Origin of the sequence: Vreelandella venusta (genome assembly GCF_015689495.1) — a bacterium.
GTDB classification, from domain to species: Bacteria; Pseudomonadota; Gammaproteobacteria; order Pseudomonadales; family Halomonadaceae; genus Vreelandella; species Vreelandella venusta.
The window spans coordinates 1,556,258-1,613,399 of the sequence record NZ_CP065135.1 but is presented as its reverse complement, the minus strand read 5'-3'; the positions used below and the strand labels follow the sequence as shown (position 1 = coordinate 1,613,399).

The 57,142-nt window shown below is 54.1% G+C and carries 55 protein-coding genes, 2 pseudogenes and 2 riboswitches (1 of these 59 only partly in view); of the genes and pseudogenes, 17 read left to right on the top strand and 40 right to left on the bottom strand.

Annotated features, from left to right (window positions below; all coding sequences use genetic code 11):
• Window positions 1-56, bottom strand: the beginning of a protein-coding gene (locus IR195_RS07565; RefSeq protein WP_206049176.1) for a hypothetical protein. 1,054 nt of this gene lie to the left of the window's left edge; 56 of the gene's 1,110 nt are visible here — the first part of the coding sequence; the start codon lies at window positions 54-56; its stop codon lies beyond the left edge, outside the window.
• A 1,360-nt stretch (window positions 57-1,416) separates the two neighbouring features.
• Between IR195_RS07565 and IR195_RS07560 the strand changes: the two genes are divergently transcribed.
• A complete protein-coding gene (locus tag IR195_RS07560; protein WP_172420550.1) occupies window positions 1,417-1,689 on the top strand; it encodes a type II toxin-antitoxin system Phd/YefM family antitoxin in 273 nt (90 codons plus the stop codon).
• A complete protein-coding gene (locus IR195_RS07555) occupies window positions 1,670-1,942 on the top strand; it encodes a Txe/YoeB family addiction module toxin (protein WP_146943885.1) in 273 nt (90 codons plus the stop codon). Before IR195_RS07560 ends, IR195_RS07555 begins: the two co-directional genes overlap by 20 nt.
• A 78-nt stretch (window positions 1,943-2,020) precedes the next feature.
• Here the strand turns inward: IR195_RS07555 and IR195_RS07550 are convergent, their stop codons facing one another.
• From IR195_RS07550 to IR195_RS07540, 3 genes are all read right to left on the bottom strand, one after another.
• Window positions 2,021-2,401, bottom strand: coding sequence for a hypothetical protein (locus tag IR195_RS07550; RefSeq protein ID WP_206049175.1), 381 nt, complete (start codon window positions 2,399-2,401; stop codon window positions 2,021-2,023).
• Window positions 2,402-2,499: 98 nt separating this feature from the next.
• The gene (locus tag IR195_RS07545) at window positions 2,500-2,955 is read right to left on the bottom strand and encodes a hypothetical protein (protein WP_206049174.1); all 456 of its coding nucleotides are present in this window, start codon (window positions 2,953-2,955) and stop codon (window positions 2,500-2,502) included.
• Window positions 2,956-3,738: 783 nt separating this feature from the next.
• Window positions 3,739-4,275, bottom strand: coding sequence for a DMT family transporter (locus IR195_RS07540; protein WP_206049173.1), 537 nt, complete (start codon window positions 4,273-4,275; stop codon window positions 3,739-3,741).
• Here IR195_RS07540 and IR195_RS07535 point away from each other — a divergent pair.
• Entirely contained in the window at window positions 4,274-5,347 is a 1,074-nt protein-coding gene (locus tag IR195_RS07535) for a LysR family transcriptional regulator (RefSeq protein WP_206049172.1), read from the top strand. The two genes, IR195_RS07540 and IR195_RS07535, sit on opposite strands and share 2 nt — an antisense overlap.
• Window positions 5,348-6,259: 912 nt before the next feature.
• Here IR195_RS07535 and panB read toward each other — a convergent pair.
• From panB to IR195_RS07510, 5 genes and pseudogenes are all read right to left on the bottom strand, one after another.
• A complete protein-coding gene (gene panB, locus IR195_RS07530) occupies window positions 6,260-7,045 on the bottom strand; it encodes a 3-methyl-2-oxobutanoate hydroxymethyltransferase (RefSeq protein WP_206049171.1) in 786 nt (261 codons plus the stop codon).
• Between the two features lie 150 nt (window positions 7,046-7,195).
• Window positions 7,196-7,582 (bottom strand): VOC family protein, encoded by a 387-nt coding sequence (locus IR195_RS07525; RefSeq protein ID WP_186808836.1) that lies wholly within the window; start codon window positions 7,580-7,582, stop codon window positions 7,196-7,198.
• 749 nt (window positions 7,583-8,331) lie between these two features.
• Complete coding sequence (locus tag IR195_RS07520) at window positions 8,332-9,258, bottom strand: pyridoxal-phosphate dependent enzyme (protein WP_206049170.1); 927 nt, start codon at window positions 9,256-9,258, stop codon at window positions 8,332-8,334.
• 192 nt (window positions 9,259-9,450) lie between these two features.
• A pseudogene (locus IR195_RS20605) lies at window positions 9,451-9,611 on the bottom strand (transposase); the annotation flags it as partial.
• Window positions 9,612-9,688: 77 nt separating this feature from the next.
• Window positions 9,689-10,315 carry a helix-turn-helix domain-containing protein gene (locus tag IR195_RS07510; protein ID WP_206049169.1) on the bottom strand — a complete coding sequence of 209 codons (627 nt, stop codon included), beginning with the start codon at window positions 10,313-10,315 and terminating at the stop codon, window positions 9,689-9,691.
• Between the two features lie 185 nt (window positions 10,316-10,500).
• Here IR195_RS07510 and IR195_RS07505 point away from each other — a divergent pair, with 185 nt between their 5' ends.
• The 3 genes and pseudogenes from IR195_RS07505 to IR195_RS20465 form a co-directional block, all read left to right on the top strand.
• Window positions 10,501-10,878, top strand: coding sequence for a RidA family protein (locus IR195_RS07505; protein WP_038483437.1), 378 nt, complete (start codon window positions 10,501-10,503; stop codon window positions 10,876-10,878).
• 50 nt (window positions 10,879-10,928) lie between these two features.
• Entirely contained in the window at window positions 10,929-12,008 is a 1,080-nt protein-coding gene (locus IR195_RS07500; protein WP_206049168.1) for a YkvI family membrane protein, read from the top strand.
• A 15-nt stretch (window positions 12,009-12,023) separates the two neighbouring features.
• Window positions 12,024-12,188: pseudogene (locus IR195_RS20465) on the top strand (FAD-dependent oxidoreductase); the annotation flags it as partial.
• Window positions 12,189-12,283: 95 nt separating this feature from the next.
• Here the strand turns inward: IR195_RS20465 and IR195_RS07495 are convergent.
• The 9 genes from IR195_RS07495 to cbiE all read right to left on the bottom strand — a co-directional run bounded on the left by IR195_RS07495 (window position 12,284) and on the right by cbiE (window position 20,422).
• Window positions 12,284-13,075 (bottom strand): hypothetical protein, encoded by a 792-nt coding sequence (locus IR195_RS07495; RefSeq protein ID WP_206049167.1) that lies wholly within the window; start codon window positions 13,073-13,075, stop codon window positions 12,284-12,286.
• 87 nt (window positions 13,076-13,162) lie between these two features.
• Window positions 13,163-14,158 (bottom strand): hypothetical protein, encoded by a 996-nt coding sequence (locus IR195_RS07490; RefSeq protein ID WP_206049166.1) that lies wholly within the window; start codon window positions 14,156-14,158, stop codon window positions 13,163-13,165.
• A 42-nt stretch (window positions 14,159-14,200) separates the two neighbouring features.
• Window positions 14,201-14,785, bottom strand: coding sequence for a hypothetical protein (locus IR195_RS07485; protein ID WP_206049165.1), 585 nt, complete (start codon window positions 14,783-14,785; stop codon window positions 14,201-14,203).
• A gap of 78 nt (window positions 14,786-14,863) precedes the next feature.
• The gene (locus IR195_RS07480; RefSeq protein WP_206049164.1) at window positions 14,864-16,126 is read right to left on the bottom strand and encodes a hypothetical protein; all 1,263 of its coding nucleotides are present in this window, start codon (window positions 16,124-16,126) and stop codon (window positions 14,864-14,866) included.
• A gap of 493 nt (window positions 16,127-16,619) precedes the next feature.
• Complete coding sequence (locus IR195_RS07475) at window positions 16,620-17,060, bottom strand: YtoQ family protein (RefSeq protein ID WP_009723617.1); 441 nt, start codon at window positions 17,058-17,060, stop codon at window positions 16,620-16,622.
• 200 nt (window positions 17,061-17,260) lie between these two features.
• Window positions 17,261-18,025, bottom strand: coding sequence for a precorrin-6A synthase (deacetylating) (cobF, locus tag IR195_RS07470; protein ID WP_206049163.1), 765 nt, complete (start codon window positions 18,023-18,025; stop codon window positions 17,261-17,263).
• Entirely contained in the window at window positions 18,022-18,825 is an 804-nt protein-coding gene (gene cobM, locus IR195_RS07465) for a precorrin-4 C(11)-methyltransferase (RefSeq protein ID WP_206049162.1), read from the bottom strand. The genes cobF and cobM overlap by 4 nt, the downstream gene beginning before the upstream one ends.
• Window positions 18,822-19,217 (bottom strand): cobalamin biosynthesis protein, encoded by a 396-nt coding sequence (locus tag IR195_RS07460; RefSeq protein WP_206049161.1) that lies wholly within the window; start codon window positions 19,215-19,217, stop codon window positions 18,822-18,824. The genes cobM and IR195_RS07460 overlap by 4 nt, the downstream gene beginning before the upstream one ends.
• Window positions 19,214-20,422 carry a precorrin-6y C5,15-methyltransferase (decarboxylating) subunit CbiE gene (gene cbiE, locus IR195_RS07455; RefSeq protein ID WP_206049160.1) on the bottom strand — a complete coding sequence of 403 codons (1,209 nt, stop codon included), beginning with the start codon at window positions 20,420-20,422 and terminating at the stop codon, window positions 19,214-19,216. The genes IR195_RS07460 and cbiE overlap by 4 nt, the downstream gene beginning before the upstream one ends.
• Here cbiE and IR195_RS07450 point away from each other — a divergent pair.
• On the top strand, window positions 20,421-21,158 hold the full coding sequence (locus IR195_RS07450) for a cobalt-precorrin-6A reductase (RefSeq protein ID WP_206049159.1): 738 nt from the start codon (window positions 20,421-20,423) through the stop codon (window positions 21,156-21,158). The genes cbiE and IR195_RS07450 overlap by 2 nt on opposite strands.
• Window positions 21,159-21,170: 12 nt before the next feature.
• Here IR195_RS07450 and cobJ read toward each other — a convergent pair whose 3' ends face one another.
• From cobJ to IR195_RS07405, 9 genes are all read right to left on the bottom strand, one after another.
• Entirely contained in the window at window positions 21,171-21,920 is a 750-nt protein-coding gene (cobJ, locus tag IR195_RS07445; RefSeq protein WP_206049158.1) for a precorrin-3B C(17)-methyltransferase, read from the bottom strand.
• The gene (gene cobI / locus IR195_RS07440) at window positions 21,917-22,642 is read right to left on the bottom strand and encodes a precorrin-2 C(20)-methyltransferase (RefSeq protein ID WP_206049157.1); all 726 of its coding nucleotides are present in this window, start codon (window positions 22,640-22,642) and stop codon (window positions 21,917-21,919) included. The genes cobJ and cobI overlap by 4 nt, the downstream gene beginning before the upstream one ends.
• Window positions 22,639-23,268, bottom strand: coding sequence for a precorrin-8X methylmutase (locus tag IR195_RS07435; protein ID WP_009723625.1), 630 nt, complete (start codon window positions 23,266-23,268; stop codon window positions 22,639-22,641). Before IR195_RS07435 ends, cobI begins: the two co-directional genes overlap by 4 nt.
• Before the next feature lie 195 nt (window positions 23,269-23,463).
• Window positions 23,464-24,630 carry a cobalamin biosynthesis protein CobG gene (locus tag IR195_RS07430; protein ID WP_206049156.1) on the bottom strand — a complete coding sequence of 389 codons (1,167 nt, stop codon included), beginning with the start codon at window positions 24,628-24,630 and terminating at the stop codon, window positions 23,464-23,466.
• Window positions 24,608-28,447 carry a cobaltochelatase subunit CobN gene (cobN, locus tag IR195_RS07425; protein WP_206049155.1) on the bottom strand — a complete coding sequence of 1,280 codons (3,840 nt, stop codon included), beginning with the start codon at window positions 28,445-28,447 and terminating at the stop codon, window positions 24,608-24,610. Before cobN ends, IR195_RS07430 begins: the two co-directional genes overlap by 23 nt.
• Window positions 28,447-29,553 carry a cobalamin biosynthesis protein CobW gene (cobW, locus tag IR195_RS07420; protein ID WP_206049759.1) on the bottom strand — a complete coding sequence of 369 codons (1,107 nt, stop codon included), beginning with the start codon at window positions 29,551-29,553 and terminating at the stop codon, window positions 28,447-28,449. The genes cobN and cobW overlap by 1 nt, the downstream gene beginning before the upstream one ends.
• 1 nt (window position 29,554) lies before the next feature.
• Window positions 29,555-30,925, bottom strand: a complete 1,371-nt coding sequence (locus IR195_RS07415; protein ID WP_206049154.1) for a cobyrinic acid a,c-diamide synthase CobB — start codon at window positions 30,923-30,925, stop codon at window positions 29,555-29,557.
• On the bottom strand, window positions 30,925-31,518 hold the full coding sequence (cobO, locus tag IR195_RS07410) for a cob(I)yrinic acid a,c-diamide adenosyltransferase (RefSeq protein WP_125747136.1): 594 nt from the start codon (window positions 31,516-31,518) through the stop codon (window positions 30,925-30,927). Before cobO ends, IR195_RS07415 begins: the two co-directional genes overlap by 1 nt.
• Window positions 31,515-33,287, bottom strand: coding sequence for an AAA family ATPase (locus IR195_RS07405; RefSeq protein ID WP_206049153.1), 1,773 nt, complete (start codon window positions 33,285-33,287; stop codon window positions 31,515-31,517). The genes cobO and IR195_RS07405 overlap by 4 nt, the downstream gene beginning before the upstream one ends.
• Before the next feature lie 341 nt (window positions 33,288-33,628).
• Window positions 33,629-33,820: riboswitch (cobalamin riboswitch) on the top strand.
• Between the two features lie 65 nt (window positions 33,821-33,885).
• Between IR195_RS07405 and IR195_RS07400 the strand changes: the two genes are divergently transcribed.
• The 5 genes from IR195_RS07400 to IR195_RS07380 all read left to right on the top strand — a co-directional run bounded on the left by IR195_RS07400 (window position 33,886) and on the right by IR195_RS07380 (window position 38,694).
• Complete coding sequence (locus IR195_RS07400; protein WP_206049152.1) at window positions 33,886-34,899, top strand: ABC transporter substrate-binding protein; 1,014 nt, start codon at window positions 33,886-33,888, stop codon at window positions 34,897-34,899.
• Window positions 34,900-34,914: 15 nt separating this feature from the next.
• Window positions 34,915-35,979, top strand: a complete 1,065-nt coding sequence (locus tag IR195_RS07395; protein ID WP_206049151.1) for a FecCD family ABC transporter permease — start codon at window positions 34,915-34,917, stop codon at window positions 35,977-35,979.
• Window positions 35,979-36,743: an ABC transporter ATP-binding protein gene (locus IR195_RS07390; protein ID WP_125747127.1), complete on the top strand. Its 765-nt coding sequence runs from the start codon at window positions 35,979-35,981 to the stop codon at window positions 36,741-36,743. Before IR195_RS07395 ends, IR195_RS07390 begins: the two co-directional genes overlap by 1 nt.
• Before the next feature lie 131 nt (window positions 36,744-36,874).
• Window positions 36,875-37,699, top strand: a complete 825-nt coding sequence (locus tag IR195_RS07385) for an AraC family transcriptional regulator (RefSeq protein ID WP_206049150.1) — start codon at window positions 36,875-36,877, stop codon at window positions 37,697-37,699.
• Between the two features lie 56 nt (window positions 37,700-37,755).
• Window positions 37,756-38,694 carry a DMT family transporter gene (locus IR195_RS07380; protein ID WP_206049149.1) on the top strand — a complete coding sequence of 313 codons (939 nt, stop codon included), beginning with the start codon at window positions 37,756-37,758 and terminating at the stop codon, window positions 38,692-38,694.
• Window positions 38,695-38,736: 42 nt separating this feature from the next.
• On the opposite strand, the gene IR195_RS07375 is transcribed toward IR195_RS07380, so the two are convergent.
• From IR195_RS07375 to cobT, 12 genes are all read right to left on the bottom strand, one after another.
• A complete protein-coding gene (locus tag IR195_RS07375) occupies window positions 38,737-39,507 on the bottom strand; it encodes an ABC transporter ATP-binding protein (protein WP_206049148.1) in 771 nt (256 codons plus the stop codon).
• Window positions 39,507-40,502 carry a FecCD family ABC transporter permease gene (locus IR195_RS07370; RefSeq protein WP_125747119.1) on the bottom strand — a complete coding sequence of 332 codons (996 nt, stop codon included), beginning with the start codon at window positions 40,500-40,502 and terminating at the stop codon, window positions 39,507-39,509. Before IR195_RS07370 ends, IR195_RS07375 begins: the two co-directional genes overlap by 1 nt.
• Entirely contained in the window at window positions 40,503-41,468 is a 966-nt protein-coding gene (locus IR195_RS07365) for a cobalamin-binding protein (RefSeq protein ID WP_206049147.1), read from the bottom strand.
• Entirely contained in the window at window positions 41,458-43,260 is a 1,803-nt protein-coding gene (locus tag IR195_RS07360) for a TonB-dependent receptor domain-containing protein (protein ID WP_206049146.1), read from the bottom strand. Before IR195_RS07360 ends, IR195_RS07365 begins: the two co-directional genes overlap by 11 nt.
• A 139-nt stretch (window positions 43,261-43,399) precedes the next feature.
• Window positions 43,400-43,628, bottom strand: a riboswitch (cobalamin riboswitch).
• 33 nt (window positions 43,629-43,661) lie between these two features.
• Window positions 43,662-44,093, bottom strand: coding sequence for a bifunctional adenosylcobinamide kinase/adenosylcobinamide-phosphate guanylyltransferase (locus IR195_RS07355; protein WP_206049145.1), 432 nt, complete (start codon window positions 44,091-44,093; stop codon window positions 43,662-43,664).
• A complete protein-coding gene (locus tag IR195_RS07350) occupies window positions 44,045-44,680 on the bottom strand; it encodes a histidine phosphatase family protein (protein ID WP_241006834.1) in 636 nt (211 codons plus the stop codon). The genes IR195_RS07355 and IR195_RS07350 overlap by 49 nt, the downstream gene beginning before the upstream one ends.
• Window positions 44,635-45,411 carry an adenosylcobinamide-GDP ribazoletransferase gene (gene cobS / locus IR195_RS07345; RefSeq protein ID WP_206049143.1) on the bottom strand — a complete coding sequence of 259 codons (777 nt, stop codon included), beginning with the start codon at window positions 45,409-45,411 and terminating at the stop codon, window positions 44,635-44,637. The genes IR195_RS07350 and cobS overlap by 46 nt, the downstream gene beginning before the upstream one ends.
• Window positions 45,408-45,941 carry a bifunctional adenosylcobinamide kinase/adenosylcobinamide-phosphate guanylyltransferase gene (locus tag IR195_RS07340; RefSeq protein WP_125747107.1) on the bottom strand — a complete coding sequence of 178 codons (534 nt, stop codon included), beginning with the start codon at window positions 45,939-45,941 and terminating at the stop codon, window positions 45,408-45,410. The genes cobS and IR195_RS07340 overlap by 4 nt, the downstream gene beginning before the upstream one ends.
• Window positions 45,925-47,040, bottom strand: coding sequence for a threonine-phosphate decarboxylase CobD (cobD, locus tag IR195_RS07335; protein ID WP_206049142.1), 1,116 nt, complete (start codon window positions 47,038-47,040; stop codon window positions 45,925-45,927). The genes IR195_RS07340 and cobD overlap by 17 nt, the downstream gene beginning before the upstream one ends.
• Window positions 47,037-48,050 (bottom strand): adenosylcobinamide-phosphate synthase CbiB, encoded by a 1,014-nt coding sequence (cbiB, locus tag IR195_RS07330; protein WP_146943958.1) that lies wholly within the window; start codon window positions 48,048-48,050, stop codon window positions 47,037-47,039. The genes cobD and cbiB overlap by 4 nt, the downstream gene beginning before the upstream one ends.
• Complete coding sequence (locus IR195_RS07325; protein ID WP_206049141.1) at window positions 48,044-48,757, bottom strand: adenosylcobinamide amidohydrolase; 714 nt, start codon at window positions 48,755-48,757, stop codon at window positions 48,044-48,046. Before IR195_RS07325 ends, cbiB begins: the two co-directional genes overlap by 7 nt.
• Window positions 48,754-49,803 (bottom strand): nicotinate-nucleotide--dimethylbenzimidazole phosphoribosyltransferase, encoded by a 1,050-nt coding sequence (gene cobT, locus IR195_RS07320; RefSeq protein WP_206049140.1) that lies wholly within the window; start codon window positions 49,801-49,803, stop codon window positions 48,754-48,756. Before cobT ends, IR195_RS07325 begins: the two co-directional genes overlap by 4 nt.
• Window positions 49,804-50,096: 293 nt before the next feature.
• On the opposite strand from cobT, the gene edd reads away from it, so the two are divergent.
• Genes edd through IR195_RS07300 form a run of 4 tightly spaced genes read left to right on the top strand, consistent with a single transcriptional unit; the run spans window position 50,097 to window position 54,837 of the window.
• Window positions 50,097-51,986: a phosphogluconate dehydratase gene (edd, locus tag IR195_RS07315; protein WP_206049139.1), complete on the top strand. Its 1,890-nt coding sequence runs from the start codon at window positions 50,097-50,099 to the stop codon at window positions 51,984-51,986.
• Window positions 51,986-52,951 carry a glucokinase gene (glk, locus tag IR195_RS07310; protein WP_206049138.1) on the top strand — a complete coding sequence of 322 codons (966 nt, stop codon included), beginning with the start codon at window positions 51,986-51,988 and terminating at the stop codon, window positions 52,949-52,951. The genes edd and glk overlap by 1 nt, the downstream gene beginning before the upstream one ends.
• Window positions 52,952-52,967: 16 nt before the next feature.
• On the top strand, window positions 52,968-53,837 hold the full coding sequence (locus tag IR195_RS07305) for an aldo/keto reductase (protein WP_206049137.1): 870 nt from the start codon (window positions 52,968-52,970) through the stop codon (window positions 53,835-53,837).
• Window positions 53,838-53,877: 40 nt separating this feature from the next.
• Window positions 53,878-54,837 (top strand): carbohydrate kinase family protein, encoded by a 960-nt coding sequence (locus IR195_RS07300; RefSeq protein WP_206049136.1) that lies wholly within the window; start codon window positions 53,878-53,880, stop codon window positions 54,835-54,837.
• Window positions 54,838-55,018: 181 nt separating this feature from the next.
• Here IR195_RS07300 and IR195_RS07295 read toward each other — a convergent pair whose 3' ends face one another.
• Entirely contained in the window at window positions 55,019-55,831 is an 813-nt protein-coding gene (locus IR195_RS07295; RefSeq protein WP_125747090.1) for an AraC family transcriptional regulator, read from the bottom strand.
• A 98-nt stretch (window positions 55,832-55,929) separates the two neighbouring features.
• On the opposite strand from IR195_RS07295, the gene IR195_RS07290 reads away from it, so the two are divergent.
• The gene (locus IR195_RS07290) at window positions 55,930-57,051 is read left to right on the top strand and encodes a multidrug effflux MFS transporter (protein WP_206049135.1); all 1,122 of its coding nucleotides are present in this window, start codon (window positions 55,930-55,932) and stop codon (window positions 57,049-57,051) included.
• Window positions 57,052-57,142: the final 91 nt, after the last annotated feature.

Genomic DNA, 57,142 nt, shown 5'->3' with positions numbered 1-57,142 from the left:
GAGTCAAAAAGCTCTTCTTTTGTCTGTTTCTTTTGAGAAATAAACTTTCGACTCATTTCGGACTTCCCTAGGTTTTTAACAGTAATTATATAGCCTGCTACATAACACCCTTGAACATGCCAGCACGTTTGTTGGTGTTATCTAGCCACCCAAAAAAATCATAAACCACTGTTTTTATAGCTTTATTTATCTCGCATGGCAACATATCCAAAATTCGCGTGCCGGCTCGTTTTTACGATTTAATCATACTTTATTGATAAATTTGGCTTAGGTCACGTGGCTTTGAAGAAAAATTGAGCTGGAGCAGGCTTTGGGCAGCTGGCGCTGCCTTGGAAAACGCATTTCTATCTGCTTTTGAGAGATTTTCGCGCTCAAACGCTCGCTTCGAGAAGTTTGAACCGGCTCCCCTCATCCCTATTATTTCTGCCCCACCTCAGCCCCGCAATTCCAGAGTGGGGTTATCGGGAATCCAAGTTGACCTTTTCAGCCGAAGCCAAGGTACTTAAATCAAAATAGATTCCCGCTAAAAGCATGCGGGAATGACAGCTGGGGAGAAGCAGTCATTTCCTTCGCCTTATTAGGCACCGTGCCTCATCATGCAACGTTGAAAGCCCAGTGTTAGCAGCGGGCAGTTACAAACAGGGCACTCATCTCTACAGGTGTTCAGAAGTGTCATCCATTGGACTCAGCGGCTCCAGAGACTTCAGTTGCTACCTGTGTAGAGCTGTGGTGAGGCGAGGTACTGGATCGCGTATGTCTACCTTCGCAGTATGCGAGCTACCCGAAACCTGCTTTTCTACCGAACGGAGCTAGTTCGTCACGGTACTGATCTCAAAGCCCATATTGTCAACATAGCGAGTCAGTACAACCTGCCACCCAACAAGGTTAATTTGAAGAATTTCAGCACCAGAGAACAACTGAGCCCCCTCACAATCCGACAACTTAGCGCAATATCGATGCTGAAATTGGGCATCTGCTGACTGACCTTGAGATCTGAAGCCCGACTTCTACACCCAACTCGAAGCCATCGCTTTAATTATCCATCCTACTGACGCGCACCAATACCCTGATCGAGTGAGCTTACACCGGCGCTGAACCTGAAACTAACTGGGACCGTAAAGTAACCCGCTGTTTGAATAGGACAGAGGCTGGTTAACCGATGAATGTCTAGTGCCCAGACCAATCTGCAAGGAGCAACTCGGTTTACCAGTGGTGAATTACCACGTTAGAGAGCCTCAATGGGTATTTGCTGTAAGCCATTCACCCGATTTTACGATTGGTGATACCACGATACTCTCCTTGCATATAACGCCGCTCAGCACGCGCGGCTACGGAATGGAGGCGTCGCCGGGGGCTAGCCTTGTTAGGGCTATTGCGATATAGTTGTACGGAGTTTCCGTACGCAATGGTGGAGTTATGGATATCGTCAGTGTCAACAAATTTAGAGATAACCTGAAAAGCCTTGTAGAACAGGTTATTAGCAAACATGAGCCCCTTAAGGTGACGCGCCGCGCCGGAGAGGCTTTCGTGATTATGAGTGCTGAAGACTGGGAAAGGGAACAAGAAACCCTGCATGTTCTTCAGAACCGAGACCTGATGCAGCAGATTGCGGCCTCCCTCGATACTCACAACCGTGGCCAGGGATACATACCTAATGACGAGCAGATGAATGAGATCACTGGTATTTGAGGGCAGCACCTGGGAAGCCTATGAAAAGATGCGAGAGAAAGACAAGAAACTCCACAAAGCTCTCTGCAGATTGCTGAAAGAAATGCTCCGCTCTGACGATCCATCAACAGGGATCGGCAAACCTGAACCACTTAAGCACAATTTATCAGGCTTGTGGTCACGGCGCATCTCACAGAAAGACAGACTCATATACCGATTCGACGACAAATCCATTTACGTTTTTGCTATCGGAGGGCATTACGACCAGCCCTAACGCTGAGGTAACCGGCGCCGGAGCGCCAGCGGAGGGAACCAAAAGCTCCACGCTTTTGGCGCCCAGTTGACCGTTTGGTTAGGTCTTTGCATTGGACTCACTCAGCGCCTTGCCCCAAATTGCTACTCTGTACGTAAAGGAGCCGGGGTCGCTAGCCTCGATGTTGATTGCCGCAGGGATAAAGCTTTTACCCTCGTACTCTGGAGCTGCGTTGTAACGACTTACCTTGCCCTCTTGGGCAAGAGGCAAAATGACGTTTTGATCGGTACTCGCTTTAAGTTCAACTGCGAAAGCTGGCACATACACGACGTTCGGCGGAACATCTTCGCCACCGAATTCGGAAGGCAGAAGCAGTAGCTTCTGAAGCTCTCCTTTCTGGAATAGCACCTCAGCTTTCTCTCTTGAATCAACGCCAGAGTAATCTGGACCCTTATTGTTTTTCTTCAACCACCCAAACATCGTTATCTCCTTATGGCCTAACGCCGCCATAAACGGCGCGAGTTGCGAGCGTCCGGCGACCATAGGGAGCGAATTTGATGGCTTTGTTAGAGCAAGGCCTAGTCGAGATCAAGCTCGGCCAATATCTTCTTGATTTCATACTCAATTTCCATACCCTTTGCTGGCCAGTATTTCTTTAGCACTTGAATCATTTCCCACGCTTTTTCTGAGTTCACTTCACCTTTTTCCTGAGATACTTCCCAACTCTCGCTTCGCTGAAAGGGCAAGCCTACGCTTTCAGCCAAGGCATCTATTTGCGAGTTAAGTTTACTTGAAGCTTGCTGAAGTGAACCTCTTAATGAATCTCGAGTTGCAACGATTGCCTTAGCATGAACAACAACATTGCCTGGACCCTCCTCATAGGCTCTATCAATCATTTCCCCAATACGTTCCACGTACTTTCTTGGTGCACCACGGATTTTCTTCTTGGCCCTAATCGCTTTTATGCCGTAGCCAGTACCGCCACTTATTGCAGCAACGATCAAACCTGCAATTACGGTTTCTAAAATACCCATGATGCGATCCTCATGTACTTGGTAGCTCTAACAGCGATTATATAGCCTGCTGCATAACACCCTTGAGCATGCCAGCACGTTTATTGGTGTTATCCAGCCACCCAAAAAATCATAAACCACTGTTTTTATAACTTTATTTACCCAGCATGGCAACATATCCAAAATTTGCGTGCTGGCTCGTTTTTACGATTTAATCATACTTTATTGATAAATCTTACTTAGGTCACGTGGTTTTGAAGAGAAATTGAGCTGGAGCAGGCTTTGGGCAGTTGACGCTGCCTTCGCGCCGGGCCGCCGCTGCGGGTGCCTTTTGGCTCGTTCCTCGCCAAGCGTTACGTCCGCGCTACGGGGTGGCTAGATTGCTTATGTGGCGTGATCATCGCGCGCTGAAGCGCCCTCCCACAACATCACTAATGTAGCAACGGCTTGCATTGCGGGAGGTATTTGGGCTTGGGCATCGACTTCTTTCAGCGGGTGATGTAGGGCTTGGCGAATGCAGAGGAGTATGAATTAATCTCCTCAACCCCGTCATTCCAGAATCACCTCAGCCCCGTCATTCCCGAGCGGGGTTATCGGGAATCCAAGTTGACCTTTTCAGCCTAAGCCAAGGTACTTAAATCAAAATAGATTCCCGCTAAAAGCATGCGGGAATGACAGCTAGAGAGAAGCAGTCATTCCCGTCGCCTTATTAGGCACCGTGCCTCATCAGTCAACGTTAAAAGCCCAGTGTTAACAGCGGGCAGTTACAAACAGGGCACTCATCTCTACAGGTGTTCGGAAGTGTCATCCCTTGGACTCAGCGGCTCCAGAGACTTCAGTTGCTACCTGTGTAGAGCTCTGATGAGGCGATGCAATGGTCGGCGAAAACCACTGCACAGTCACCATACCTACCAGCACCAGCGTGACACCTGCCAAACGCCCAATGCTGACCTCCCTCACGGGCAGATTCAGCCAGCCATGATAATCCAACAACAGTGAAGTAATCAGTTGCCCTGCAATAACACACACAATGAAGTTGGTCGCCCCGACGCGTGGTACTAGAACCAATGCTGACGAAATATAGATGACTCCTGCTACACCGCCCAGCCAAGCCCAAGCCGGTATGTGCCTGATGGTCCCCAGAGCAGGAGGAGACACTTGCATGACAATCATTATGGGTATTACGACAAGCATGCTGACAACCAGAGAGACCAGTGTCGCCCAAAGGGGGTGGCCTAGCGCTCGGCCCAATTCAGCGTTGCTGCCAGCTTGAAAAGGCACCAAGGCACCCGCGATAACCGCCACAGCCGCAAGCGCCACTAAAGTGAAAGGTGAATTCATGACAAGACTCCTGAGACATTGCAAAAGGTCTTTTATCTTTTATGATTCACCCTATGAATTGAAATTCAATTTTTTATTTTACTGTATTCGCCTCATGAATAATTTAAGACGCATCGATCTCAACTTGCTGGTTACCCTGCACGCGCTATTAGTGGAAAAGCACGTGTCACGTGCGGCACGACGCTTACATAGAAGCCAACCGGCCGTCAGCCATGCTCTCGCCAATCTGCGAGCCATCTTTGACGACCCGCTGCTGGTGAGACGAGCAGGCAAGCTGGAGCTCACCTCACGTGCCAATGAATTGCTACCGAAATTAACAGAAGCACTACATCAGCTCGGCGCGCTGATTGAACAACCCGCCTTTGACTCCGCCCATGAAAAACGAGTGTTTCGGCTTGCCATGTCAGACTATGGAGCTCGCGTAGTGCTTCCTGGTTTGGTTCGGCGATTGCGTTCAGAAGCTCCAGGGGTTGATCTGCAAGTTTCTCAAGGCAGCCGCGCCGCGATGCTGGCAGGTGTCCATGATGGGGAGGTCGATATAGCTTTTGGCGTGTTTCAGCCACCTCTTTCAGATGAGTTACGTACCCATAAGCTATTCATTGAGCATTTCGTTTGTGCTGCGGATAAAAACACGCTGCCCAAAACGGGCGATCTTGATAAAACACAGTGGCTCTCGCGACCGCATGTCCTAGTCGCCATGCAAAGTAGTGAAAGCAATGAGATAGAAAACGCATTGCATAGAGAAGGCGTCAGCCGTCGGGTTGCGATGACTCTACCCCACTGGGGAGTAGCCAGCCATGTGGTGCCAAATACGGATTTGATCTTAACGGCCGCCCGGCGCAGCTTTGATCTATTTCTGAAGGACTCACCACTGCAGCTCTTCACGCCGCCTTACCCCATTGATCCTTTTGAGTTCAGCATGGTGTGGCACTCACGGCGGGAGAGCGATGCCGGGCACAACTGGCTGAAGCAGGCGATCATTGAGATGCTTCAAGAAGATGGGGAAAAAGAACCGGATGAGTCAGCAATTGCCGTATCGGCCTTGACCATTCCCCCGACACCAACACCATAAAAGTGGCTAACATCTCAAACACTGGCGGCGCGTAGCGATGTTCGAGTGTTTTAACTTGATACTTTTTGAGTCTTCCCCCAGCTCAACCCCTTTGGCTAAGCGAAAAGGCGACCAAACCTAACAGGAGAAGGCTCGGTGAACTTTTACAACAGAACTCATCGTCACTGCTGTGGCATAAAGAGATTCCCACTAGCCCAGAACCTCTACTTCGGCTAATCGACACCTACCTGGATGATCTAGTGATCGGCGTCGAATGCATGCGTGCTGGTACTGGATCGCGTATGTCTACCCTCGCAGCATGCGAGCTACCCGAAACCTGCTTTACTACCGAACGGGGCTAGTTCGCCACGGTACTGATCTCAAAGCCCATATTGTCAACATAGCGAGTCAGTACAACCTGCTACCCAACAAGGTTAATTTGAAGAGTTTCAGCATCAGAAAACAACTTAGTAGAACTCTTAATAATCCAACAACTTAGCGCAATATTAATGCGAAATTGGGCATCTGCTGACTGACATTGAGATCTGAAGCCCGGCTTCTACACCCAGCTAGAAGCCATCGTTTTAATTACCCATCCTACCGACGCGCACCAATACCCTGATCGAGTGAGCTTACACCGGCGCTGAACCTGAAACTAACTGGGACTGTAAAGTAACCCGCTGTTTGAATAGTACAGAGGCTGGTTAACCGAGGAATGTCTAGTGCCCAGCCCCACCTGCAAGGAGCAACTCGGTTTGGCAGTGGTGAATTACCACGTTAGAGAGCCTCAATGGGTGTTTGCTGTACGCCATTCACCTGATTTTACGATTGGTGGCACCACGATACTCTCCTTACATATAACGCTTGCAGCATGCGCGCACACGGAATGGAGCCGAAGGCGCAATGTAGTGGGCGTCGCCGGGGCTGGCCTTGTTAACTTCTGTTGGTGCCAGTGAACTGAATGATGTTGCTCGGAAACTTCATAGACTCCACTTCCGCGGAAAACTCATTCGCCACTTTTAGAACGGTCTTACTGACGTAAGCGTACTGCTTCGAAAACGGAGGCCAGTAATCACCGAGCCCCAGCGCATCGTTAATGACCAATACTTGCCCGTCGCAATCTGGGCCAGCACCAATACCGATAGTAGGAATAAACAAAGCCTCGGTGATTTCGCCTGCTAGCGAATAAGGGATATGTTCAAGCACCACCATGAATGCACCCGCATTCTCAATTGATTGAGCTTCTTCCATGATTCTCTTCGCTTCTTCGCCGGACCGACCGACTTGCTTGAAGTTTTTGGCTGTCTGGGGAAGTAAGCCAGTATGGCCTACCACAGGAATACTGCGCTTCACCAAGTGTTCGATGACCTCTATATTGGGACCCTCCAGTTTCACGCTGTCTGCGCCCGCCTGCATCAGCCGCTGAGCGTTGATGAATGCTGTTTCCGGGTCGACATCTGTGCCGTAAGGTAGGTCACCTATTATGTGGGTTTTCTTCGCACCACGGCGCACAGCACCTATGTGATATTCCATGTGTTCTATGGTGACATCACGGGTACTATCAAATCCCATTTCAACCATTCCAACTGTGTCACCAACAAGAATCACAGGAACCTTTGCTTCCTCAACACTTCTGGCAACCGGACAGGTATATGCGGTCAACATCGGGATGGGCTTGCAGCCCTTCATCGCTACAAAATCTTGCGGATTAATTTTCATACCTTTCTCCTCCTGTGTTTGCTAAGAAGTTAACGCCCGCCTAAGGGGCTGGCAACGCATTACCACTGAACTCAAACACAACAACCGTAACCGCCACGGCTCATTGGGACTGGAAACGCTACGCGTTGACAGTCCCTCTTGAGGCGTTTGTTATGTGTTTGAATACGTGGATACTTCAATAAGGTTCCCATCAGGGTCTCTGAAATAGAATGATTTGATTGCACCTTGCACGCCTGTACGTTTTACAGGCCCTTCCATGATAACCACACCTTGATTTTCCACATGCTTCATTGCGTCAGACAAATCTATGTCGGTAATAAAGCACAAATCTGCGCTCCCAGTTCTGACATTTTGGGCCTTAGGCTCAAACTCATTGCCGAGTTGATGAAGATTGATTTTCTGTTGGCCAAACTCTAGAGCAATCCGACCAGCGCCAAAACTAACAGCTTTCATGCCCAACACTTTTTCATAAAAGTTCGTTGTTGTTGGAATGTCTGCGACAGTCAGAACAAAATGATCGAGGTGGCTAATTTTCATCAGAAACTCCATTTTCTAGGGAAACACTTAACAGCGATTATATAGCCTGCTGCATAACACCCTTGAATATGTCAGCACGTTATTGGTGTTATCTAGCCACCCAAAAAAACTTAAACCACTGTTTTATAATCTTATTTACCCAGCATGGCAACATATCCAAAATTCGCGTGCTGGCTCGCTCTTACCATCTAATCATACTTTATTGATAAATTTTGCTTAGGTCACGTGGCTTTGAAGAAAAACTGAGCTGGAGCAGGATTTGGGCAGCTATCGCGGGTGCCTTTTGGCTCGTTCCTCGCCAAGCGTTACGCCGCGCTACGGGGTGGCTAGATTGCTTATGTGGTGTGATCATCGCGCGCTAAAGCGCCCTCCTACAACATCATTAATGTAGTAACGGATTGCATTGCGGGAGGTGTTTGGGCTTGGGCATCGACTTATTTCAGCGGGTGATGTAGGGCTTCGCGAATGCAGAGGAGCATGAACCAATCTACTCAGCCCTGTCATTCCAGTGCCATCTCAACCCCGTCATTCCAGAACTACCACAGCCCCGTCATTCCCGAGCGGGGTTATCGGGAATCCAAGTTGACCTTTTGAGCCGAAGCTAGGGTACTTAAATCGAAATGGATTCCCGCTAAAGGCATGCGGGAAGGACAACTGGAGAGAAGCAGTCATTCCCGTCGCCTTGTCAGGCAACATTGAACGCCCAGCGTTAGCGGCGGGCAGTTACTGATCTTAGTTGCTTGGCCTTGTTATAGGGCGTGTTTGTCGCTATTCCAATCCCTGATTTGATCAATCGTGGACGTAGCGCCGCCACATACTACGACCAATATATTGCTGAAACTTTCGAGTTCTGATGCACCCTCATATGCCATTGCCAGGCTCGCACCGCAGGCAGGCTCTACCACGATGCGATGATCGTCAAGGAAACGTTCGCAGGCAGTCAGTGCACTTTGGTCTGATACCACGACGCTGTGGATTGGGTGAGTTTTTGACCATTGGAAAGCATTCTCGCAAACACGCTTGGCACCAAGTGAGGTGGCGATGCTTGTTACCTTTTCCAACTCGACCGTATGACCGGCGTTTACGGCTGCATGAAATGAGGCGGCCCCCGTAGTTTCTACGGCGAAAACGGGGATATCACTCCACCCGTTACGATGAAGCCCTTCTACCACACCTGAAAGCAGACCACCTCCGCCAACGGAAAGCACGACAGCGTCGGGCTTAAGACCGGAACGAAAAACTTCATCAATCATTGTGGCGTGGCCCTGCCAAAGCAGCGGATCATCAAAGGGGTGGAGAAATGCATCCGATGCGCCGATCAACGATTGTGCAAAGGCGTTGGCTTCTTGCCAGGAGGCACCATGCACGATGACCTCCGCTTTCTCCAACCGCAGCAGTTCTTTTGCCCTTTCAGTGGTGGTTTCCGGCACTACAACCGTAACCGGTACACCTAGCCGACGACCGGCGTAGGCGACAGCCAAGCCAGCATTTCCTCCAGATGAAGAAATGAACCTTCGAGCACCTCGAGCCAGATAGGTTTCGCACGCATGGCCAATGCCCCGTATCTTGAATGAACCGGGCGGCTGCAGTGCATCAAGCTTAATCCAGACCGAACGTCCAGTGGTAACGCTCATTGTGCGGAATTCGATCAGAGGAGTTTCAATGTGTAGTGTCATGAGTACCTATCACGAGGCTGAAGAAAAGCCCGATTTCGAGCCGTTTCCGCCGCCTGTTTTCCTTATTCATTTACTCAGCCGGTCATCCGGCTGAATCATCTTAATATCGACATTCAGCCACTTGAGCGCTTAGCTCAAGTGAGTTGAAAACTGTGTTAGCCCTAATAAAGTAACTTATTCCGCTCTGTATTAGCACACCAGCAGCACTTGTTCAGATAGTGCTTCAATTTCATCGACATGCCGACTGACGAAGCTGGCCAGTGTGGTGAGGTGGGGAATGGTCAGCAGCACCACTGTATCCCGCGGCTGGAGGTGATACCTTTGGAGTAGGCAAGCAGGATGATCTTCAACAAACAAGAGGAAGAGCCTATCAGGGGCTACCCCTTTACACTCTGTGTTTTCACGAAATTGGCGAAGCCGGATAGCTGGTTCAGCCTTGGAGATCGCCCTCTTTGGGTTCCGACATCACAGCGATTACTTCTGCATCTTCATCACCCTCGGCCAGATAAATATGCCCGATGGAACTGTTGAAGTAAGCCGTTTCTCGTTCACCCAGGCTGATGCTTTCACCATTTTCAAAGTGAATGCAGACGCGCCCCGATAGCACCATGGCAAACTCCTCTCCGGGGTGGCGGATGAAGTCTTCAAACTCACCCAGATCACGCGCCTGAATCCGAGCATAAACCGGCATCATACTCCGACCGGGAAACTCACCCGCAATAGGATGATATTCATAGCTGCCAGTAGCATACCCAGTCGCCTCAGAAATTTTGCTGGTGACCACCGTTGGCTGATCTGACCTGCCTGCACCCGATTCAGGGTTGAACAGCTGGGGCAGGCTGACATTCAGAACACGTGCGGCAGCAGCAAGCTTGTCATAGCTGACAGTTGCCTGCCCCAACTCCATTTTCGACAGTGTCGAAAGCGCAACACCACTTTTCTCAGACACCTGTTTCAGGGTGAATTTCTGCTGTTTACGGTGAGCCCTTAGGCGAGAGCCGACCAGTACTCGGTCGATCAGTGTATCGGACGGCTGGGATTGTGAGTCTGTTGGCATGAAAGCTTCGCGGCTCGACCTGGCTATGAATACGAAGTCCTAGTGTATCCCGAAAACAGCTTGACTTTAAGGTTCTCTCATTTGATATTCCCTTTTATGAGAATTATCATTTAAGAGAAATTGTGATTCTATCGTGCTGCGCGTGCGGCTCGGTCACTCAATAGCCATCAACGAGATATAACCCCATGTCCAATTCAATCGAACGTATCCCCAGCGACTTGCCCTTCCCATTCTCCCGTGCCGTTCGCGTGGGAGGTTTCCTGATGCTTTCAGGCCAGATTCCCATGACTGCTGAAGGCGAAGTCGTCAAAGGCAGTATCGAAGAGCAAACCGAAGCGGTCATGACCCGTATCGGCGAGTCCCTTGAACACTGTGGCGCAAGCTTTGCGCAGGTCGTTAAAGCGACCGTCTGGCTATCGGACATGAAGCACTTTGCGGGCTTCAACGAAGTCTACAAACGCTATTTCGAAGCAGGTCTGCCGGTTCGCTCCACCGTGACAGCAGGCCTAGCACTGGGCGTTGATGTCGAAGTAGAAGTGCAAGCCTGGGTCGGTGAAGCCTGATTCAGCCAGCTAACTGGCACAGAAAAATAAGAAACTGAGGGTTTGGCATCATGAAAGATATATTGAAAATCGCAGGCGCTTTTGTCGGATTTCTGGTTGGAGCAGGCTTTGCTTCAGGCCAAGAGCTGCTTCAATTCTTCGTTAGCTTCGGCGTTTGGGGGCTGGCAGGTATCGCGCTGAGTACTGCCGCTTTTATATTCCTGGGCATGACACTGGCGAATCTGGGTAGCGAGCTTCAAGCGACTTCTCACAAGGAAGTTGTGAAGGCTATCTGTGGCCCCTGGCTTAGCAAGCCCATCGATTTGCTGATGACATTTTTCATGTTTGCCATCGCCGTAGTGATGCTGGCCGGTGCCGGTGCACTGCTGGAACAAAAACTGGGCCTGCCTGCAGCCTGGGGCAGCGCGCTGGTGACTCTGCTGGTAATTGCAGCCACCTGTCTCAAACTGAAAAAAGTGCTCACGCTGATCAGCAGCATCACTCCTCTGCTGATTCTGGTGGCACTGGGTATCGCCATCTACGCACTGGCAACCCGAGAAACCGACCTGACGACACTGAACCAGTTGGCACTCGACCAAAACGCAGCCACCAGCCATTGGGCACTGGGCGCCATGCTGTACGTTTCGTATAACATCTTCGGCTGCGTCGCGATTCTTGCCATCTCCAGCGGTGCTGCAAAAGACCGCCGCAAAGCAACCTGGGGCGGTATTATTGGCGGCATTACCCTGGGTGCGCTGATGATGACAATCAGTCTGGCTATGCTGTCGCGCCTGGACAGCCTAGTCGATACGCCTATGCCGATGCTGACTTTAGCACTAGAGGTTTCCCCTGCGCTTTCCTCGCTGGTGTCGATCGTCATTCTGCTGATGATTTTCAATACCGCAGTGGGCTGCCTCTACTCTTTTTCATCCCGATTCTTGCAAGCCGATACCACGTCTTTCCGCGCTGGATCCTTAATTGCGGGCATCATTGCCTATGCCTGCAGCATGTTTGGATTTGTCAGTCTGGTCGGTATGGTGTATCCCGTGTTCGGCTACATCGGGTTCATCCTGATTACCGCAATAACCGTTGCCTGGGTGCGCCAACGCATGAAGCACAGTCACAAAGCACAAACTGCACGAGTCCAATAAGAAGTTAATGGATTTATGGCACGTGAGATTCTGGTTCTGGGTGCTGGCATGGTCGGAGTATCCGTTGCCTAGCACCTGCAGCAGAGAGGCCATAAGGCCACACTGAGGGATCGCAAAGTCTCTGGGTGCGAGACCTCCTCTGGCAATGCCGGGCTGATTCAACGAAAAGCCGTCTTTCCTTGTTCCTAACGCCCGTAGCACCCGCGGTTTTGTAGTGGAGGCGAAGCCTCAACGTAAAAGCCGTTGCCGTGACTGCGTTTGTTAGGACTTTTAGATTAAGGTTTCGCTCTTATATAGCCATCTTCATATAGCTTTTCCCTGACCAAATTATAATACACTTCCGGCGCCGCAGGTGAAACTTCATAAAGATCTTCGAGTCGCTCATTCCGATACCAAAATGAGCCATCAGAGATATAGCACTGAAACCTTACGGTTGAAAATGAGTTGGATCTGACTGGCTTTTTTACTGAGTTGAAATGAGGTGTAACAGGCAAAAACATATAGCCTACGATCAAAGGTAGGTTTTTGCTTGTTTTCAGCAGAACATTGAATGCCTTCTGAGAATGGAAGTGCGTATCAACGACCTCTATTGCGATGAAAGGCGACTTATCTGTTAGAACCACACTTTTCTCATCTCTTCCAAATATATCAAAAACAACATATTTTCCGTATATTAGTCCGAATTTTACCTCTTTATCCCATGTATAATGCTTGATCTTTACCAGTGATTCATAACCCTTGTCTTGCTTATCCCATGGACGCTCATAGTACCCAAGATTATGCTTTTCATATTTGTTAAGAAAAGCGCATATCATTTTTTGCTGCTTATGATGCTCTTCGCTCTCCTTGACACCTGGCTGCAAATCAGTCCTGATAGGTTGTTTCTCAAAGAAGTGTGGCGTTTTGGGGTGATTTCTGATCCCAAGCTGGAAGAAACCTTGGGGCTTTTCCCTGAGATCCCTTTCACGCAAATCCGCTCTTCGCTCTTCGCTAGTCAGCTCTAAATAGGATACAAGCTCCCATTCATTCTGGTCATTTAAATAAGAAGCTTCGTCGTACTTCGGCAATTTTCTCTCCTTGTCCTAACGCTCGCAGCAACGGCAAATTTGAAGCGCAGCGTAAAATTTGTCCGATTGACTGCGCTTGTTAGCATTTTAAGAAATTAGCCACTTTATAAAATCGTAAGATGCGCTTGTAGCAATGCCAACACCTATCGTTCCTAGAACTCCTAATACCGACCAAATAATTGATGACCTATTTCTCCCTGAGAACTCAGAAATTAGCTTGGCATCCCCTTTGTTGATATTTAAATATGACAAAGCCAAATAGCTATCAATAGATATCTCAAGTTTTCTAAGGATTGCTTCCGAGATTCCACCCACAATGACAAATATTGAGGCATAGGCAACAAGAAATTTTAAAATTTCGTTAGAACTTAGCGCAGCACTGTCAATTGCAGTTACAGTAAAAAAACCAAGTACGGAGTAAATGGCTAGCTTTCCAAATCTTGATATGAGGTGAGATATCTTTTTAAGCTTGTTTATTAGCCCGATATTCTTTGACTCATCACAACCTCTAACCCATTCATCAAACATCGCGGCAAAGTGACGCGCTTTAACGTAGTCTGAATAATGAACTGTGATTTTTGCGGTAGTAGTTACCATACTGCTCACTAACGCCGATGATATAAATGGGGGCGCCTCTCTTTCAATTTGCTTCAGCTCCGCCACTCTTGATCGTACATGAGCCATAACTTTATAGTTTTCAAAGTTATCTGTTTCTTTGTCATAAATAGAAAAAGAATACACAAGCAATACGTCAGACGTAGGGTTTGGATTAGTTAAATTCCTTTTTTCAAACTCTTCAAATGAGTTAAATTTTTCAGACTCCCCCTCATTATGTGAAACTGCAATTCTGACATTTATATTGCTTTTTACTGGCTTTAGCGAATTTATGGATTGAGTTGTTTTAAAGTGCAACTCTTGTACATCTGAAAACTTTACTAAAATATTGTTATTGTATGATTTCGATATCTCTTCATTTTTCGCATTGACCTTTTGGTGCATTTTAAAAAAAAGATCAATCTGAGCATCGTCATGCCGAACCATCCCTGAATTTTCATTTTCAATAACTTCAACTATGTCATTCATTAGTTGAAACTCCATATGTCTGTGATGATGCTAACACTGAGCTCAGGCGCGGCGAAGCCGTCGGCTGCAGCGCTTGGTTAGCTCCACAATTCGCCTCCAAAAGTACACCATCTTCGCGCGACTCTTGGAACCATATTCCTTCTTAAATTCGACCGAGTAAACCACGGTCTTTCCTATTTCGACGACGGTGATATCGTTACAGGAAATCTCATGGTATCCGTGAGTAGTATCAATCGAAAATATAAGTTGATCAGAGATGTCGGTCTGTCCGTCCACTTCAATACGGATATCGATATTTCCTTTGGCTGGCACCTCGAATGAAGCTTTTGACGAAAACACAGCGTATCGGCTGGATAGTTTCTCAACGTATTCTGGCTTTTCTCCTACCCGCTGCTCTATCTCGAAAGTTTTCCGTGAAAAGCAATCAATTCTTTTTGTTTCAACTGGATACGATTTTCTATTCTTCGTCACAATGATATAGGTTAAACCGTCATCCTTTTTATGTACTACTACCCTAGAAATACTAAGAGGCTTCCGCGCACTGCTATACCAACCAACCAAAACTGACAGGATCGCTACAAGTGCAGCCAACGAAGCAAGTGTATCTATGACAACTTTGAAGCCCATGCACTCTCCTAGAGCTAACGCTTTGCTCACCGGTAAATTAGGAGCGCAGCGAGTAATTTATCCGCGTGCAGCAACTTGTTATGTTTTAAGAACCTCTTCAAAGTACTCTTCAAGAAGTTCTTGCTCTTTGAAAAACTTTCCAATAATGTAGTAAAGAACGCACACATCACCCACTAAGAAAGGTATTTTCGAGCCGTCAATTTTGAATGTTTTATACCTTTTTCTGGCGTTACCCTTTTGCTTGTAACTTCCCTGACGCTCCAAAAACTCATCTTCGGTATAAAAGATATACTCATGATCTATATGAGCAATTACATGCTCTGAATTTTCAGATTTTTCATATTCTAAATGAACAACCTGCGTCACAATACTATCGTCATATACATCGAAATTCTGAAGGATTTCTTCGAAAGTTATATTTCGCTCATCAATTGCAATCCAGAGGGTATCATAATCTTTCGAGTACAATTTTGTTACCGATGGTTCCCCTAGATTCTCAAAAGAGAATACCTCTCCACGCTCAAGTTCTTCAAGGGTAATTGATAAGTCAGATATTCCAACACCAGATAACGAGTACTCAGGCCGAAGGGCGATGGACCCTATAAGGTCTTGCTTCATTAAACTCCTAAAAAAGTCCATTAGCTCAGATGAAATTTCATTTATTAGAACGTACTCTTCAATTCTTCTGTCATAGACCTTAGGGATATTATTGCTGTCACTTAAAGTGAAGTTTTCATCAATTGTCAAAAGTTTATGCTTGCTGTACTGTGAATCAATTTTCTTTAAGGAAATACCTTTAGATAGATAAGTCTGTTCTAGTTTATTGTTTTCTGGAACGACGAACCTTTTTTTAGACTGGCAATAGTATTGATACATTAACTTAACAGCATTAAATGCGACATACTCATCGACTGTACAGTTGAATAGATTACTCTCTTCAGATAAAGATCTGTATATTGAACTGTAGTATTTTACAGTTTTCTCAAAATCAAGATCTTTGAGGTGCGCCGTTATGAATTCTAGTTTTTTTAGCGATATATAGTCTCTTTTTTCAATTTTCTCATACTCTTTGATTTTGATGGCAAGCGATTCCGCCTCTTTTATGTTATTTGCTCGCTCTAAGCTTGAAATAAATTTCTTAAATTCATCTTCATGAAATTTGTTTTGTTCTATATCCTCGATCAAACCTAGAAGATCAGGCTCTCTCTCCGAGAGTTTTCCGAAAAGATACCCGAACGGATAATCAAAGTTATCATTACCCTGCAATAAATTGAGAAGATATTCATTTTCTCCTAGAACAAATTTCTCAAATGATTCTATGTAGTTATTTGGGATTCTCATGTCTATCTCTGAAAACATAACAGTGGTTATATCGCCTGCTGTATAACCCCCTTGAACATGTCAGCACGTTATTCGTGTTACATAGTCGCTCAAAAAAATCATAAACCACTGTTTTTTTTATAAATTTATTTATCTCACATGGCAACATATCCAAAATTCGCGTGCCGGCTCGCATTTCTGATCTAATCATACTTTATTGATAAATTTGGCTTAGGTCACGTGGTTTTGAAGAGAACTTGAGCTGGAGCAGGCTTTGGGCAACTGTCTTCGCGGGTGCCTTTTGGCTCGTTCCTCGCCAAGCGTTACACCGCGCTACGGGGTGGCTAGATTGCTTATGTGGGGTGATCATCGCGCGCTGAAGCGCCCTCCTACAAACCGTGGGCAGAATCTCGATTCAGTGGTGGGGTTGTTTATGGGGCGGGATGGTTGCGCGCTAAAGCGCCCTCCCACAACACCACTAATGCAGTGGCGGTGTTGCAGGAGGCGTTAAAGTTTAGGCTTTGAGGACATAACGTAGGGTTTCAACCACTTGATCGGTGGTGGTGCACCAAGCCTGGGCTTGGGCGTCGACTTCTTTCAGCGGGTGGACGATGTCTTCGCTGTGCAGGGTGATGTAGGGCTTGGCGAGTGCGGCGCAGTAGCCTGCATCAAAGGCGGCGTTCCACTGTTTGTACTTGTCGCCAAAGCGGACAACTACCAGATCCGCTTGCTCGATCATGGTACGAGTTCGGATGGCGTTGACCTTGGAGGACTGGTGGTCACGCCAGAAGCCATTTTCCGGCTTGCCCAGGTGATCGCCTGCGGCGTCACTGGCGTCGTGGTCGGTGACCGGGGCGGTGAAGACGATATCCAGTCCTGCTGCATCAGCGCCGCGCTGAATCTCTTCGCGCCAATCGGTGTGGATTTCGCCAGATAAGTAAACGTAAAAGCTCATAATGCTCTCCTTATTAAAAACTAGCTGCGCTCGGCCATGCGTTGTTAAAAATCACCTCAAAGTACTCATTTACAACCCGTAAACTCCGCCTTTTCGTTGATTTTTGCCTAGCCTGGCCTTCGCTCGCTGACTTTTTAAGCATGCCTAGTGCCATAGTCTAGAACTAGTTTATGGAAAAACATTCCATATTAATAGCTAGATCACATTTCCGGCTTTTTGGCGAGCAGGTAAATATCCATAATCCAGCCGTAGGTGTCGCGTAGTTCCGCGCGGCGTTGGATGATTTGGTCGCTGACCTCGCTTAGCCAGCCTTTGATTAAGCACTGTTTATCCATGCCTAGGTAGGCGCCCCACCAGATGTAGGTGTCGTCAAATGGCAGCGTGGCAAACGCCCCGCCGCTATCCAGCATTACGGCTACCGTGGCGGCATCGTTCGGCCAGCCGCGCTCGCGCAGGCGGCGGCCGGTGGTGATTTGTACTGGCTCGGCGAGCGCGTTGAGGGGAATTTTATGTTCAGCGGTAAGCACCTGCAGGCTGGTGATGCCAGGCACGACCTCGACATCCACCTGCTTACCCGCAGCGTTTAGCCGCTGGCTAATACGCAGGCTGCTGTCGTAAAGCGAGGGGTCGCCCCACACCAGCATGCCGACCCGCCCGCCATTGGGCAGATGTTTATCCATCAGCTGCGCCCAAACGCTGGCAATCGCAGCGTGCCAGTCGTCTACCGCACTAAGGTAATCATTATGATCATCGCGACTGGGAAGATCGAACTCGACGATCTTGGTGGTCACCGGTTCTTCTAACAGGCGCTCGCAGAGTAAGCGGCGTAGGTCGATCAAATCCGACTTGGCCTCGCCTTTACGGGGCAGCAGGATCAGGTCGGCGTTATTGAGGGCGCGCACGGCGGCCAGGGTGACGTGATCAAGGTTGCCGGTGCCGATGCCTATTAGTGATAGCGTGATCATGGGTCGCTCTCTTGGTCTTGGCTTGCCGTGGCAAAAGGCGAATCCGCCGATTGAGGGCGAAAACGGCGGTCGTAGCCTACCGCGTAGAGGCTGCTCTCCTGGAAGTCATCGCTTTCAAGCACTGGCCCCACCAGGATCAATGCGGTGCGCTGCATGGAATCATCAATCAGCTCTTCTATAGTATCCAACCGCCCCCGCACCACTCGCTCATCGGGCCAGCTTGCCCGCCACACAATCGCCACCGGACACTGCGCCCCGTAGTAAGGCGTCAGGCTTTCGACTACCTGGGAAAGATTATGGATGGAGAGATGGATGGCCAGCGTTGCCCCAGTGCGGGCGAAATTGGCAAGCGTCTCGTGACTGGGCATGGCACTGGCACGACCCGGTGTACGGGTGAGCACCACCGACTGAGCCACGCCGGGCAGCGTCAGCTCCTGACCTAAGGTTGCCGCCGCGGCCGCAAAGGATGGCACGCCAGGAGTAATGCTGTAGGGGATATTCAGCTCGCGCAGGCGGCGCAGTTGCTCGCCCATGGCCGACCATACCGAGAGATCCCCCGAATGCAGTCTGGCCACATCCTGGCCTTCGGCGTGGGCGCGGCTGATCTCCTGCATAATCTCATCCAGCGAGAGCGGCGCGGTATTAATCACTCTGGCCCCCGCCGGGCAGTGTTCCAGAATCTGCTCCGGCACTAAAGAGCCTGCATACAAGCACACCGGGCAAGCGGCGATTAAATCCCGCCCGCGTAGAGTAAGCAGATCCGGCGCGCCGGGGCCTGCGCCAATGAAGTGTACGGTCATTCGGTGGCTCCTTCTGGTACTTCTAACAACGCCAGGGCGGTAGTGGCTCGTCGATCTACTGAAATTATCCGTGGCCCCACTAAGCTCGCATTCGGGCCTGCGGCTAGCAGCGCTACGGCCTCGGCAACGCTGCCTGTGCCGCGCGCCTGCAAACTGTGTGTTGAATGGGTAAGCGTTGCCACTGTTGATAGCTCGGCATCCGCTACGGCAATGACTTTGATATTACGCAGTCGGCCTAGCTCTTCTACCAACGGCAGCATGGAGTGAGCCGCCGCCAGCTTATCGATAACACCGTACTGGTCGATCAGTTGATCCAGCGCTTGGCCGAGCGATTCAAGCGTGGCTTCACTGCGAAAACCAAACCCTGCGATTCTCAACGTCGATGGCTTCATCGAACGCCCCGCCACTGAACAATCGGATAGCTGGCTTTCCAGCCCCGCCGTGTGCCGATGGGGGCGGCGCTGGCAAGTTCTAGCCGTAGCAGTTCGCCGCCTACTTGCTGGTGCCAGTGCGCCAGCAGCGCTTCGGATTCCAGAGTGACGGCATTGGCGACGATACGCACGCCCTTGGGCAGGCGCTGCCATAAGTCGTCTAGCAGCGCCTGGGATAACCCGCCGCCGATAAATACCGCATCAGGCAGCGGCGTATCGTTGAGTATCTCAGGCGCGCGGCCCTGTTTTACTTCTAGCCAGTCAACACCCAGGTCCTCTGCATTGCTGCGCGCTCGCGCCGCTCGTTCAGCGTTTTGCTCGAAGCCCACTGCCTGATTATCCGTATGGGCGAGCAGCCACTCAATGGCGATGGAGCCTGAGCCGGTGCCGATATCCCACAGCCGCTCGCCGGGCATGGGGGCCAGTGCCGCTAGGCTGATGGCGCGAATGGTCTGTTTGGTAATCTGGCCGTCGTGGTCAAAAAAATGATCCGGCAGGCCGGGCGTCAGCGGCAAGGCGGGGCCGTTACCAGCAACTTCCAGCGCTACCGCAACCGGGTGGGCAATGTCATCGGGCAAGCTGGCGTCGCTACGGCAATGGCGAATACGCTCGTTATCGCCGCCCAAAGATTCCAGCAGCGTTAGCTGGGTATCGCCAAAGCCAAGGCTAGTTACCAGCGCCACCAGCTCGGTCACCGCCGCGCCGTCTCTTACCAACACCAGCAAACGTCTACCGGCATGCAGGTAGGGCCGAATACGGGTCAGCGGTTTGGCGTGTAAACCCAGGCAAACACAACGCTCCAATGGCCAGCCCAAACGTGCAGCCGCTAGGCTAAAAGAGGACGGGGCTGGCAGTGCCTGCCACTCGTTTACGCTGAGATGCTGCGCTAATGTAGTACCCGCTCCAAACCAGAACGGGTCGTTGGAGACCAGCATCACCACCCGGCGGCCACGCTGGTTTAGCAGCTTTGTAATGCCATCGGCAAAGGGCACTGGCCACTCAACCACCTCAGCGTTTAGCGGCGGTAAAAGTCGCAAGTGGCGGCGTGCGCCGAACACTACCTCGGCACTTTCCAATGCCTGTCGGCTTGCCGCTGTCAGCCCCTGTGTGCCACCCTCTCCCCAGCCTAAAAGGGTAAGCCACGGAGCGTTGTTAACCTCAGCCATGATCAAAATCCTAATTCTCGGCGGAACCAGCGAGGCCAGCGCCCTGGCTAGCGCTGTTGCCAAGCGTTGCATTCCCGCCATTTTTAGCTATGCAGGGCGCGTTAACACGCCTAAACCCCAGCCACTGCCGACCCGCATTGGCGGCTTTGGCGGCGTTAATGGGCTGGTCACATTTTTAGCCCAGCAGCGCATTACCCATATTGTTGATGCCACCCACCCGTTTGCCGCACAGATGAGCCGCAACGTGTTAGCCGCGGCGGCGCAGTGCGATGTAAAGGCCACCGCTTTTACCCGGCCTGCCTGGCAGCCTGTTACCGGCGACCAATGGCAAAGCGTGGCAAGTATTGATGAGGCCGTTAACGCCTTGGCTGGCCCGCCCCAACGGGTGCTGCTTGCGATTGGGCGAATGCACCTTAGCGCCTTTGCCGCCCAGCCTCAGCACCATTACGTGCTGCGTTTAGTTGACCCGCCGACCAGCCCGTTGCCACTGCCGGATATCAGCAGTGTGATTGATAGAGGCCCGTTTACCCTAGAAGGCGATCTCGCCCTGCTGGAAAATCAGCGCATCCAGCGCATTGTGTGTAAAAACGCAGGCGGCGAAGGTGCGGCGTCCAAACTTAGCGCGGCGAGAATGCTCGGCCTACCCATTGTAATGATCGAGCGACCAGCCCTGCCGCCACGCCACGAAGTTCATCGTATCGATGACGTATTTAGCTGGCTTAGTGACCACCATTAATCATCACAACGCTTAATCAGCCGAGCGCGGCGTATAAACCAGCGGCACGCCACTGCGTTCAATCAAGCGGGTTTGCTGGGAACCAACGATGACCAGCGTGCGCATATCCGCCATGTCCGGCGTTGCTTGCTCTAATGTGGTGACGCGAATTGCTTCTTCCGGGGTCGAAACCGCGCGGGCGAAGATTATCAATCGGTCCGGCCCGCAGGCTTCCCGCAGTACCTCTAGCGTTCGTTCAAACCCCGCTGGCCGTGCCTTGGAACGCGGGTTGTAAAACGCCATGGCGAAGTCGGCCTCGGCAGCCAGACGCAGGCGCTTCTCGATCAGCGTCCAGGGTTTGAGGTTGTCGGATAGATTAATGCAGCAAAAGTCGTGCCCCAGCGGTGCGCCGACGCTTGCGCTGGCGGCCAGCATGGCAGAAATACCCGGCAGTACCTGAATATCCAGCGTGCGCCACTGGGCATCCCCCGCCTCCAAGGCTTCGAACACCGCAGCGGCCATGGCAAATACGCCAGGGTCGCCAGAGGAGACAACCACTACCCGGTGGCCCTCAAGCGCCAGCTGTAACGCCTGCTCCGCCCGGCGAATCTCTTCGCGGTTATCTGAGCCGTGGCGGGCTAATTCAGCCCTGGGAGCCACGCGATTAACGTAGGGCACATAGCCGACCACATCAGTGGCTTCCAGCAGCGCAGCCGAAACCTCCGGGGTAATCATGGCGTCGGCACCCGGCCCGAGGCCGACGATTTTCAGCCAACCGCTCATGGCCGCCTCCCATTGCCATGGATCAGCACAATCGAGAAGTACGGCACGCTTTCGCCAACCTCGCTCAGCGGCAGCACGCGCTGCTGGGTCATGGCGGCGTACTCGATCAACCACGCCTCGCCTTCACGGCCAGCATGCGCCAGCGCTCGGCGTAGTTTGGCCAGGTTGCGGCCAATTTTCATCACCACCAGTGCATCGGTTTGGGCGATGCGCTCGGCCAACGTCTCTTCCGGCAGCGTGGCCATCAGCACCGTCATGATGTCATCGCCCCAGGTAATTGGCTGCGCGGTAGCCGTCCAGGCCGCTGACATGCCGGTAATCCCCGGCACTACCGAGACCGGCACGCGATTCAGCAGCCGCGTGTAGAGGTGCATAAAGGAGCCGTAGAAGAACGGGTCGCCTTCGCAAAGCACCACGACATCGCACCCGGCCTCTGCCATCTCGATCAATTGCGCCACGCTGCGTTCGTAAAAGGCCGACAGCAGTTCATTGTAACGAGGGTCATCAAACGGAATTTCCGTGGTAACCGGATACTCCATGGGCAGCTCGGTTGCCTCGGGGGCGATCAATCCTTCCACGATGGTACGCGCATGCCCGCTGCGGCCCTGCTTGCGAAAATAGGCCACATGGCTGGCACCACGGATCAAGCGGTCGGCACGCACGCTCATTAGGTCTTGGCTGCCGGGTCCTAAGCCCACTCCGTAAATGGTTCCTTGGGTCATTCGATACGATCCGCCATAGCGTTGATGGCCGCTACCGTGACGGCGCTACCACCCAGGCGGCCACGCACGATACAGCTGGGCAGCGCGGGGTTAGCCAACAGCGCTTCTTTGGATTCCGCCGCGCCAACAAAGCCGACCGGGCAGCCAATAATGGCCGCCGGGCGCGGGCAGTCTGGGTCTTCGAGCATATTAAGCAGATGAAACAGCGCGGTAGGCGCGTTGCCAATGGCGACCACGGCGCCTTCCAGGTGCGGCCGCCACAGTTCCAGCGCTGCCGCTGAACGGGTATTGGCCATTTCCTGGGCAAGGCCTGGAGTGCGCTCATCGTTAAGGGTGCAGATGATGTCGTTATTAGCAGGCAGCCGTTTGCGGGTAATGCCTTCGGAGACCATCCGAGCATCGCAAAGAATCGGTGCGCCCTGCTCTAACGCTGAGCGCGCACGATTGACCACGTCATTCTGAAAATGGATATGCGCCGCCAGCTCCACCAGCCCGGCGGCGTGAATCATGCGTACCGCAACCGTTTCTTCTTCCGCTGAAAAGCGATCAAGCTCAGCTTCATTGCGAATAATCGCAAACGACTGCCGGTAAATCGCCGGTCCGTGTGTTTCATAAACGTGAGGCACCCAAACTCTCCAAATAAACTAATTCGCAGTTACTGGTCTGCAGGGCATCCGTGCTAGGGCAAGTTTCCGCGAGGGAGCTGTGAACCCATCCATGGGCGCTACTTTCGACATCCATGTCGAAAGACCCTCGCTACAACCTGCCCTGGCACTCAGCTATCCAGCATATAAGCTACTATTTTTTTAATCTCGATAAACCTAACGGCTTTCGCTGAGCTTTTTAATAACATCCAACGCCTCACTCTCAGTGACGCCTGACTTAACCGGTGCGCTATCGGCGCGACCGTTAATAATCACGTCAAAGCGCCCTTCGCGGCCGGTTAAGCACAGCGCTGCTGGCCGTTGGCGGGCGCAGCCTTTGGCGCACCCAGATATATGTACGCTTGCTGCCACCCAGCCGCTTAGCCGTTCGGCAAGTGGCTGGGTGGCAACACTCGCCTGTTCGCAGTATGGCGCACCGGGGCAGGCGTCCATCGCTAACCGCGGGTCGCTATTATGACGGATTAAGCCATCAACCGCGGGTAGTGTATCGCACTCCTTCAACAATAAGCGCCGCCAGGGCGTGACCTGCACAGCGCTGATCTTTACTAAGGATCTACTTGTCTGGGAGACAGCCTCGCGCAGCGTATTAGCCGCTACCCGGCCAAAAGGCAGACCCACCACCATACCGTTGCTATGTTTACCCAGCGCCAGCTTCTCGCCTGGGGATGCGGGGGCAGTATTAGCGGTCGCCCAACCGGGCAGCGGCGCTGTGTGCCGCCGCATGCGCCCGGAGTCCCAGCCACCGCTGTCCACAAACCAGTGGGTCAGGCGTATTAGCTGCTCAACGGCGGCTTCGGGCTCGTTCACTGCCGTGCCACACTGATAGCCATCGGCGCGTACTATCAAACCGCCATCCACCGAGCGTTCAATACGAAAATCACCAGCGCTATCGCACAGCACCGGGGCTTTTCCCGCATCAATCGCAATGCCGATCTTGCCAGGCATGGGCGCTAATTCGCTGCCTCGCGTTTGCAACAGGTGGGCAATGGTATGAGTGTCGTCGCCCTCTTGCCAAGCAGGTGCCAGCATCAGTTGCGGCTGGCGTTCTGCTTGCGGGTCGTCGTTCACCAACTGATGCTCAACCAGAAACGCCATCAGCGGCGGCCAGCTGGCCTCGCTCACCCCCCGCAGTTGAATATTAGCCCGGCTGGTTAGCTCGATTAAACCGCTACCAAAGGTCTCGGCGGCCTCGCACAGTGCCACTACCTGCTGGCGTGAAAGCTGGCCCAGCGGTGGGCGTACACGCACTAGCAGGCCATCGCCGGTGGCCATGGGCCGCCACGCGCCGGGGCACCAGCCTTTAATGCGCGGGCTGGTGGTCATAATGCCCCGTCTCTTTGGCTTCATCCATTTCCAGCAGCAGGTCTTGTAGCGCCTGGCCATGTTCGCCGGGGGCTTGCCACATGCCTCGCTGGGCGGCTTCGAGTAAGCGTTCTGCCATCTCTTCTAAGGCTGCGGGGTTGTGCTCACGCAGGAACTGCTGATTAGCAGCATCGAGCACCAGGGCGTCACTCACCTGGGCGTACTGGTAGTCGGCGACTAGATCGGTGGTGGCATCGTAAGCAAACAGGTAGTCCACCGTGGCCGCCATTTCAAAGGCGCCTTTATAGCCGTGCTCGCGCATGGCATTGATCCACTTAGGATTCAGCACGCGTGAGCGAATCACCCGTGCTAGCTCCTCTTTCAAGGTACGAATCTTGGGCACCGCGGGATTGGCGTGGTCGGCGTGATAAATGGTCGGTGCTTTTCCACTTAGCGAGCGCGTGGCGTTAGCCATGCCACCCTGAAAAGCGTAATAGCTGTTGGAATCAAGAATATCGTGCTCGCGGTTATCCTGGTTCTGCATCACCGCATCCAGCCCCTGGAGCTGCTGCTCAAACGCCGACCGCGCGGCAGTGCCGGAGGCCTTAAACTGGCCGTAGGCGTAGCCACCTGTATCCAGGTAGGCTTCAGCTAAATCGTCGGCGCTGTCCCAAGAGCGGTTTTCAATCAGCCGGTTTAAGCCCACACCATACTCGCCGGGTTTGCTGCCAAAAATACGGTAGCTTGCCTCTTGGGCGGCCATCTCTGGGCTTAGCCCTTGGTCTTCCAGTGCTTGCTGGCGAGCAAGCACTGCCTCGCGGATGGTGTTGCTGTTACCCGGCTCTTCATAACTGGCCACCGCTTGCACGGCAGCGTCAAACAGACGGATCACATTGGGGAAAGCATCGCGGAAGAACCCGGAGACCCGCAGCGTGACATCAACCCTTGGCCGATTGAGCAGCATCGAAGGGATTACTTCAAAATCAGTCACCCGCTGGGAGCCCAGCGACCATTTAGGGCGCACGCCCATCAGCGCGAAGGCCTGGGCGATGTCATCGCCACCAGTGCGCATGGTGGCGGTGCCCCAAATCGAAAGCCCCAATCGGCGCGGATAATCGCCGTTATCCTGCAGGTAGCGCTCGACAAACGCCTGGGCGGATTTTTCGCCCAGCGTCCAGGCAGCAGGCGATGGAATTGAACGGTTGTCGACGCTGAAAAAGTTGCGCCCGGTGGGCAGCGTATCCAGCCGTCCTCGGCTGGGCGCGCCACTAGGCCCGGCAGGCACAAAAATGCCCTCAAGGCCGTCGAGTAGCGACTGAATCTCCATTTTCACGCCACGCTGCATGGCAACCCATAGCTGGTCGCGGGCATAGCGCAGCTGCTCCGCCGTATGGGGGTAATCGTGAGCCAGCTCTTCCAGGCAACCAGGGGCTAATACGTAGTCGGCCACCCAGCGCTCGGCCAGCAGTTCAAGGCGCTCGCGGGTATCCGCGCCGGTGCGCCAAGGGGTATCGAGTAGCCCCCTTAGAACAACGGGTTTAGGCGCCTGCCAAGGCTCGTTGCCAGCGGCCAGCGGATCAAAACCCAATCCTAAATCGCTCGCCAGGTTATGCAACAGGCCGCGGCTGGCCACCGCTTCACCACGGGGGAGCCGTAGCAGCGCTACCAATGTCCCCGCCCGCTTCTCTTGCGGGGGCAGCGTGCCGAGTATGTGCAGGCCATGGCGAATCTGCGACTCTTTGATATCGCATAGAAAGGTATCCAGCTCGTTGAGGATGTCGGCATCATCAGCACTGTTTTCACAACCGTCGACGGCGTGCGCCAACTCCTGGTCGATGCCGGTATCACGCAGGTGAGCGAGAATCTGGCTGCGAATCAGCGCTTCCCGCCGCGGGTCCATATCCAGCGCTTGATAATACTCATCACATAGCGCTTCAAGCTCGGCCATAGCGCCGTAGAGTTCGGCTCGCGCTAGCGGTGGCATCAAGTGGTCGATAATCACCGCCTGGCTGCGGCGCTTGGCCTGAGCCCCCTCGCCTGGGTCATTCACAATAAACGGATAAAAGTGCGGCAGCGGCCCCAGGGCAATATCCGGCCAGCAGTCAGCGCTCAAGGCGATGCTTTTACCCGGCAGCCACTCTAAGTTGCCGTGCTTGCCCACGTGAATAACCGCGTCGACTTGATAGTGCTCGCGCAGCCAGTAGTAAAACGCCAGGTAGCTGTGGGGCGGTGCCAGCTCCATATCGTGATAGGACTGGGTGAGATCGTCGATAAAGTCGCGCTCCGGCTGGATCCCCACAAAGGTTTCACCTAAGCGGATACCGGCGATCATCAAACGTCCCTGGCGGCATTTGGGGTCTTCGTGAGGCGTCCCCCAGCGCGTCCACACAGTTTCTTGCAGCTCGCTGGGCAAAGTTTTAAACCAAGCTAGGTAGTCATCAACGCTGATACTCTGCCAGCAGGCGCGCTGGTCGAGGCTGCCGTGATCGTTGGTCACCGAATCCTGAAGCAGGCGGATCAACCCGTCGCCATTTTCCGGCAATTCGCTTAACGGGTAACCTGCCTCTTTCAGGGCGCTGAGAATCTGCAGCGTCGACGCTGGGGTATCCAGCCCGACCCCGTTACCGATCCGTCCATCGCGATTGGGGTAGTTAGCCATGATCAGCGCGATACGCTTCTGCCCATTGGGGGTTAGCCGTAGCGAACAGATGCGCCGCGCCAGCTCGGCGACAAAGGCGGCCCGTTCTGGATGAATTACGTGGTGGGTAACTGCCAATTGGCAGCGCTGGTTATAGTGGGCTTCGGCTTTAAACCCCACCGCCCGGGTGATAATGCGACCATCCATCTCGGGGAGCACCACCTGCATCGCCACATCGCGGCTATGCAGTCCGGCGGCCATGTCCTGCCAGTCTTCCGAGGTGCTACTGGCAAGAATCGCCTGAAGTACCACGGGTCGCCCAACAAACAGGCTGTCGGGTAGCTTTTCACCCAGAGCATCCAGCCCGTCGGCGTTGCGATTGACCGCAAAGCTGGTGGTATTAATCACCAGCATGGCGCCGGTTTGTTCAATCAGGTGGTTGATAAAATCAATGCATGGCCCCTCTTTCAAGGAGGCCACGGCTACCGCTAGCGGCTCTAGGCCTTTTTCTCTCAGCGCGGCCAGCAATCCGTCGGGAACAGCAGTATTCGCCCCCTGCAAGTGGCTGCGATAAAACAGCAGCAGGCACACCGGCCGCCCGGATATCTGACGGTCGCGCCACTCGCTAAGGCTGAGCGCCTGCTGGCCTTGCGACGCATAAATCACCGCGGCCGGAATAACTTTCGGCTCCTGCCAGGCTAGAGAAAGCGATAAACATTCGCTGGCGATAAAGCGCAGCAGTTGCTCGGCGTTCTCTACACCGCCTTCTCTTAAATAGCGCCACACCCGGTAAGCGCCATCAAAGGCGATGGTGGAATCTTCTAACAGGGCATCATCCGGTGCGTCGCAACCCGGTACTAAAATCAGCTGGCGTTCGGGTTTGGCTGCCGCCCAGGCCAGCAGGCGCTCATGGCCATACTGCCAGTAGGCTTTACCGCCCAGCAGTGAAACGATGACCAGTTGGGCGTTTTCCAGCACCCGATCTTCATAGAGATCATAGGCCGCCGGTTTTACCAAATTCATCCAGTTGGCTAGCCGTACCGAGGGATAAGCCTCACCCAGGCGGTCAACCGCCTGGGCAAGCGCCGATAGATTGCTGTCGGCAGCGGAGAGTATCACGACCTCGGCGGGGCTTTGTTGCAGGTCGATAATGCCTTCATCATCGACAAAGCCCCCGGGCTTAGCGGCAAATAAGTGCATTAGCTGGCCGTCTGAACCTCTGCCTCAGTTAGCGCTTCACGCAGCGCGGCGCTATCCAGCGATTTGCCAATAATGACTAGCTGGGTCTGGCGCGTCTCGTCTTGGCTCCAGAGCCGATCGAAGTAACCTTCCAAACGTTCGCCAACCGCCTGAACAACCCGGCGCATGGGTTTGCCCGGAATTGCCGCAAAGCCTTTGGCGCGGTAAATTTCGTGGCTTTTCAGCAGTTGCTGCAGCTTGCTGGCCAAAGCGTCGCCATCCACTTCACCCAGGGTAATCACGCAGGAATCAAAGTTATCGTGGGCGTGGTCGTGGTGCGCGCCTTCAGCGTGGTGCTTATCGTGGTGATTGGTGATGCTGTCGATATGCTCTTCGCTGGCCGCACCAATGCCCATCAGTGCTTCCAACTGGGCAGTGTCGGTGGTCTGGGTCTGATCGATAAACAGCGTTTTGACAGACTCGCTCACCCGTGACTGAACAACCGCTTCAACCTGGGTGCGCTCTTCAGTGCTGAGTAAGTCCGCCTTGCTGACCAGCACCAAATCCGCCGCGCTTAGCTGGTCATCAAGCAGCTCGCGCAGGCTGGGGTCGTGATCCAGGCTTTCATCCGCACGACGCTGAGCTTCAACCTTATCCACATCGCTGGCATAACGACCGGCGGCTACCGCGGGGCCATCAATCACGGTAATAATCGCATCGACGGTGCAGTGCTGGCGCACCTCCGGCCAGTTAAACGCCTGCACCAGCGGCTTGGGCAGTGCCAAGCCGCTGGTTTCGATCAGAATGTGGTCGATATCATTGCGGCGGGCAACCAGCTTTTTCATCACCGGCAGAAACTCTTCTTCCACCGTGCAGCAGATACAGCCATTGGCCAGCTCATAGATGCTGCCATCTTCCCCGTCTAACTGCCCGCCTTCGCTACCCTCTTCACACCCCAGCGCACAGCTGCGCAAGAGGCTAGAGTCGATATCCTGCTCGCCGAACTCATTAACAATCACGGCGATCCGCTTGCCGGTCACTTGGCGCAAAATATTGGCCAGCAGCGTGGTTTTGCCGCTGCCGAGAAAACCGGTGACGACCGTGGCAGGAATCTTGTTTAATTTCACATTACTGGGTTGCATGGATAAATGCCTCGCTGTGCTGCAGTTCGCAGTGCGCCGGGCTGGCGGAAAAAAGCCTCGCCACAGCGTCAGGATTGTTGGGGAAAAACAGATGTAAGTAGGTCGCCGTTAAGCGCCGTTGACGGTAAATCGCTTCTCCCGGCGCGGGGTGGCGCTGGCGACGGCCATGAGCAATCGGCTCAGGGGTACCTTCTGCCATAGAGCGGTGGTGCGCATGGCCGCGAACCGGGCCTTCCGGCAGCTCTGCGGTTTGCATCCCCTGGCAGCCACGCCGACCGCGCATCGCCCCCTGCCCTGGCAGCAAGCCGAGCATGGGATGGAGGATATCGTCGTAGTCGGTCAGGGTTTCCAGGCAGTACAGCAGGCCGCCGCACTCAGCCAGAATGGGCTTGCCGGCGCGATAGAAAGCCTCAATGGCCGAACGCATGGCGCTGTTACCGGCCAGTTGCTGGGCATGAAGTTCCGGGTAGCCTCCCGGCAGCCACAGCGCATCGCATTCCGGCAAGCGGCGATCCGTCAGCGGCGAGAAGAAGCGCAGCGTTGCGCCCATCTGCTCCAGCAGATCCAGATTGGCCTGGTAGATAAAGCTAAAGGCGGCATCACGAGCTACGCCAATGGTGCGACCTTTAAGTACCGGCTTCACGGCCGCAAGCGGCTCTTGCGGAGCGGCAAAAGTTACCGCTGGCAGTGCTGCAAGTGCTTCCAGCAGCCCAGCCGCTTCCAGCGCTCGGGCACCCGCTTCAAAACGTGCCTCTAAATCCTCGCGAATCTCCGCAGCTTGCACCAGCCCAAGATGGCGCTCGGGGAGCGCTAAATCAGGGTCTCGTGGCACAGCGGCCAGCAGGGGAATCGTCGCTGGCAGCGCTGATTCGATTAGCTCACGATGGCGCTGCGAGCCGCAGGCGTTGGCGACTAATCCAGCGATATGGATATCATCCCGAAAGCTGGCAAGCCCTGATACCAGCGCGGCGGCGGTCTGCGCCATACCTTTTACATCCATGACAATTGCCATGGGAATGGCGAACAAAGCCGCCAAGTCAGCACTAGAAGGCTCGCCGTCAAACAGCCCCATGGCTCCTTCGACCAGAATCAAATCCGCTTCACAGGCGGCGTCATAGAAACGCTGGCGGCAGTAGGCTTCGCCTGCCATCCATAAATCTAACTGATCTACCGGTTGACCTGACGCCTGAGCCAATATCTGCGGGTCCAAATAATCAGGGCCGGTTTTAAACACCCGCACCACCTTGCCCTGATTACGCAGCAGCCGCGCCAAGCCCGCCGTGACGGTAGTTTTACCCTGGCCAGAAGCCGGGGCAGCGATAAACAGCGCGGGGCAGCGAGCGGTTGGCGTACTCATTAATACTCGATCCCCGCCTGGGCTTTGACGCCGCCGCGAAACGCGTGGCGCTCATCCTGAACAACGCTGATGGTATCGGCGATTTCCTGCAGCGGCGTGGCCATAGTGCGCCCGGTGATAATCACGTTCTGGTGCGCCGGACGGCGTTTGAGTGCTTCCACTACTGGTTCGGGGTCGAGATAGCCGTACTTGAACATGTAGCTCATCTCATCCAGCACGATCATATGATAGGCAGGGTTCTCCAGCAGCCCTTTGGCGACCGCCCAGGCGGCTTGGGCAGCTTCGATATCCCGCTCGCGGTTCTGGGTTTCCCAGGTAAAGCCATGGCCCATGATGTGCCAATCAAGCTTGGGATGATCACGAAAGAACAGGTATTCGCCGGTTTCGCGGCGGCCTTTAATAAACTGAATGACCGCGCACTGCTGACCGTGCCCCAGTGAGCGCGCCATAGTGCCAAAGGCCGAGCTGCTTTTACCCTTGCCGTTGCCTTTAAGCAGAATCAGCACGCCACGTTCTTCGGTGGCGCGGCTAATACGCTCATCGACCACGTCTTTTTTGCGCTGCATGCGGTTTAAATGGCTAGCGTCACTCATGGGCTTTCCCCAGGTTGATGTGCAAAAACAGAATGTGCGAAAACAGATTGTGCCAAAGATGGTTTACCAAACGAGGCGGGCCAATAACGGGCGCCCAATTGCTGGGCGATGCGTACGCCCTGGCCGCGCTTAACTCTCGATTGCTCGGTATCGATCAGCAGGCAATCACCTAGCGGAGCGAGATCGTCAACCGATTCCCGCGTGCGGCCATCGGTAATCAAATAAGTACGTACCTGTAAGCCAGGCTCGCGGCGCTGCCACTGTTGAATTAGCCGTTTGGCTTCAATAATCGCTTCCCGCAGCGGCGTGCCACCGCCGCCCTTGGCATGATCAAGCGTGCCCCGGGCGTTTTTGGGAGCACGGCGACGTGACATTAGCGACACCACGCCACCATTACCAAACCCTAGCACCGCGACTTGCTCCCGCGCAGCATAAGCTTGGGCGACCAGCGACTCCACCAGCCCTTTGGCTTGGCCTAACAGGCGCTGCCCCAAGGTGGAGCCAGAGGTATCTAGTAGCACCAGGTGCGCTATCGCCTGCCCTGCGCGAGACTTGCGCATTTTCAATTGCTGCCAAGGCCATTGGCCACGATTAGCGATTAGCGTCGCGAACCCGTCTAGCCGCGGAGTTTCCGCCTGAGAGCGCCCGCGACCGGAGACACCTCCCTTACCTGTGCTAGCCGCTGTATCGGCGCGTTGCGCACGTGGGGAAAAGCTATCGCTTTCGGGTAGGTTAACCGCTGACTGGTGAATGGACGCCTGTGCTACAGGCGGCATAGCGCCCCATTGGCCCTGCTCACCATTGTGATGGGATGGCCCGGCGGTGGGCGCGTTATTAGCTGACGACGAACCGCCCTCCCCATTCGAAGGCGTTTGATTAGGCGGGGAGGACGGCGGAAGTTGCTCTGGCGGCTGGGTTCGCCGATGTGCCAGCACCCAGGGCTCAACGGTGTCGATATCTTGCTGTTCAACGCTCGCCACGCCACGCCAGGCGGCATGAGCCTGGGCGGCTCGATGCCAGGTAACGTCTGCCCGCAGCCCTTCAACGCCGGCGGCTTCGCAGCGTGCCGCAATGGTCTCGTACACCCAGCCTTCACTAGTCACCGACGCTAGTGCCTGCTGGGCATGGTCAAGCTGCTGAGTCAGCGCTGCCTGCTCTATCGCAAACTGTTGTATGTATGCCTCTGGGTCGCGGTCAAAGGCTTCGCGCTGCTGAACAATCGCAATGCGCTGTTTAACACTGACGCGATCAGCCTGTTCAATACAGAAGCCAAAACGGTCGAGCAGCTGCGGGCGCAGCTCGCCCTCATCAGGGTTCATGGTGCCAATCAAACTAAAACGCGCCGAGTGTGAGTGACTGATACCATCACGCTCAACGATATTAACCCCGCTGGCGGCCACGTCGAGCAGCAGGTCAACCAAGGTATCCGGCAGCAGATTAACTTCATCGACATACATCACCCCGCCGTCGGCTTTGGCGAGGAGCCCTTGATGAAAAGTGGCTTGCTGCTCGGCTAGCACCTTTTGCAAATCTAGACTTCCCACTAGCCGGTCTTCACTGGCACCGAGGGGTAAGGTGACAAAGGGTGGCTTTTTGCCATTGGTGTCGTTAGGCAAAACCGCCGCCAGCGCTCGCGCCAAAGTGGATTTCGCACTGCCCCGAGGACCGCTGATCAAGACACCGCCAATGCGCGGATTAATCGCATTCAGCAGCAAGGCGGTTTTCAGCGCTTCCTGGCCGACAACCCCCACAAAGGGAAAGTCACTCAAGCGAACCTCCCATGCAGAGCATGCCCGAAGCTTGAACTTTATTCATGATGATTTGGTAAGTAATGATAAAACCATTCATAAGGAAGCGATGAAATAAAGTCTCGCAGTATAGAGGAAGGCGCGGCTGCGAAGCCAGCTTAGCGCCCAGTCCCTCCTGGAAGACAGGGCCTATTTTTACACGGTAAGACAGGCCTAATGTCGACACTAGGCCAAATTGAAATGACATTTAAGAATGCACAGCCACAGAGGCTTTGGTTTGTCTTATCGTAATGAAAAAAAAGGCTTTAGTGTCAAACTTAGCCGAAAGATCGGGCTTTTTGTTGTTCTACCTCTACCCGCCACCTAGAATAACCGCCGTCGGTGTTCCTCACGGAACTTAATAGAGAATCCGCTGCGGCTTAGCCGCGAAACGGAACTGCCCCCGCAACTGTAGGCGGTTAGCGATGCTCAATGAGCCACTGGACGTATTGTCTGGGAAGGCGAGCTAGCCATGACCCGTCAGTCAGGAGACCTGCCGACCATGTTAATTAATCGAGCGAGATGGTTCGGCCAGATTTTTTCTGGCTGGACGCATCGCTCATCATGCACGGGAGTGTACATGATGTTGAGATTGACCACGGCGGTAGCCGCCAGTGTTGTAAGCCTTGGCCAAGCGGCTTACGCCGCTACCGATTACCCTCTCACACTCACCAACTGCGGCGTAGAGATAAGTGTAGAGTCGGCCCCCGAGCAAACGGTAACGGTGGGTCAATCAGCCACAGAGATTCTTTACTCACTAGGGCTTGCTGACAGCGTAGTTGGCACCTCAGTCTGGTTTAATCCGGTATTGCCGCAATTTACTGAGGTCAATGAACAGATCGAGCGGATCGCCAACGACGACCCCAGCTTCGAAGCCGTAGTCAACAAGCGCCCTGACTTAGTTGCGGTGCAATACGAGTGGCACGTGGGGCCTACCGGGAGTGTGGCCAGTCGAGACCAGTTTCATGAACTAGGTATCGCCACCTACATCATGCCCGCCGATTGCGATACTAAGGATAACTCTACCGGTGGCGATGGCACCCGCACCGCCGCTTTCTCGACGCAATCGATCTATAAAGGGATCACCGAGCTAGCCGAAATTTACGATGTTCAAGACGCTGGTGATGCCCTGGTGACAGACCTAAACGCTCGTGAAGAACACGCTATCAACCTGGCAAGCAGCCTTGATTTGCCAGAGGACCTGTCGGCAGTCTTTTGGTTTTCATCAACGGACCTGGGAGTCAGCCCTTTCGTTGCCGGTCAACTGGGCGCACCGGGCTATATGATGGACAAACTAGGCATTCGTAATGTCATTGAGTCCGATGAAGAGTGGCCCACCATTGGCTGGGAAAGCATCGCCCAGGCTGACCCCGATGTGATTGTTATCGCCGCCATGGATCGTCGCCGTTTTCCTGCTGACGACATCGAAGCAAAGCGTGAGTTTCTGCACAACGACCCGGTTACCCGCGAAATGACGGCGGTTCGAAATAACCGCATCGTTGAGATGGACGCCCATGCGATGAGTGCCACCATGCGCAGCATTTACGGCCTTGAGTCACTCGCCGAAGCGCTGTCGACGATGTCTTTCAACTGAGATGGCTTTTAACACATGAGCATAGCGCTAACACGGCCGACCGCTAGACGCTTCGGGCTGCGCTGGCTTTGGGTAACGCCTCTTGTGCTGGTGGCCGCACTCATCGCGGGCACCGCCATCGGCGAGACATCAATTCCCATTGATACGATTCTCAAAGTACTTGCCAACCAGCTACTTGGCAGCGATTACCCGGTTGACCGAATCGACGAGGGTATTATCTGGAACTACCGCCTCAGTCGCGCCGTCGTTGCCGCTTGTTGCGGCACCAGCTTGGCATTGGCGGGAGTAGTATTGCAGGCCCTGCTGCGCAACCCCCTAGCCGACCCCTATTTAATGGGTATTTCTGCTGGAGCCTCTACAGGTGCCGTTGCGGTGGCGGTTGTTGGGTTAGGCGCGGGCCTGCTGTCACTCTCCTTGGGCGCCTTCGTTGGCGCCCTGCTCGCCTTTGGCATCGTAGTAATGCTCGCCCATGCGGCCAACAGCGGTGTCGGCGGTGGGCGTGGCGTTCAGGCAGCAGGGGCAATTATTCTGGCCGGGATTGCTGGCTCGCAGCTATTTAATGCACTGACGGCTTTTATCATTACCAAGTCAGCCAGTGCTGAACAGGCGCGAGGCATTATGTTTTGGCTGATGGGTAATCTCTCCGGGGTACGCTGGGCTGATGCCACCTTAGCGGTGCCTGCCGCGCTGCTAGGGCTAGTGGTTTGCCTATGGCACCGCCGTTCCCTGGATGCGTTTACCTTCGGGGCCGACAGCGCCGCTTCGATGGGCATTGCAGTGCGTCCGGTGCGCGGCATGCTGATTATCGCAATGGCACTGGTCACTGCGGTGATGGTTTCCATCGTAGGAGCGATTGGCTTTGTTGGCTTAGTGATTCCCCATGCGATGCGCTTTATTGTCGGCAGCCAACACACGCGCTTGATACCCACCACGGCGCTTGCTGGCGCGGTATTTTTAATCGGTTCAGATATTCTCTCGCGCACGCTGATATCTGGTCAGGTGCTTCCCATCGGGGTGATTACATCGCTAATCGGCGCACCCGCTTTTGCGCTAATTCTTGTCCGTGGCAAGAGGCATTAATGCAACTATCCGCAGAACAACTCACCTGGGCGGTACATGGCACGCCACTGGTCATTGACGTCACCCTGACTGTCGAGCCTGGTCAGACCTTTGGTCTGGTGGGGCCCAACGGCTCGGGAAAAACGTCCCTGCTGCGTCTGTTGGCCGGTTTGAACAAACCAAAGTCAGGACAAGTGCGGATTAATAACCAGCCTTTGCATGCCCTCACGCAACGCACTATCGCTCAATCTATTGCCTTAGTTGAGCAACAGGCTGACACCACCGATAGGATTACCGTTCGCCAAGTGGTCGCGCTGGGTCGCACGCCGTTTCTTTCCGCCTTACGCGCCTGGTCAATTGAAGATGATGCCATCGTGGCTAAAGCGCTGATAGATGTTGATATGGCGCATATGGCCGATCGGCTGTGGCATACCCTCTCTGGCGGTGAGCGCCAGCGCGTGCATATTGCTCGGGCATTGGCCCAACAGCCTAATATCCTGCTGCTGGATGAACCCACCAACCATCTGGATATTCGCCACCAGCTGTCGATTCTTGAACTGGTCAGGCAGCTGCCGATTACGGTGATTATTTCCCTGCACGACCTTAACCAAGCCATGGAGTGCGACCGCATCGGCGTTATGGATAGCGGCCGCCTAATCGATAGTGGCCCACCCCACGACGTGCTCACCGCCAGTAGGCTACAGCAGACCTTTGGTGTGCATGCCCACGTGATCGATGACCCTGTCGATGGCAAGCAGGTCATGCGTTTTCGCAACGCAGTTTAGAAACGTTGGCAAGGGATAAATGACTTGGGGTAGATGACATGGATAAATGACATGAAGTAAAAGCCAAGTAAAAGGCAGCGATACCACAGGATATAGTGAGGCGTTTTTTTGGTTAAGATATTGGGGCCCAAATGAGTACTGACCGTCCACCAAATACGCATCTTGCTAAATGGGAAAATGCTAAAAATCCTGTGGTGTCGATGTTTAAAGAGTACCCTGCGGGCCATCACATCCCTCCCCATCAACATCAGCGTGGACAGTTAATCTATGCCAGCACAGGTACGATGAGACTATGCACCCGCGATGAATACTGGTTATTACCTCCGTTTCGGGGCGTCTGGATGCCTCCTTACGTAGAACATGAAATGAGCGCCAGCACGCCGGTTTGTTTGCGGACTTTATATGTCAATGTCGAATCGTTCACCTTGAACTTGCCCAGTCATCCAGTAGGAATAGGCGTCACTGCACTTTTACGCGAACTGCTGATCAGGGCCTCCTCTTTTTCAATCACCTATCATCCAGACAGCTTCGAAGAACGCTTATTGCGGCTAGCATTAGAAGAAATGAAGCTGGCCTTCGAGTGTGGATTAAAACTGCCCATGGGCAGAGATAAGCGTTTGAAAAAGATCTGCGATATGTTGCTGGAAAATCCGGGGGATGTGCGCTCACTGGCAGATTGGGCGAATGAGGTGGGAGCAACGACGCGGACACTATCCCGACTATTTCGCACTGAGACAGGTATTTCTTTTATTCAATGGCGAGAGCAGGTACGCATTGTCAGTGCCATGTCGGAGTTAAGCACCGGGCAACGCGTTAGCCAAGTTGCAGAGCATCTAGGATATGCTTCACAAGGGGCGTTTACCGTGATGTTCAAACGTGTCACGGGTAAATCTCCCCGAGAGTATTTAAACGATCTGTCCTGTTCTCAAACAAAGTTGTCTCGCATGGAAGAATAGAGTCCGCGTGAGATTGATATTGTTTCTCTACTTCTTGAAATAATCGGTAGAGGAATATGAAACGTTCACTAACGTCACTCACTGACCACTATTACGTTCTGATCATCGCGTCTACATTCCTGCAAGGGTCTTCTTTTGTCAGCACTAAGCTCGTTATGGAGCAGATGTCGCCTTTATGGGCAGCGTCTGCTCGCTTCCTGGTCGCAGCACTATCCTTGTCGCCTTTTGTTTTTATCCAAATGCGCAGGCATAAACTAGCTCTTAAAGAGCTTCCTTGGGTAAAACTGCTAATAATTGGTAGTTTTCAAACAGCCGGTGTCATGTCGCTACTCAACATTGGACTAACGGCGACTAGCCCTTCCATAGCGGCCATTCTTATGGCCAGTAACCCTTTACTGGTGGTTGTCTTGGCATGGTTTATTTTAGGCGAGCGCTCCTCGACGTTTGCCTTATTCGGCTTAGCCTCTGCATTTATTGGAGTGGTTATTTGTATTGGGATCGACGTTGACGGCTACCACGGAATCGGGCACGGGGAAGTATTGGTGATGCTGGCATCTACCTGTTGGGCCTGCTCTACCGTGTTAAGTAAGAAATTTGCCATGACGCCCTCACCTTGGATAGTCACTTTCTGGCAGATGTTGATTGGCTCCCTGCTGCTTATGGTGATAGCTGCATTCAGCAAACAACCTTTTTCCCTGCCAACGGATGCTTACCACTGGGGAATGTTTATGTGGCTGGCAATTCCCGCATCGACTGGGGCTATCGGGCTTTGGTTTGCGGCGTTAAAGATTGGCGGCTCCGTACATACAAGCGGCTTCTTGTTTCTCTGCCCCCTGTTTGCCGCCCTGGTTGCATTTATATTGATCGGACAACACCCAGCATGGCATGAAGTGATTGGCGGGGTTTTGGTGGGCGCAGGCCTGTTTCTGATGCCCCGCCAGCGTCAACCAAACCAGCGACAGCAAAAACCAGACCCCCTGTTAGATACCCGCTAACGTAGCAGCGAGCGCTAACTGTTGAGCTAGCCAAGCTTGTCATCACTCTTTTATGGGCACAAATACCGGTGCCCCTTCAACCTCGACCACCGCCAGTCGCTGCTGGTAAAGGCGTTCTAATGCACTGGGCACTAGCATGCTGTCTCGCGCTCCCCAGCAAGCCTCGCCACTGGGGTAGAGTAGCAAAAGGTGATCACACCAGCGGGCGGCTAGATTTAAATCGTGCAGGCACATCATCACCGCACTGCCCTGGGCTGCCTGCTGGGCCATCAGCGCCATCACTGCGCTTTGGTGGTGTAGGTCGAGGTGGTTGGTGGGTTCGTCAGCCAGCCAGATATTGGGAGCCTGAGTCAGTACCGTGGCCATCGCCACGCGCTGGCGCTCGCCGCCAGAAAGCGTACTCACCAAACGGTCGCGCAGGTGCGCAACGTCTAACCGTTCAAGCGCTGCCTCGGCTTGGGCGTAGTCGTCTGCCCCCTCCATTTGCCACAGCGATAGGTAGGGGTGGCGGCCAATCAGTGCGGTTTCCAGCACGGTCGCGGGAAAGCCATCCAAGCGCTCCTGGAAGACAATTCCCAACGTTTGCGCAACTTGCCGTCTGCTCAGCGTCTCAAGGGGCTGCTCCCCCAGCAGCACTTGCCCGGAGCGCGGCGCGTTCAGCCCTGCCAAAGTGTGCAGCAGCGTCGTTTTACCCGCTCCGTTGGGGCCGAGCACGCCCCATACCTGCCCTGGTTCGATGGCAATATTCAGCGCCGTGCCATCGTCTCTTCCCGGTACGTTGATGATCAGGTCTTGGGTAACCAAACGGCTCATCAGCGGCTCCGATAAAGCAGAAAGAGGAACGTCGGTACACCTAATAGTGCGGTAATCACTCCTACCGGCAGCTGTTCCGGCGCGATCATTGTGCGCGCCAGTGTATCGGCCAGCATGAGTAGAGTCCCTCCAGCCAGTGCACAGGCCGGTAAGATTAACCGCTGATCATTACCCAACAATAGGCGCAGCATATGCGGCACTACCAAGCCGACAAAGCCAATGCTACCCGCCGTAGTAACAGCCGCGGCGGTTAGCAAACTGGCGACGATATAAATGCACCACTCAAGTGGCCGGACGGCAACGCCCAGCGCAGCAGCCTGCTGAGGGCCACGAGCCAGCACATTTAAGCTGCGTCCAAGGGGCATCACTATCACGCAGGTAGCCAGCAACAGTAGCAGCGGCGACCAAGGTGCGCGCGCGTAAGAAAGATCGCCCATTAGCCAATACAGCATGCCCGGTAACCGCTCAGCAGGGCTCAGTGCCAACATCAAAGTGATCACCGCGCCCCAGCCTGCCGCAACCACTACCCCAGTTAGCAGTAACCGCGAAGGGGTCCAGCTACCGCTGCCGTGGGCCAAGCCGAAAACTAATAACGTCGAAACTAGCGCACCGCCAAACGCCGAGCCTGAAATCGCCAATCCGCCCAGCCCCCCCAGCATGGCAGCAAGCGCACCAATCGAGGCACCTCCGGAAAGTCCGAGTACATAAGGGTCTGCTAGAGGATTACGCAGCAGCACTTGCATCAGAGCACCCGCTACCGCTAACAATCCACCGACAGCAAAAGCCGAAAGTGCTCTTGGCAAGCGCAGCTCCAGCACCATAGTACGCGCCAGCGCATTGCCCTCGTCCTGGCCGATATAACCAAGATGACCGAGAACCACTTGCCAAACTTGCCCAGGGGAAAGCTGCGCACTACCAATACCAAGGGCGATAATCAGAGAAGCCAGTGCCGCCAGCAGCAACAGACCTAGTGGGAAGCCCAATCGTGCTAACATTTAATCTCGCTCGCGTCTTTGTCGGGCAATATCAAGCTTCTCGCAGAGAATTTGGCTGCCTTCCATCAAGCGTGGAGTAGGCCGCTGAATTAAAGAAGGCGGTACAAAAAAGAGATTATCATCGGCAACCGCCGTTAAGTTTGAGTACTGCTCCCAGTGGGTCAACCAATGGCGATTCTCTTCCCCCATCCCTCCGGCAACAATCGCTTCAGGGTTTGCCGCCAGGACAGCCTCATCATCGATACGTGGCACTAGCCGCGCCTGCTCACCAAACACATTTACACCGCCACAGATTTCGATCACCTGGCCGATAAGATGTGCGTCATTAACACTCATTAACGGCTCGTCCCACACCTGATAGAAGGTACGCACCGGCTCCCGATTACGATATTGAGCGGCCAGCTCTGCCATCCTCAACCGGAAATTATCAGCGACCGCCTGACCGTCGCTTTCAGTGCCAGCCAGCCTCGCCAAACGCTCAATTGCGCTGGCCACGCCCTCAAAATTCCTAGGCTCAATATAGAACACCGGCATACCCAACGCTTCAAGGGTTTCCAACTGTTCAGCGGGATTCCCAGTTACCCAGCCAATCACTAGGTCTGGCGCTAACCCGACCAAAGCTTCTAAATCAATGCGCGTATGGCTGCCAACAGACACAACCTCTTTGGCCTCTGGCGGATAATCACTGTAGCTAACCACCGCCACTACCTGATCACCAGCGCCCGCAGCATAGGTCAGCTCCGTTGCCCCTGGCGAGAGCGTGGCAATACGTTGAGCCGGCGTATATAGGCACACCTTACGGCTACGATCATCCATCTCGCAGCGGCTGTGGTCATCAGCCAATACGGCGTTTGAAACCACACCACTGAGCATCGATAAGCTTAGTATGAGCCGGCTTAATAACAGTGCGGGGCCAGTGGCCCCGCGATGTTTAAACAATGTCTGATTCGCTGTTTTATTGGCCATAGTGAACGCTTAAGAATCCTGCACGGCCTGCGTTAAGATAGTCGGCACCATCAAACGAACGCGTTGTAATGTAGTCTTGATCCAACACGTTTTCTAACGTTACACGCGCACTCCATAGCGGGGCAAACTGCCAACCTGCACGTAGGTTAACCTGCCCGTAACCGCTGAGGCGATCTTGGTTCTGCGTATCACGGTAACGGTGGTTTTGAGCAACCCAGGAGCCACCCACCGACCAGTCGCCAAGTTCGCGGTCTACGTCTAAGCGAAAACTTTGTGAGGCACGGTTTTGCAGGCGTTTACCGGTCAGGCGGTTTTCAGGGTCGGTGTAGGTCAGCGCAGCGGCTAGCGTCCAATCGTCGAGTTCGACGCCTGCAGCCAGCTCAGCTCCACGAATACGGGTTTCGGGTACGTTAAACAGCAACCCCTGACCAGCAATCAAGTTGTCGATATCGGTTTGATAGAGTGCCGCATCCCAGAACCAGTGGGCATACTGGCCGCGCACACCGACCTCGATGCTTTGCGACGTTTCAGATTCCAAATCGGGATTACCAAAGCCTGGGTAGTAGAGCTGATTGTAAGTGGGTGCGTTAAAGGCTGTACCGTAGTTGGCACGTAAGGTGTGGTGGACGTCTAGGTCATAGCCCACGCCTACGCTGCCGGTGATTTCTTCGCCGTAAGCCTCATTGTCATCAAAGCGCAAGCTGGCTTGCACAGTAAAGGGAGCAAAATCGAGCAAGGCTTGGGTAAATACCGCCACGTTGCTACGGCTAGTTTCATCGTAGGCCGTGGTGCTCTTAACACGGTCTTCGCTGTATTCAGCGCCTGCAATCAGCTCATGGGCACCGGCTGTTAAGGTATTTTCCCAGCGCGCGGTACTCACCTTGGTGTTAAACACTGAGTCACCAAAGCTATTGATGTTATCGCTTTCATCACGAGATTCGCTAAGCGTTAAGCGGCTGCGCCAGTTATCGGTTATCGGCAGCTCGCCATAGATACCCGCCACCTGCTGAACGAAGTCGTTTTCACCGCCATCGTATTCGTTATGACCACGGGCACGGAGCGCCAACACACCCGCTTCTGCACCACTTGCAAAAGTGTGAGAAACCCGCGCTAACGCCGTGGTGTTGTCATAGCCCTTATCGTCGCCATCGCGCCGAATCGGTTGACCATCTGTGGTGAAATGGCTAGCGGCAAAGCTATAGCGGGTGCCGCCATCTTTGCCGCTAATACCGGCGCTCAGGCGCTGGGTATTAAACGAACCACCACCGACAGAAATACGCGGTTGCGGTCCTTGTTCTTCGCCTTGGGGGGTAAACAACTGAATAACGCCGCCAATCGCGTCGGCGCCATAAAGGCTACCACGCGGACCACGCACAATTTCGGCGCGATCAAACATACGCGGCTCCAGATGCTGCCAAGCAGCCCCACCACTAGTGGCAGAACGAAGACGAATACCGTCGATCAACAGAACATTTTGGCCGCTACCGCTGCCGCGAATAAACACGCTGCTGTTTTTACCAAAGCTGCCGTTGGTGGAAACATCCACCCCGGGCTGGCCGCGGAACAGGTCGGTAATACTTACCGGATCTTGACGGCGTAACGTTGCCTCATCCAGTACAGTCACCGAGGACAGGCTGTCATTAGCAGTACGCGGGGCTAGTGCGGCGGTAACAACAACGGGGTTTAATGCATTCGCAGCAGACTGCGCGTGAGATTGGGCTTGAACGGCCATGGGCAATGCGGCCATCGCAAATGCCGCCAGCGTGGCAGTAGAATGAAAACGGTAAGACATGAGGAGATCCCTTGCTCACTGTGCTCACCCGCACAGCGTATTTTTTTGACCGGGCAGAGGGATGATGGGGAGATCGGCAGCCTAAGCTGGCTATATCACCCTGAGCACGCCCTCCGCGTCTCGGCATGTTGTGGCTCTTTAGAACCATGCCTCTTAGGCCGGTCTCCGGGCTGACGAGCGAAAAGCAGATAACAACATCCTGCCTTTCCGAACGACCACCTTCCCATGCATTAGCACAGTGGCATCTTTAGCCGTTCTTATCTCGATCACCGTTGCGGGGGCAGCGCTGGATTCACGTTAGTGTTCACCAACTTCCCGTTTAACTGATGGCGGTAATCGCCACCAGCACCTGAGAGTGCGCGTAAACTAGCAACTTGTTAGGGGCTGGTCAATTGAACCGATTAGGGTTTCAGCGCCTGCACGAGCCCATGTCGTACATGCCAGACCTGCTCGGATTGGGCGGCGGCGTCTTGGCTAAACCAGCCGCTTAAATCGCGCAGGCGGCGCTGATCTTGCGCCATAGGAACGATTCCTCGCCCTAACTCGTTCATGATGATCACCAGCGTCACGCCACGGGCTTGTGCGGCAGCGGCCAAGCTTTCCAGATCTCCCCGCCACAGAGCCCGCGACGTATCGCTGCTCATATCCGAGTGCAGCACTGCCGCTAACCACTCAAACACACCGTGCAGAACGAGCGGTACATTAGGCTGCATAATGTGGGTTACTTCGTGCAAACGCTGCCCTGGAGAAAGCTGCCACCAAACAGCGCTGGGAAAGCGTGTTGTTACAACATCGCGCTTACCTGCGCTGGCACCGCCGATGAACAGCTGCATTGCCACTCTCCTTTGCCATCTTCACGTTTTAGATACGTCAGTTGCCAACGCCGCCCTTGTGCTTGGTGAACGATGCCTTCCCAAAAGCCAATGGTTTCGAAACGACGCCGCAACTCGCGTATTACCCCGCCATGGGTAACGACCAGTACTTTTTGATAATGATGTTCGCGGGCGTGTCTAGCCACCTCTTCAAGCCAAGCATTTAAACGCTCACGTAGTTGGCCAGACGATTCGCCGCCGGGAATTTGCAGCTCACCCACGCTATCAATCCAGGCGCGATAATGGGGTAAGTCTTTTAGTTCATCGTAAACTTTGCCTTCATAGTCACCGAAATCCAGCTCCCGTAATCGTGGCTCTAGATACAGCGGCATACCCGGCTTTGCCGCCTGCGACCACTCAAGGGTTTGCTGGCAGCGGTTTAAATCGCTTGAATAAACAGCGTCAAAACGCTCTTCTGCCAATGCATCACGCAGTGCCAACAGCCCAGCTTCTGCATCCGGAAATAGCAGCGGAATATCGCGCTGCCCTTGGTAGCGGCGCTCTAAATTCCAAGCGGTGATACCGTGGCGAACTGCCACCAACTCCACATTAAGACCAGTAACCAAAGCTCTCCTCCTTCAATGGTGGCCCCCACCATATCGCCGTTAATGCCGTTAAATAGCCGCAGCAGTGCCTTTCTGGCGACTGCTACCCACACGATGATGACTACCCCCCAGGCAAACCATGCAGGGGACAGCGCGCCAAGCAGCACCAACGGTAGCAAGGCATAGCCAACATCACGGGCACTTAGCGACTGCTGCCAGCTCCATGCGAGCCCCTTGCCGTGAGCACAGGGAGTTAAAATCAGCAGCGCGACACCAGCCAATCTGCCTAATGCAGGCACGGCCACCAGCCACCACAGCGGCGCCTGATAAGCCACCAGTGCCCAAAGCAATACGCCCTTCCAGGCCAGCAAAAACAGCAATGCCAGGATGCCGAAACTGCCTATCTGGGCGTCCTTCATGATTTCCCAACGCCGCTCAAGGGGTTGGTTACTGCCTAACGCATCGGCAAGATCCATCACACCATCGAGGTGTAAACCGCCAGAAAGCGCTACCCATAGGCTTAGCAGTAACAACGCAGTGATTGGCGCTGGTGACGCTATGAAACTTAATAGCAGCGCGCTTAACGCCAGCACGCTGCCAATTAATAACCCTACCAACGGATAAGCGCGAATTGCCCAGCGACGGGTGGCTGGTGTCCATGGGCAGGCAATCGGAAGCGGAATTCGGGTTAGAAACTGCAGCGCGAGTATTAGGCCGAACAGCGCATTTTTCATCGTTTCCACTCCATGGCACACCCCGCGATGACTTCAAGCACTGAGTCAGCTTCCCGCGCTAACCAGCGGTGTAAGCACTGGATAAACTCAACATAGCGCCAGGTAGCGGAGTGATCAGCAATCAGCTCTTCGTTGAGATCGTTCGATACAATTACTAATGTCAGCCCCCGTGCTTGTGCATCATCCAGGCAGCGAGCCAGCAGCGCTAGGCCTTGCTCATCACTGAATTCTTCATTTGGCCCAGCGCCAAACAACACTTGTCCTGCCCAGAGAGTTAAACAATCGAGTAGCACCGCGCGGTGATCGGGTACTTGGGCAATCGCTTGGTCAATTGCCAGGGGCGCCTCTAGCGTCACCCATTGGCCTTCCCGGCGTGCCTGGTGGCGCGATACCCGGTCGGCCATTTCGGCGTCGTAAACATTGGCGGTGGCAATGTAGTAGCAGCTGGCGTCCCCCGCTGCACTGAGCACACGCTGCTCAGCTACTTGGCTTTTTCCTGAACGAGCGCCCCCACTAACAAAGACAATCATGCAGCACCTTTAGCAAGCGGTTATTTGTCGCCTCATCACGCAGTGCCAAACGTAACCAGCTGCCCTCAAGCCCTTTAAAGCTGTGGGTGTGCCTCGCCAGCAGTCCTTTATAAAGCATGCGTTCAAACAGGTCTGCGCTGGTCACGCCGCGCTCACGCTGTAAAACACTAGGCCGCACAAGGAAAAAGCAGCTGTGACTGGGCACCACCTCAAGCCCTAGCGCCTGCAACGCCTTGCCCAGACGTGGCTGCTCACTAGCCAGCCATTGCCGGGTGAGCCGTGCAAACTCGCCATCCGCTAACAGCGGCGCCACCAGTTCGGCGGCAAAATGATTCACACTCCAGGGCGGTTGATGGCGGCTCATTGTGTCTACTAGGTTTTCCGCAGCCAGCACGTAGCCTAGGCGCAATCCAGGCAGGGTATAAAACTTGGTCATTGAGCGTAGCAACACTAGGTGACAGTAACGCTTAAGCAGCGGCGTCAGCGCCTCGACGCCTATTGATAGATCGATAAATGCTTCGTCGACCACCACTTGGGTTCCAGTAGCCTGCGTGTGCGCTAGCAGTGCCTCTACTGCCTCGATGGCTATCAGCGTGCCAGTCGGATTATTCGGACGACACAGAAACACCACGTCGGCGTTTGCTGCACTCTCTAGCAGGTCGTCCATCTGGCAAGCGAAATGCGGCTCGCGCAATACATGCTCGGTCATTTCAATCCGGTGGGCAGAGCAGGCTCTGGCATATTCACCAAAGCTGGGAGCCAGTAATAAGGCACGCCCACTGGCATGCAGCGCAGCGGCAAGAAAAATGGCCTCCGCCCCACCATTGGTTAGCAGTACTTGCGCTGGCTGAACATCGTTGTGCGCCGCAATGGCCTGCCGGGCCGCAACGTAGTCTGGCGAGGGATAGCGACTAAGACCACCAAGTCGTGTTCCGAACCAGCCTGCCAGCCATTCGGGCGGCCCAAATGGGTTAAGGTTAGCGCTCACATCATCAACCACATGATCGGCAGGTAGCCCAAAACGCTTCAGCAGCGCTGCGGCCTGGCCACCATGGCTTGGCCAATCAGCCGCCTCGTGAACGTTGGTTTGACGACTCATAGCCATGAAATCCCTGCGCTTGCTAAGCCCATTAATACGCCCGTTAATACACTCATCAACACGGCCATTAACAAGAAAAACAGCAGCCAAGCACCGTGCATTAATTTAATGGTGGCGTTGATATGCGAACACGTCAGTGTTTCCAGCGGAGTGCCAAGGGTTGCTCGATAGGAAACCGCGCCCTGATAAACATTGGTGCCGCCCAACTGCACACCTAACAAGTTCGCGACCATGGCTTCTGGCCAACCCGCATTAGGGCTTGGGTGGCGGGGCGCTTCGCGGCAGGTAGCCAACATGGCCCGACGCCAATAGAGCGTCGATGATTGCCAACTGATCAGCCCCCCGGCAACCCACAAACAGAGCGCGGTCAGCCTGGCGGGCAGCCAGTTAGCGATATCATCAAGCTTCGCCGAGGCATAGCCGAAGTCGCTGTAGCGTTCGTTTTGATAGCCCACCATGGAATCCAGCGTGTTGATTGCTTTATAAGCCAGCGCCAGCGGCGCACCGCCGATAAACGCGAAGAATAGCGGCGAGGTGATGCCATCCACGGTATTTTCTGCAATGGTTTCTACCGCACCGCGGGTAATCTCCGCCTCATCCAGTTGCTCGGTATCACGCCCCACCACCATGGCAAGCGCCTTTCGTGCCGATGCTAAATCACCGTTAGCCAGCGGCACGGCAATAGCGCGCCCCGCTTCCGCCAAGCCTTTTATGGCCAGCGTTGTCGCCAGCAACCAAAGCTCGGCAGCTAGCCCAAGCCAAGGGTGCACCCAAGTCAGTAGCTCCAAACTCAGCCAAGCGAGACCATACGTGCCCAGCACAATGGTGGCGGTGAGTATAAAGCCCAGGAGTCGACGGCGTTTTTCACTGCCTTGGTTCCAGCGCTGCTCAAGTACGCTGATGGCACGCCCAATGATGACGACTGGATGCGGCAATGAGCGTGGGTCACCCACGATCAAATCAATGACAATCGCCATCGCGACTAACCCAACGGTAGCTACCCCTAGCATGGTGAAACCTGCTGCGATTTGCTCAGCGAATCCAGCGTTGCTCGATACACTGCTTGTCCAATCGCCCGTCCAAGCGCCGTACCAGAGCCTGCATAAGAGGTCTGACAACCGCGTTGAGTAGCAGCGATAGACAGACTATCGGTTGATGTTCCAGTTGCAGGCGTATCACTGAATGGATCTTTAACGCCCACTTTTCTCAGCGCCTGAACTTTCGCCTCCGTTGCCGAGAGAGAAGCATTAACCAGCGCACCATCGGTCAAATGGGCATCTAAAAAAAGGAACGTATTAATCGTGCCCACCTTGGATATGCTGCGCAGCACTAAACGGGGGTCTGAATCGCTTGAAACGCTAATATCTACCGCATTGCCAACACCTGCTGTCACCAATGCCAGTACACCATTGGCTGTATTAACTAGCGGCACACTGGCGACACATGCGTTGCGCAGGCGCACTGCCGTCATCATCGCAACAGCACATAGCGGTAGCCGCTGATTGTCCAGCCAGCGAATCAGGTCATCTTCCGGGTAATGGCCATCGTAATCTTTATCAACGTGAAAATTTGCGAAGTGTTGGCGATATCCAAACCCGCCACCCACGAGTGCGCTACTCAGGGTATACAGTGGCTCAGCAGCAGACACCACCAAGCAGTGCTCGCTTTGCGACCACGTTAGCGGCTGACTAAATGAAAGCGTTTGTTGCTCACTCATAGGGCACTATTATCGTGAATACCCGCATCGGCAAAGGTGGCCATTTCACTAAGCATCGCGGCGGCGGCCTGCAATAAAGGAAACGCCAACGCCGCGCCACTGCCTTCTCCCAGGCGCATTCCCAAGGCTAGCAGCGGCGACGCATCAAGTGCTTCAAGAGCCGTGGCATGGCCAGGCTCTTCAGAGCGATGCCCAAAAATCAAATAACCACGTACCGCCGGACATAAACGGCAGGCCGTCAGGGCGGCTACCGTAGCAATAAAGCCATCCACAATGGCCGGCAGTCGGTTGGCCGCCGTGGCCAAATAAGCTCCTGTCATGGCAGCGATCTCTAACCCGCCGAGCTTGGTTAGCACCTCCATGGGGTCTTCGACATTGGCTTGGCGTGCCTTTAGCGCCCGCTCGATCACCGCTACTTTATGGGCCTGCTGGGCGCTGTTAATACCGGTGCCAGCGCCCACCAGCTGAGCCACTGGCTTACCGGTTAGCGCCGCTAGCATGGCGCTGCTTGCCGTGGTATTAGCAATGCCCATTTCACCCGCAATAATGCATTTCGCCCCCGCTTGAACAGCGCGTTCAACGGCTTCGCAACCTACCTGTAGCGCAGCCTGCGCTTGGTCATGGCTCATGGCATCTTCAAGCACCATATTGGCGGTGCCCGCGCGCACTTTGGCATCAATCACGCCAGGCATTGCCAGCGGTGCCGTAACGCCAACATCCACAACCTCAACCTGGGCACCAATTTGTCTGGCAAAGACGTTGATCGCCGCCCCGCCATGGGCAAAGTTAGCCACCATTTGCGCAGTCACTTCTTGTGGAAAGGCCGATACGCCCTCTTCAGCAACCCCGTGATCAGCAGCAAAAACAATGATCGCCGGTGGCGTGATGCTGGGCTGACATTCACCAGTGATCTCACTAAGCGTAACGGCCAATGCCTCTAACTGGCCTAGGCTGCCCGGCGGCTTGGTGAGCGTATCAATATAGCGAAGCGTCAATGCGCCAGTGTGGCTATCAAGTGGCGTGACTTGGTTAACAATGGGATGCATAACAGCTCCAGGGCAGCAATCAAATTCATTTTGCGCAAGATGGTAGCAAAAGCGCGGCTGCTATACTTGCGCTTTAAGTTGCTTCAACAGCCAATTAATCCCATCCGGGGAGGAATTGTCCTGTCACCAGAAACGTTCATTAAAACATCATCATTTACGACGATAGTCGCCACCAATAATGGGTAATAAAACTACAAATATGGTTTTTATTGCCGTAAAGTCTCTTTTATCGACACAAAAGATGTAAAATAACTACAAGCCTGACTCACCGTCTCTACCATGCAGAGGTCTCTATGCCGAGCTCAACACCCGCTACTTTAAATCCTACCGTTGCTGAGGTTACCCAACGCATTCGTGAGCGCTCTGCTGAGCGGCGCGCGCTCTATGAGCAACGCATGGCGGACCAGCACAAGCGTGGTGTGCACCGTGCAGAGCTATCCTGTGGTAACCTAGCCCACGGATTTGCCGCCTGCAGCCCCCAAGAGAAAGACTCCCTAAAGCTAATGAACAGCGCCAACTTGGGGATCATTTCTTCTTACAACGATATGCTGTCGGCCCACCAGCCATTTGAAAGCTTTCCGGAAACCATCAAAGCCGCTGCTAGCGCGATGGGGTCAACCGCCCAGTTTGCCGGTGGTGTTCCCGCCATGTGTGATGGAGTTACCCAGGGGCAACCGGGCATGGAACTGTCGCTGTTTTCCCGCGACGTGATTGCAATGGCTGCAGCGGTTGGGCTTTCACACAACATGTTTGACGCTGCCCTTTATCTGGGCGTGTGCGACAAGATTATCCCTGGCCTGTTTATCGCAGCGGCACGCTTTGGCCACCTACCCGCGATGTTCGTACCCGCAGGCCCAATGCCCAGCGGTCTGCCGAACAAAGAGAAAGCACGCATCCGTCAGCTATATGCAGAAGGCAAAGTAGGCCGCGAAGAGCTGCTACAAGCGGAGTCGGACTCCTACCATAGCCCTGGCACCTGCACCTTCTACGGCACGGCCAACTCAAACCAGCTGATGATGGAAGTGATGGGGCTTCACCTGCCAGGCACCTCGTTTGTGAACCCAGGCACGGAAATGCGCGAAGCCCTGACCCGTTACGCAACCGAACAGGCTATTCGCAACACTGAACCTGGCGGCGACTACCGCCCTTTCTATAAGCAGATCGATGAACGCGCCATCGTCAACGCAGTGGTAGGTTTGTTGGCGTCTGGCGGCTCAACCAACCATACGATGCATTTGATTGCCATGGCCGCTGCAGCGGGCATTACGCTGAACTGGGACGACTTCACCGACCTCTCCGCTGTCACGCCCAGCCTGATGCAGGTATACCCTAACGGCCAAGCAGACATTAACCACTTCCAGGCGGCAGGCGGCATGAGCTACCTGTTCCGCGAACTGCTGGGCGCTGGCTTGCTGCACGGCGATATCCCGACGGTGTTTGGCACTGACCTGACGGCCTACACACAAGAGCCCTTCCTGGAAAATGGCAAAGTGGTTTGGCGCGAAGGCCCTGCAAGCAGCTTAGATGAAAACGTTTTACGCCCAGTCGCTACCCCCTTCGCAGCGACTGGCGGCCTAACGGTAATGAAAGGCAACCTGGGACGCGGCGTGATCAAAGTATCCGCCGTTGCCGACGAACATCGTGTAGTAGAAGCACCAGTGAAAATCTTCGCCGACCAGAACGAAATGAAGGCTGCGTTTGAGTCCGGCGACTTAGATCGCGATGTCATCGTCGTGGTGCGCTTCCAGGGGCCAAAAGCCAATGGCATGCCGGAACTTCACAAACTGACGCCGTTCCTGGGCGTACTGCAGGACCGTGGCTTCAAAGTGGCCCTGGTGACCGACGGCCGTATGTCTGGCGCGTCGGGTAAAGTGCCCGCTGCAATTCATATCAGCCCCGAAGCCCTGGACGGTGGCCCGCTCTCGAAACTGCGCGACGGCGATATTGTGCGCCTGGACGCCAACGCAGGTACGCTGGAAGCCAAAGTAGCAGCAGCTACCTGGGCCGATCGTGAGCGCGTAGTGGCGAATTTGGACCACTACCACGTTGGCCTAGGCCGCGAACTGTTTAGCGGCTTCCGCCACCTGGCCATGCGTGGCGAAGAAGGCGCAGGCTCGCTGGGCGGCTTTGAAGCCGATGACCTCGCTCGCCAACAGGGCCAGATTTTTGAAGAGGATGCCTAATGCGACCGGCCTTAATTGGTGATATTGGCGGAACCAATGCCCGCCTGGCGCTCGTCACGCCAAATGAGATAACGCCCCACGATATTATTAATCTTCCCTGCGCTGACTACCCAGGGGTTATCGATGCGATTCAGGACTACCTAGAACGCGTGGGCGCCACGGGGGAAAATGCACCGCTGGAAGCCTGCTTAGCGTTTGCCTGCCCGGTGCACACCGAGCGGGTCAAGATGACCAATAATCACTGGGATTTTATGAAAAGCGATGTTCAGCAGACGCTGAACCTATCGCTGTTCAAAGTGATTAATGACTTTACCGCACAGGCGCTGGGCGTTCCCCATGTGGACAGCGACAACCTAGTGGAAGTGCAAGCAGGCGTGGCTCAGCCTCACTCTACCCGCTTGGTAATTGGCCCCGGTACAGGCTTAGGCGTTGCTGGCGTTTTTCCCGGCCAACACGCCTGGATACCACTTCCCACCGAGGGCGGCCACGTCACGTTCTCTCCTACTGACAGCACCGAGCGGGCGCTATTGGATATCTTTTTACAACGCTACCAACGGGTCAGCGTAGAACGTATTTTAAGCGGCCAAGGCTTACTGGAGCTGTACCAGGCTCATTGTGCTCTGAACGAGCAAGCACCTCGCTGCACGACACCAGCCGAGGTTACCCAAGCCGCAAACCAGGGTGACCCTATCGCCACCACCACCCTGCTGCGCTTTTTAAAAATCCTCGGCGATGTATGTGGCGACGCGACCTTATCGATGGGGGCTAGAGGCGGCGTTTATCTATGCGGCGGGATTTTACCGCGCCTACTGGAGTGGCTACCCAAATCCGAACTGCGTGATAGCTTTGTGAACAAAGGCCGGATGGGCGCTTATAACGCCGACATTCCCGTGTGTGTTGTGACTCACCCGTGGACAGGACTGCTCGGCGCCGCCGAAGCACTACATAACGAAGAAGTCTTTTAACTTATTAGGAACGCCCATGCCTGCTCACCCCTTCGATGTGCCTTTTGTTCTCGGTATGATGCGCCTGCATGAAGCACCAGAGATGCATCAGGCGAGCTATCTCGCCGACTGGATCGAAGCCCGTATCGAGCAGGGGTTGCACTGGTTCGACCATGCCGACATTTACGGGAACGGTGCGTGCGAGACGCTGTTTGGTCACGCGCTAAACACGCGTCCCGGACTGTCAAAACGGCTTAAGGTGGTGACCAAAGCGAGCATCGCCAACGATAACCCAGCCCTCGGCTCTGGCAAGATAAAGCACTATAACGCCAGCCCGGGCTATCTATGCCGCGCCATTGACAATGCACTTAACCGCCTTGGCGTCGAGCGGCTAGATCACTTTTTAATTCATCGCCCTGACTTATTAATGAACGCAGAAGCAACTGGCCGTGCCCTTGATGACGCTATCAATGCAGGCAAAATTGGCGCTGCGGGCATTTCTAACCATTTGCCAAGTCAGTGGCGTAGGCTGCAAAACGCCATGCACCACCCTTTACGTGCCAACCAAATCGAGCTTTCCATTAGCCATAACGCCCCCCTGTTTGATGGCAGCTTTGATGATCTATGTGCCGACGGCCATGCGCCGATGGCCTGGTCACCACTAGCGGGCGGTACACTCATGCAAGGCGACGTCGGTAACGTTCTTAACCACATCGCCCGAGAGCAAAACGGCACCCCTAACGCGTTAGCGCTGGCTTGGCTACGGTCACTGCCTAGTCGGCCGATTGCCGTTGTGGGCAGCGTGAAGCCTGAGCGTATTACTGACATGCTCGACGGGCCTGAGACGCTCTCAAGAGAGACATGGTACGAGCTGTTAGAGGCCGCGCGAGGCCACTGCGTCGCGTAATCCCATCATCAATTAATAATATAATGACAAGGAATAACTTATGACGCCGGTGATTGCTTTCGGTGAAGCCTTGGTTGATATGTTGTCCAGCCGCTTAGGCGATGACACTGGCCAAGAAACCTTCACGCCTTACGCGGGCGGCGCGCCTGCTAACGTCGCGGTTGCCTGTGCCCGACTTAACGTACCCAGTCAGTTTTTAGGCATGGTGGGCGACGATACGTTTGGCCACTTCCTGATTCGTGAGCTGAAAAGCCATGGTGTGGATACTCAGGGTGTGGTGTTGACCAAAGAAGCACGCACCGCGCTAGCGTTTGTTTCCCGGGATAGCAGCGGCGAGCGCACGTTTGATTTTTATCGACCGCCGGCGGCCGACCTGCTTTATCGCCTAGAGCACCTGCCCCACGGCGTGTTTGAACAACCGGCGATTGTTCACTTATGCAGCAACAGTTTGACTGACCCTGAGATTGCCGATACCACTTTAGCGATTGCCGCTATGGCAAAGCGCGCGGGCTGTTTAGTCAGCGTGGATGCCAACCTCCGTCACAATCTGTGGAGCGAAGGATCAGCCGACCTCTGGCTGGTAACCGAGCTATTGGATAGCGCCGAGCTCGTTAAAGTCTCATTAGATGAGCTTGACTATCTTCGTGGCGAACATTCTCAGGAAGCGTGGCTATCCCAGCGCCTAGCCGCCGGGGTAAAAGTAGTTTTAATCACCGACGGCCCTAACAAGGTGATGCTGAAAGGTATAGGCCTTGACCACACCATCACACCACCCCAAGTGACCGCTGTTGATACCACCGCTGGCGGTGATGCGTTTATTGGCGGCCTGCTGGCTGAACTTTCACAGCACGGAATTGATGAGAACTGGTACCAGGATAGTGCCTTTCTAACCCGCGCGGTGGATATTGCCTGCCGCTGTGGTGCTCACGCAGTGACCCGCCCAGGCGCCTACGCCGCACTGCCGCTCCATAGTGATATTGAAGCGCTAAGAAATAGCTAATATGGGTAACAAAAAGGCGTGCAACGGATAACGCGTATAAAACGTGCTGTGGCAGGCGTGTTCGTTAAATAGACTCGTAGCGCTATTATGATCAACCATCGCATTACCTATTCAGACGCTCTCTCAATGGCGCTGAGTAGCTATTGAGTTAGCCGGGCAGATCCCTGCTATGCGAGGTTCTTCAAGCACTATCGACAGTGAGCCTGCCAGGCTCCGCCTCCCACTGACCGTGCATATATTTCAGGGGCGTCATCCCTGTGTGCTGACGGAAGAAATGAATAAAGGCGCTGTCCGAAGAGAACCCCAACAGATAGGCCGCATCGTTAACCTGACGTTGCATTGATAACAGTTCAATAGCGGCAAGCAGACGCCATTGCTGGCGCCAGGCCTGGTAGCTCATCCCGGTTTCACGGCAAAAAATCCGGCTGACCGTCTTAGCACTAGCACCAAACTCTCCTGCAAGCGAAATTAGAGTCGGCGGCAACTCCCCCTCAGGGCTCCAGCGTTCAACCAGCGCCTTCAAACGCGGGTGTAACGGTAGCGTCAGTTGCAGTGACTCACGCTCAGCCTGCTGCATCTCTTCTATAAACAACGCCAGCGTGTTGTGCGTATTAACATCCGTTATATCCCAAGGCCACCAGGCCATACGTTCGATCAGTGCGCGCAAAAGCTCATTCACTACGACCACTTTCACCTCCTGGCCAAGTAACTGAGACACTTCGAGGCTGAAGTAGACGGAGCGATATGCCACCACATTGGTCATCATCACCTGATGCTGAACCCCAGTGGGAATCCACGCCGCTCGAGTTGGCGGCAGCACGCATCGCTGACCATCAAGCACAATGCGCATACACCCACGGGGGGCATACAGCAGTTGTCCTTTGGCGTGACTGTGCATACCTGAATCATGGCGACCGACCTCGGCGGCAATTCCCACCACATTGCCGGCCACCAAGTCCGGGTTAAAAGACTGCTGCTGGTTGATCAGTGCCACTGTCTTATTTTCGACATATTTGGTTTGAATAACGTTATTTGAACAACACAAGACTAAGTAAGCTAGCGCCACGTTTCAAGAGACATGGAATCGTTACAATGAACCCGCTACTTTTTTTGATCCTGGCACTGATGATGTTCCCCCAGGTGGTCGAGACTATCTACAGCCCTGCACTACCGTCGATGGCGAGCTTTTTCGGCGTATCAACCTCCACCGCAGGTCTGACCCTCTCCTGCTATTTTTTAGTGTTCGCCTTCGGCGTAGTGTTCTGGGGCATGATGGCAGACAAGCTAGGTCGTCGTTCGGCAATGCTGCTTGGGCTGGGCTGCTACGCACTCGGTTCGGGCATTGCTATCTACGCTCGCGATTTTCATTGGCTACTGCTAGCCCGAGCGCTAAGCGCCTTTGGCGCGGCGACCGGCTCGGTGGTCTGCCAGACAATCTTGCGTGACCGTTGGCAGGGAGCGAAACTGGCACAGATTTTCTCTTACATGGGAATGGGTATCGCCCTTAGTCCAGTGGTCGGTCTGTTTGCTGGCGGGCAGTTGGTCAGCGTTGGTGGTCATCAGGCAGTGTTCAGCGCACTGCTTGTGCTGGCACTCCTGTTGCTTGCCATCACCGCCAAAATACTGCCAGAAACCCGCCAGGCACAGGTGCCTTTTGACCTAGTCACGCTAGGAAAACAGATGGTGAAAGACGCTGCGCTATGGCGCGATGTCATTCTGGTAGCCTGCTTTAACGTACTGCTGTTTGGCTATTATCTACAGGGCCCATTCCTATTTGATAGGCTTGGACTGAGCGCGCAGGCGTTCGGGTACAGCGGAGTAGCGCTGGCAACCGGCAGCATATTTGGCAGCTATGCCAACAAGACGCTACTTAAGAATGGCAGGAGCTCTCATCAACTTATCGCCCGAGCCTGTCAACTAGCGGTGGTCAGCGCCCTAGGCGTCTACACCCTGCAATCTTCCTTGCTATTCCTGTTACCGATGATGGGTATAGCAGCAGCGTTTGCGGTGGCTATTCCCAACATCCTCAGCCGAGCACTTAAAAACTACCAGCAGCAGTTGGGCAGCGCTGGCGCCCTATTCGGCCTGGGCTACTACCTGCTAATAGGAGTAGGGCTTGGAGCCAGCAGTTGGCTAAATAATATGGGCCAGAGTGCATTACTGTGTGCCATCACAGCACTACTCGCCACGGGTTGGGAAAAGTCGCGCCGATAGCTCCCTACCTAGCACATCACAAAAAAGCCCGAGCATGGCAATATGCTCGGGCAAATGACTTACCCACACGACCCGATATCAGTGAGGCAAG

Bases quoted from the DNA above. Each gene is read 5' to 3' on its own strand.
- cobM (WP_206049162.1), bottom strand. From the start codon at position 18,825: ATGACCGTACACTTCATTGGCGCAGGCCCCGGCGCGCCGGATCTGCTT.
- IR195_RS07505 (WP_038483437.1), top strand. From the start codon at position 10,501: ATGTCCAATTCAATCGAACGTATCCCCAGCGACTTGCCCTTCCCATTC.
- IR195_RS07355 (WP_206049145.1), bottom strand. From the start codon at position 44,093: ATGCAGCTGTTCATCGGCGGTGCCAGCGCAGGTAAGCGCGATGTTGTA.
- IR195_RS07550 (WP_206049175.1), bottom strand. From the start codon at position 2,401: ATGTTTGGGTGGTTGAAGAAAAACAATAAGGGTCCAGATTACTCTGGC.
- panB (WP_206049171.1), bottom strand. From the start codon at position 7,045: ATGAAAATTAATCCGCAAGATTTTGTAGCGATGAAGGGCTGCAAGCCC.
- IR195_RS07485 (WP_206049165.1), bottom strand. From the start codon at position 14,785: ATGGGCTTCAAAGTTGTCATAGATACACTTGCTTCGTTGGCTGCACTT.
- cobT (WP_206049140.1), bottom strand. From the start codon at position 49,803: ATGCATCCCATTGTTAACCAAGTCACGCCACTTGATAGCCACACTGGC.
- IR195_RS07300 (WP_206049136.1), top strand. From the start codon at position 53,878: ATGACGCCGGTGATTGCTTTCGGTGAAGCCTTGGTTGATATGTTGTCC.
- IR195_RS07490 (WP_206049166.1), bottom strand. From the start codon at position 14,158: ATGAATGACATAGTTGAAGTTATTGAAAATGAAAATTCAGGGATGGTT.
- IR195_RS07475 (WP_009723617.1), bottom strand. From the start codon at position 17,060: ATGAGCTTTTACGTTTACTTATCTGGCGAAATCCACACCGATTGGCGC.
- IR195_RS07360 (WP_206049146.1), bottom strand. From the start codon at position 43,260: ATGTCTTACCGTTTTCATTCTACTGCCACGCTGGCGGCATTTGCGATG.
- IR195_RS07395 (WP_206049151.1), top strand. From the start codon at position 34,915: ATGAGCATAGCGCTAACACGGCCGACCGCTAGACGCTTCGGGCTGCGC.
- IR195_RS07390 (WP_125747127.1), top strand. From the start codon at position 35,979: ATGCAACTATCCGCAGAACAACTCACCTGGGCGGTACATGGCACGCCA.
- IR195_RS07385 (WP_206049150.1), top strand. From the start codon at position 36,875: ATGAGTACTGACCGTCCACCAAATACGCATCTTGCTAAATGGGAAAAT.
- glk (WP_206049138.1), top strand. From the start codon at position 51,986: ATGCGACCGGCCTTAATTGGTGATATTGGCGGAACCAATGCCCGCCTG.
- cobS (WP_206049143.1), bottom strand. From the start codon at position 45,411: ATGAAAAATGCGCTGTTCGGCCTAATACTCGCGCTGCAGTTTCTAACC.
- cobD (WP_206049142.1), bottom strand. From the start codon at position 47,040: ATGAGTCGTCAAACCAACGTTCACGAGGCGGCTGATTGGCCAAGCCAT.
- IR195_RS07370 (WP_125747119.1), bottom strand. From the start codon at position 40,502: ATGTTAGCACGATTGGGCTTCCCACTAGGTCTGTTGCTGCTGGCGGCA.
- IR195_RS07560 (WP_172420550.1), top strand. From the start codon at position 1,417: ATGGATATCGTCAGTGTCAACAAATTTAGAGATAACCTGAAAAGCCTT.
- IR195_RS07380 (WP_206049149.1), top strand. From the start codon at position 37,756: ATGAAACGTTCACTAACGTCACTCACTGACCACTATTACGTTCTGATC.
- IR195_RS07500 (WP_206049168.1), top strand. From the start codon at position 10,929: ATGAAAGATATATTGAAAATCGCAGGCGCTTTTGTCGGATTTCTGGTT.
- IR195_RS07545 (WP_206049174.1), bottom strand. From the start codon at position 2,955: ATGGGTATTTTAGAAACCGTAATTGCAGGTTTGATCGTTGCTGCAATA.
- IR195_RS07375 (WP_206049148.1), bottom strand. From the start codon at position 39,507: ATGAGCCGTTTGGTTACCCAAGACCTGATCATCAACGTACCGGGAAGA.
- IR195_RS07520 (WP_206049170.1), bottom strand. From the start codon at position 9,258: ATGACACTACACATTGAAACTCCTCTGATCGAATTCCGCACAATGAGC.
- IR195_RS07555 (WP_146943885.1), top strand. From the start codon at position 1,670: ATGAGATCACTGGTATTTGAGGGCAGCACCTGGGAAGCCTATGAAAAG.
- IR195_RS07540 (WP_206049173.1), bottom strand. From the start codon at position 4,275: ATGAATTCACCTTTCACTTTAGTGGCGCTTGCGGCTGTGGCGGTTATC.
- IR195_RS07535 (WP_206049172.1), top strand. From the start codon at position 4,274: ATGACAAGACTCCTGAGACATTGCAAAAGGTCTTTTATCTTTTATGAT.
- IR195_RS07430 (WP_206049156.1), bottom strand. From the start codon at position 24,630: ATGACCACCAGCCCGCGCATTAAAGGCTGGTGCCCCGGCGCGTGGCGG.
- IR195_RS07400 (WP_206049152.1), top strand. From the start codon at position 33,886: ATGATGTTGAGATTGACCACGGCGGTAGCCGCCAGTGTTGTAAGCCTT.
- cobO (WP_125747136.1), bottom strand. From the start codon at position 31,518: ATGAGTGACGCTAGCCATTTAAACCGCATGCAGCGCAAAAAAGACGTG.
- IR195_RS07325 (WP_206049141.1), bottom strand. From the start codon at position 48,757: ATGAGTGAGCAACAAACGCTTTCATTTAGTCAGCCGCTAACGTGGTCG.
- IR195_RS07340 (WP_125747107.1), bottom strand. From the start codon at position 45,941: ATGATTGTCTTTGTTAGTGGGGGCGCTCGTTCAGGAAAAAGCCAAGTA.
- cobI (WP_206049157.1), bottom strand. From the start codon at position 22,642: ATGACCCAAGGAACCATTTACGGAGTGGGCTTAGGACCCGGCAGCCAA.
- IR195_RS07290 (WP_206049135.1), top strand. From the start codon at position 55,930: ATGAACCCGCTACTTTTTTTGATCCTGGCACTGATGATGTTCCCCCAG.
- IR195_RS07450 (WP_206049159.1), top strand. From the start codon at position 20,421: ATGATCAAAATCCTAATTCTCGGCGGAACCAGCGAGGCCAGCGCCCTG.
- cobF (WP_206049163.1), bottom strand. From the start codon at position 18,025: ATGATCACGCTATCACTAATAGGCATCGGCACCGGCAACCTTGATCAC.
- IR195_RS07525 (WP_186808836.1), bottom strand. From the start codon at position 7,582: ATGAAAATTAGCCACCTCGATCATTTTGTTCTGACTGTCGCAGACATT.
- cobN (WP_206049155.1), bottom strand. From the start codon at position 28,447: ATGCACTTATTTGCCGCTAAGCCCGGGGGCTTTGTCGATGATGAAGGC.
- IR195_RS07305 (WP_206049137.1), top strand. From the start codon at position 52,968: ATGCCTGCTCACCCCTTCGATGTGCCTTTTGTTCTCGGTATGATGCGC.
- edd (WP_206049139.1), top strand. From the start codon at position 50,097: ATGCCGAGCTCAACACCCGCTACTTTAAATCCTACCGTTGCTGAGGTT.
- IR195_RS07480 (WP_206049164.1), bottom strand. From the start codon at position 16,126: ATGAGAATCCCAAATAACTACATAGAATCATTTGAGAAATTTGTTCTA.
- cbiE (WP_206049160.1), bottom strand. From the start codon at position 20,422: ATGGCTGAGGTTAACAACGCTCCGTGGCTTACCCTTTTAGGCTGGGGA.
- IR195_RS07365 (WP_206049147.1), bottom strand. From the start codon at position 41,468: ATGGCCAATAAAACAGCGAATCAGACATTGTTTAAACATCGCGGGGCC.
- IR195_RS07510 (WP_206049169.1), bottom strand. From the start codon at position 10,315: ATGCCAACAGACTCACAATCCCAGCCGTCCGATACACTGATCGACCGA.
- cobJ (WP_206049158.1), bottom strand. From the start codon at position 21,920: ATGAGCGGTTGGCTGAAAATCGTCGGCCTCGGGCCGGGTGCCGACGCC.
- IR195_RS07460 (WP_206049161.1), bottom strand. From the start codon at position 19,217: ATGAAGCCATCGACGTTGAGAATCGCAGGGTTTGGTTTTCGCAGTGAA.
- cbiB (WP_146943958.1), bottom strand. From the start codon at position 48,050: ATGCTAGGGGTAGCTACCGTTGGGTTAGTCGCGATGGCGATTGTCATT.
- IR195_RS07415 (WP_206049154.1), bottom strand. From the start codon at position 30,925: ATGAGTACGCCAACCGCTCGCTGCCCCGCGCTGTTTATCGCTGCCCCG.